The 57,671-nt window shown below is 71.8% G+C and carries 41 protein-coding genes and 1 tRNA gene (1 of these 42 running past the window's edge); 24 read left to right on the top strand and 18 right to left on the bottom strand.

From position 1 onward, the window contains the following. Positions 1-406 carry the start of a hypothetical protein gene (locus KF823_11950; GenBank protein ID MBX3726615.1) on the bottom strand. The gene continues 692 nt to the left of window position 1, outside the view, so 406 of the gene's 1,098 nt are visible here — the first part of the coding sequence; its start codon is at positions 404-406; the stop codon falls past the left edge of the window. Positions 407-746: 340 nt separating this feature from the next. Between KF823_11950 and KF823_11945 the strand changes: the two genes are divergently transcribed. The 3 genes from KF823_11945 (at position 747) to KF823_11935 (ending at position 3,008) form a co-directional block, all read left to right on the top strand. Continuing rightward, positions 747-1,622 (top strand): universal stress protein, encoded by an 876-nt coding sequence (locus KF823_11945; GenBank protein ID MBX3726614.1) that lies wholly within the window; start codon positions 747-749, stop codon positions 1,620-1,622. 194 nt (positions 1,623-1,816) lie between these two features. Then, entirely contained in the window at positions 1,817-2,536 is a 720-nt protein-coding gene (locus tag KF823_11940; GenBank protein ID MBX3726613.1) for a carbonic anhydrase, read from the top strand. A 118-nt stretch (positions 2,537-2,654) separates the two neighbouring features. Next, positions 2,655-3,008 carry a PilZ domain-containing protein gene (locus tag KF823_11935; protein MBX3726612.1) on the top strand — a complete coding sequence of 118 codons (354 nt, stop codon included), beginning with the start codon at positions 2,655-2,657 and terminating at the stop codon, positions 3,006-3,008. A 204-nt stretch (positions 3,009-3,212) separates the two neighbouring features. Here the strand turns inward: KF823_11935 and KF823_11930 are convergent, their stop codons facing one another. Beyond that, positions 3,213-5,255, bottom strand: a complete 2,043-nt coding sequence (locus KF823_11930; protein ID MBX3726611.1) for an enoyl-CoA hydratase/isomerase family protein — start codon at positions 5,253-5,255, stop codon at positions 3,213-3,215. A 712-nt stretch (positions 5,256-5,967) separates the two neighbouring features. Between KF823_11930 and KF823_11925 the strand changes: the two genes are divergently transcribed. Both KF823_11925 and KF823_11920 read left to right on the top strand, forming a co-directional pair. Then, entirely contained in the window at positions 5,968-8,325 is a 2,358-nt protein-coding gene (locus tag KF823_11925; GenBank protein ID MBX3726610.1) for a tail fiber domain-containing protein, read from the top strand. 1 nt (position 8,326) lies between these two features. Further along, positions 8,327-8,665, top strand: coding sequence for a hypothetical protein (locus tag KF823_11920; protein ID MBX3726609.1), 339 nt, complete (start codon positions 8,327-8,329; stop codon positions 8,663-8,665). A 232-nt stretch (positions 8,666-8,897) separates the two neighbouring features. Here the strand turns inward: KF823_11920 and KF823_11915 are convergent, their stop codons facing one another. Continuing rightward, entirely contained in the window at positions 8,898-9,491 is a 594-nt protein-coding gene (locus KF823_11915; protein ID MBX3726608.1) for a YigZ family protein, read from the bottom strand. Next, on the bottom strand, positions 9,491-10,852 hold the full coding sequence (locus tag KF823_11910; protein ID MBX3726607.1) for an exodeoxyribonuclease VII large subunit: 1,362 nt from the start codon (positions 10,850-10,852) through the stop codon (positions 9,491-9,493). Before KF823_11910 ends, KF823_11915 begins: the two co-directional genes overlap by 1 nt. A 158-nt stretch (positions 10,853-11,010) precedes the next feature. Here KF823_11910 and ispG point away from each other — a divergent pair, with 158 nt between their 5' ends. From ispG to KF823_11885, 5 genes are all read left to right on the top strand, one after another. Beyond that, positions 11,011-12,273, top strand: coding sequence for a flavodoxin-dependent (E)-4-hydroxy-3-methylbut-2-enyl-diphosphate synthase (gene ispG, locus KF823_11905; GenBank protein ID MBX3726606.1), 1,263 nt, complete (start codon positions 11,011-11,013; stop codon positions 12,271-12,273). A 67-nt stretch (positions 12,274-12,340) separates the two neighbouring features. Next, the gene (locus tag KF823_11900) at positions 12,341-12,853 is read left to right on the top strand and encodes a hypothetical protein (GenBank protein ID MBX3726605.1); all 513 of its coding nucleotides are present in this window, start codon (positions 12,341-12,343) and stop codon (positions 12,851-12,853) included. A gap of 25 nt (positions 12,854-12,878) precedes the next feature. After that, positions 12,879-13,556 carry a PspA/IM30 family protein gene (locus KF823_11895; GenBank protein ID MBX3726604.1) on the top strand — a complete coding sequence of 226 codons (678 nt, stop codon included), beginning with the start codon at positions 12,879-12,881 and terminating at the stop codon, positions 13,554-13,556. A gap of 55 nt (positions 13,557-13,611) precedes the next feature. After that, positions 13,612-14,295 (top strand): DUF1449 family protein, encoded by a 684-nt coding sequence (locus tag KF823_11890; protein ID MBX3726603.1) that lies wholly within the window; start codon positions 13,612-13,614, stop codon positions 14,293-14,295. Positions 14,296-14,368: 73 nt separating this feature from the next. Continuing rightward, complete coding sequence (locus tag KF823_11885) at positions 14,369-16,075, top strand: flotillin family protein (protein ID MBX3726602.1); 1,707 nt, start codon at positions 14,369-14,371, stop codon at positions 16,073-16,075. A gap of 32 nt (positions 16,076-16,107) precedes the next feature. Here the strand turns inward: KF823_11885 and KF823_11880 are convergent, their stop codons facing one another. Beyond that, positions 16,108-17,007 carry a GGDEF domain-containing protein gene (locus tag KF823_11880; protein ID MBX3726601.1) on the bottom strand — a complete coding sequence of 300 codons (900 nt, stop codon included), beginning with the start codon at positions 17,005-17,007 and terminating at the stop codon, positions 16,108-16,110. A 125-nt stretch (positions 17,008-17,132) separates the two neighbouring features. Between KF823_11880 and KF823_11875 the strand changes: the two genes are divergently transcribed. Further along, a complete protein-coding gene (locus KF823_11875) occupies positions 17,133-19,859 on the top strand; it encodes a serine/threonine protein kinase (GenBank protein ID MBX3726600.1) in 2,727 nt (908 codons plus the stop codon). Between the two features lie 43 nt (positions 19,860-19,902). Here KF823_11875 and KF823_11870 read toward each other — a convergent pair whose 3' ends face one another. Together KF823_11870 and KF823_11865 are read right to left on the bottom strand one after the other, a co-directional pair. Then, positions 19,903-20,823 (bottom strand): DMT family transporter, encoded by a 921-nt coding sequence (locus KF823_11870; protein MBX3726599.1) that lies wholly within the window; start codon positions 20,821-20,823, stop codon positions 19,903-19,905. Further along, entirely contained in the window at positions 20,823-21,650 is an 828-nt protein-coding gene (locus KF823_11865; GenBank protein ID MBX3726598.1) for a polysaccharide deacetylase family protein, read from the bottom strand. The genes KF823_11870 and KF823_11865 overlap by 1 nt, the downstream gene beginning before the upstream one ends. A 323-nt stretch (positions 21,651-21,973) precedes the next feature. On the opposite strand from KF823_11865, the gene KF823_11860 reads away from it, so the two are divergent. From KF823_11860 to KF823_11850, 3 genes are read left to right on the top strand one after another with little or no spacing between them, the layout of a single operon-like run. Beyond that, positions 21,974-23,137, top strand: coding sequence for an acyl-CoA dehydrogenase family protein (locus KF823_11860; GenBank protein MBX3726597.1), 1,164 nt, complete (start codon positions 21,974-21,976; stop codon positions 23,135-23,137). Then, positions 23,127-23,630: a pilin gene (locus KF823_11855; protein MBX3726596.1), complete on the top strand. Its 504-nt coding sequence runs from the start codon at positions 23,127-23,129 to the stop codon at positions 23,628-23,630. The genes KF823_11860 and KF823_11855 overlap by 11 nt, the downstream gene beginning before the upstream one ends. Then, a complete protein-coding gene (locus KF823_11850) occupies positions 23,552-24,193 on the top strand; it encodes a GNAT family N-acetyltransferase (protein MBX3726595.1) in 642 nt (213 codons plus the stop codon). Before KF823_11855 ends, KF823_11850 begins: the two co-directional genes overlap by 79 nt. Before the next feature lie 184 nt (positions 24,194-24,377). Here the strand turns inward: KF823_11850 and KF823_11845 are convergent, their stop codons facing one another. Together KF823_11845 and KF823_11840 are read right to left on the bottom strand one after the other, a co-directional pair. Further along, on the bottom strand, positions 24,378-26,690 hold the full coding sequence (locus tag KF823_11845; protein MBX3726594.1) for a S8 family serine peptidase: 2,313 nt from the start codon (positions 26,688-26,690) through the stop codon (positions 24,378-24,380). Between the two features lie 312 nt (positions 26,691-27,002). Continuing rightward, positions 27,003-29,315, bottom strand: coding sequence for a serine/threonine protein kinase (locus KF823_11840; GenBank protein MBX3726593.1), 2,313 nt, complete (start codon positions 29,313-29,315; stop codon positions 27,003-27,005). Between the two features lie 513 nt (positions 29,316-29,828). On the opposite strand from KF823_11840, the gene KF823_11835 reads away from it, so the two are divergent. From KF823_11835 to KF823_11825, 3 genes are all read left to right on the top strand, one after another. After that, positions 29,829-32,108 (top strand): MFS transporter, encoded by a 2,280-nt coding sequence (locus KF823_11835; protein ID MBX3726592.1) that lies wholly within the window; start codon positions 29,829-29,831, stop codon positions 32,106-32,108. Positions 32,109-32,244: 136 nt separating this feature from the next. After that, positions 32,245-33,666: an Ig-like domain-containing protein gene (locus KF823_11830; protein ID MBX3726591.1), complete on the top strand. Its 1,422-nt coding sequence runs from the start codon at positions 32,245-32,247 to the stop codon at positions 33,664-33,666. Further along, positions 33,663-36,173, top strand: a complete 2,511-nt coding sequence (locus KF823_11825; protein MBX3726590.1) for a PKD domain-containing protein — start codon at positions 33,663-33,665, stop codon at positions 36,171-36,173. The genes KF823_11830 and KF823_11825 overlap by 4 nt, the downstream gene beginning before the upstream one ends. Before the next feature lie 168 nt (positions 36,174-36,341). Here the strand turns inward: KF823_11825 and KF823_11820 are convergent, their stop codons facing one another. The 5 genes from KF823_11820 to KF823_11800 form a co-directional block, all read right to left on the bottom strand. Beyond that, a complete protein-coding gene (locus tag KF823_11820; GenBank protein ID MBX3726589.1) occupies positions 36,342-37,733 on the bottom strand; it encodes a DUF1501 domain-containing protein in 1,392 nt (463 codons plus the stop codon). 13 nt (positions 37,734-37,746) lie between these two features. Then, positions 37,747-39,528: a DUF1800 domain-containing protein gene (locus KF823_11815; GenBank protein ID MBX3726588.1), complete on the bottom strand. Its 1,782-nt coding sequence runs from the start codon at positions 39,526-39,528 to the stop codon at positions 37,747-37,749. 62 nt (positions 39,529-39,590) lie between these two features. Beyond that, positions 39,591-40,619 carry a UDP-N-acetylmuramate dehydrogenase gene (murB, locus tag KF823_11810; GenBank protein ID MBX3726587.1) on the bottom strand — a complete coding sequence of 343 codons (1,029 nt, stop codon included), beginning with the start codon at positions 40,617-40,619 and terminating at the stop codon, positions 39,591-39,593. After that, positions 40,616-41,629, bottom strand: a complete 1,014-nt coding sequence (locus KF823_11805) for a quinone-dependent dihydroorotate dehydrogenase (protein MBX3726586.1) — start codon at positions 41,627-41,629, stop codon at positions 40,616-40,618. Before KF823_11805 ends, murB begins: the two co-directional genes overlap by 4 nt. Positions 41,630-41,703: 74 nt before the next feature. Continuing rightward, on the bottom strand, positions 41,704-43,233 hold the full coding sequence (locus KF823_11800) for an aldehyde dehydrogenase family protein (protein ID MBX3726585.1): 1,530 nt from the start codon (positions 43,231-43,233) through the stop codon (positions 41,704-41,706). Between the two features lie 937 nt (positions 43,234-44,170). Here KF823_11800 and KF823_11795 point away from each other — a divergent pair. Then, positions 44,171-45,610 (top strand): hypothetical protein, encoded by a 1,440-nt coding sequence (locus KF823_11795; protein MBX3726584.1) that lies wholly within the window; start codon positions 44,171-44,173, stop codon positions 45,608-45,610. A gap of 271 nt (positions 45,611-45,881) precedes the next feature. Here the strand turns inward: KF823_11795 and KF823_11790 are convergent. After that, positions 45,882-45,956: transfer RNA gene (locus KF823_11790), tRNA-Val, on the bottom strand. Between the two features lie 141 nt (positions 45,957-46,097). On the opposite strand from KF823_11790, the gene KF823_11785 reads away from it, so the two are divergent. Continuing rightward, on the top strand, positions 46,098-46,646 hold the full coding sequence (locus KF823_11785; protein ID MBX3726583.1) for a DUF3011 domain-containing protein: 549 nt from the start codon (positions 46,098-46,100) through the stop codon (positions 46,644-46,646). Positions 46,647-46,733: 87 nt separating this feature from the next. On the opposite strand, the gene KF823_11780 is transcribed toward KF823_11785, so the two are convergent. Next, complete coding sequence (locus KF823_11780; protein ID MBX3726582.1) at positions 46,734-47,909, bottom strand: 2OG-Fe(II) oxygenase; 1,176 nt, start codon at positions 47,907-47,909, stop codon at positions 46,734-46,736. A gap of 86 nt (positions 47,910-47,995) precedes the next feature. Between KF823_11780 and mtnA the strand changes: the two genes are divergently transcribed. The 3 genes from mtnA to KF823_11765 are packed head-to-tail and all read left to right on the top strand — an operon-like array spanning position 47,996 to position 50,384. Then, on the top strand, positions 47,996-49,051 hold the full coding sequence (gene mtnA / locus KF823_11775; GenBank protein MBX3726581.1) for an S-methyl-5-thioribose-1-phosphate isomerase: 1,056 nt from the start codon (positions 47,996-47,998) through the stop codon (positions 49,049-49,051). Beyond that, on the top strand, positions 49,048-49,983 hold the full coding sequence (locus KF823_11770; protein MBX3726580.1) for a glycosyltransferase: 936 nt from the start codon (positions 49,048-49,050) through the stop codon (positions 49,981-49,983). Before mtnA ends, KF823_11770 begins: the two co-directional genes overlap by 4 nt. Beyond that, positions 49,980-50,384, top strand: a complete 405-nt coding sequence (locus KF823_11765) for a GtrA family protein (GenBank protein ID MBX3726579.1) — start codon at positions 49,980-49,982, stop codon at positions 50,382-50,384. The genes KF823_11770 and KF823_11765 overlap by 4 nt, the downstream gene beginning before the upstream one ends. Here KF823_11765 and KF823_11760 read toward each other — a convergent pair. Next, complete coding sequence (locus KF823_11760; protein ID MBX3726578.1) at positions 50,323-51,714, bottom strand: hypothetical protein; 1,392 nt, start codon at positions 51,712-51,714, stop codon at positions 50,323-50,325. The two genes, KF823_11765 and KF823_11760, sit on opposite strands and share 62 nt — an antisense overlap. A gap of 311 nt (positions 51,715-52,025) precedes the next feature. On the opposite strand from KF823_11760, the gene gyrA reads away from it, so the two are divergent. Then, positions 52,026-54,632, top strand: coding sequence for a DNA gyrase subunit A (gyrA, locus tag KF823_11755; protein ID MBX3726577.1), 2,607 nt, complete (start codon positions 52,026-52,028; stop codon positions 54,630-54,632). A gap of 203 nt (positions 54,633-54,835) precedes the next feature. On the opposite strand, the gene KF823_11750 is transcribed toward gyrA, so the two are convergent. Further along, the gene (locus tag KF823_11750; protein ID MBX3726576.1) at positions 54,836-55,312 is read right to left on the bottom strand and encodes a peroxiredoxin; all 477 of its coding nucleotides are present in this window, start codon (positions 55,310-55,312) and stop codon (positions 54,836-54,838) included. A gap of 83 nt (positions 55,313-55,395) precedes the next feature. Between KF823_11750 and rmuC the strand changes: the two genes are divergently transcribed. Next, entirely contained in the window at positions 55,396-56,874 is a 1,479-nt protein-coding gene (rmuC, locus tag KF823_11745) for a DNA recombination protein RmuC (GenBank protein ID MBX3726575.1), read from the top strand. Positions 56,875-57,671 lie beyond the last annotated feature (797 nt).

The following is a 57,671-nucleotide window of genomic DNA, read 5'->3' as shown; positions in this document are numbered from 1 at the left end:
TGACGTCGAGCAGGGCGTAGCCGAGGTCGTCGGTGGCGGGGGGTGATGCGCCGGCATAGACCTGCCCCAGCGTCTCGGCATCGTCGACCGCCAGCAGCGCGCCGGCGCCGCCGGCACGGGTGCCGACCAGCAGCCAGCGCAACTGCACGCCATCGCGATGGCTGCGGCTGTCCGCGAACAGGCGCGCGCAATAGCCGCAGTCGGTGCTGGCGATGACATAGATGTGCCGGTCGCTGGCCTCGCCGTCGGCAAGCCAGGCGGCATGGTCGAGCACCGCCAGCAGGCGGCCGGCCCGCCCGGTATCGTCGATGACGGTGCCCTGGGCCATGAGGGCGCCCGGCAATGCCAGCGTGGCCAGCGCAAGGATCAGCGCGGCGGGACCCATGGAGCTGCGGCAGATGTTCATGCCGCCACTGTAGGAAACGCCGGCGACCGCCGTCCACGGGTCCGAGGCGTTGCACGGTATCCGGGTTCAGGTTGGCGGGGGTCCGCGCAGCCGGTGCCGAGTGTCCGGGCTTGGCCCCAAGGCGGATTGCGAGCAGCCGGACACCGCACCGTCGCGCGGTCGGGACGGCAAGCGACAGCCGGCGGCGGACAGCGCGCCTGCCCGGCACTCCGCATACGGCAGCAGGGCGCCCCGACACGGGCCGAGGGTCCGCGACGGGCCGGCAGCCTGGTGCCCTGCAGGCGGCGGGCGGGTACGATCCAGCCAGGCGCAACGCCCCGACACCGACAAGGAGACTGCGATGTTCACCGGCATCCTGGCTGCGACCGATTTTTCCGCGGATGGCGAGCTGGCACTGGAACGCGCCCTGCATCTGGCGCCGGCCACGGCCAGCGGCACGGTGACGGCGCTGCATGTGGTCGAGGCCGGGCCGCTCAGCGTGCTGCGCAGCCTGCTCGGTGAGCCGGGCGAGGCCGAGCGCCTGGCCAGGGACGGCGCGACGCAACGACTGCACGCCTCGCTGTCCGCGCTGTCCGCGCTGGCGGCGCAGTCCGGCGCGAAGGTCCGTCCGGAGGTCCGCGTCGGAAGGCTGCTGCCGGAGGTGCTCGATGCCGCTGCCGGCGACGATCTGCTCGTGGTCGGCGCGCGGGGCCACCACGCATTGCGCCGCAGCCTGGGCGGCAGCACGCCGGCGCGCCTGGCACGCGCCGGCCGGCAGGCGGTGCTGGTGGTGCGGCGGCCCGTCGCAGGTCCCTACTCGAAGGTGCTCGCAGCCCTCGACCTGTCCGATGCCGCAGCGCGCATTCTTGCCGCAGCGCGCTGGGTCGCCGGCCAGGGCATTCAAGCTGTGCACGCGCTCGACTTCACGCTGGGCGTGGCGATGGCGCACGCAGGCGTCAAGCGCGACGCCATCGAATGGCACCGGCAGCGGGCCCTGGCGGAAGCACGGCTGGCCCTGGTCCAGAAGGTCGCCGCGGCAGGCTTTGGCGATGAAGTCGAGAGCGTGGTGCATGAGGGCTATCCGACCAGCGTGCTGATGGCGCAGATCGAGGCAAGCGATGCCGACCTGCTGGTGCTGGGCAAGCAAGGCGGCTCGGCGCTGGACGCGCTGTTTCTGGGCAGCGTCAGCAACCACCTGCTCGCCGAGGCGCCCTGCGACGTGCTGATCGTTCCGTAGGGGGGGGGGCAGGGCAGCCAGACCGCTGCCGGCCGGAGCGGGGGTACGCGCGTCCGGGTCGGTCGCGCAGCCAGCGCGCGTGCGCGGCGGAACGGCCCCGCGCCCCGGGCGAACGCGCGGCTTCCGGCGCGGCCGGCGCGCAGACGGCACAATGGCGGGCCCGGACCGGTCCGGTCGTCGCAAAGGAGATGCGCGTGGTCCCCGAAAACAAGCCGAAGTCGCAGCTGCACAGTGCCGGCAAGCGCGGCGCCTCGATGGCCGACATCGCGCGCCTGAAGGACCCGGAGATGGCCACCCCGGCCGCCGCGCTGGCGGCGCTGAAGGCCGGCAACGAGCGGTTCTTCAGCGGCCGCGCCACGCGCCCGGAACTCAACGCCAACGAACGCCGGGCGCAGATCATCGAGCAGACGCCCTTCGCCACCATCCTGGCCTGCAGCGACAGCCGGGTTCCCGTCGAGATCGTCTTCGACCAGGGACTGGGCGACCTGTTCATCGTCCGGGTCGCCGGCCATGTCTGCACGCCGGCGACCATGGGCAGCCTGGAGTACGCCATCACTGCCCTGAAGTGCCACCTGATCGTGGTGATGGGCCACGAGGGCTGCGGCGCGGTGCGCGCCGCCATGCTGCCGGCGGAGGAAACCGCCCAGCAGCCGGAAAATATCCGCTACCTGCTGGACGCCATCCGGCCGGCGGTGGCGGAGGTGCCGGCCCTGGTCGACGAGAAATCGCGGATGCGCGAGGCCGTGGTGCGCCACGTGCTGGCCCAGGTGGAATCCGTGCAGTCCAGCCGGGTGGTGGCGCAGGCGGTGGCGGCGGGCCGGGTCGCCGTGGTCGGCTGCTATTACGAGATCGGCTCGGGGGCCGCCGACTTCTACTGCGACGAGGAGCTCCTGGCGGACGAGGCCACCTCCTGATGCCGGGTCGCGCGCTGTGGCAAACTCGGCGCCAGCGCCGCGTCCCTGTCCGCAGGGCCGAATCGGCCAACGCGGGACAGCCGGGCAGGGCCGGCACCGGTCGAGAGGGGTAGACGACATGCAGTTGGGCGGCAAGCGGCAGGCGATCCTGCCGGTCGAGATCCGGGACAAGGCGGCGCTGTACGCGGCCTACATGCCCTCGATCAAGGGTGGCGGCCTGTTCGTGCCCAGCGCCCAGGGGTTCCGGCTCGGCGACGAGGTGTTCCTGCTGGTGCACCTGCACGAGGAGGGCGACCGCCTCCCGGTGTCCGGCAAGGTGGTCTGGGTGACGCCGCAGGGCGCACAGTCGGGCAACCCGGCGGGCATCGGCGTGCAGTTCAACGACGGCCCGGACGGCGAGGCCGCCCGGGCGCGCATCGAATCGGTGCTGGGCGCCCAGCTCAACGCCGACAAGCCGACCCTGACCATGTGACCCGCCGCGCCCGGGTGCCGGGCGCGACGGCAGGTCCTAGCAGCTTGTTGAAAAACGACCTTCCTGGTCGTTTTTCAAGTCGCCCGTCCGGCGAAGGTCCGGACGGGCTCCCGTCGAATCAACTGCTTACGCACTTGCTTCGCCGAGCGGCCATCCATGGCCGCCGCCAGCAGGCTGTTTTTCAACAGCCTGCTAGGTCCGCGGTCAGCGCGGCAGCGCCTCCCAGCCCGGGCGGGGTGCGAAGCGCGGGCCGTGTTTCTTGGCCAGCGCCTGCAGGCGCGCCACCACGGCGTCGGCGCCCACGGTGCGTATGTGCTGCATGGGACCGCCCAGGAACGGCGCGAAGCCGGTGCCGAAGATCACCCCGGCATCGAGCTCGTCGGCGCTGGCGACGATGCCCTCGTGCAGGCAGGCCACCGCCTCGTTGAGCATCGGCAGGATCAGGCGGTCCTGCAGGTCCGGCGGCGGCACGTAGTGCTCGGGCAGCGGCGGCTTCACCGCCTTGCCCTCGGTCCAGACGTACAGTCCCTCGCCGTCCTTGCGGCCGCGCTTGCCGGCGGCGACCAGGTCGTCGATGCCGCCCGGAAGCTCGACGCCCAGGGTCGGCGCGATCACCGCGCCGACATGGGCGCAGACGTCCAGGCCGACCTGGTCGGCCAGCTCCACCGGCCCCATCGGCATGCCGAAATCCTTCGCCGCGGCATCGATGGCGCGCAGCGGCACGCCCTCCTGGCGTAACCGGAAGGCTTCCAGCAGGTAGGGGAACAGGATGCGGTTGACCAGGAACCCGGGCGCGCTGTTGACCGCCAGCGGCAGCTTGTCGTGGCCGCGCACGAAGCCGAGCGCGCGCTGGAAGGCGGTCGCATCGACCTGGTCGTGGCGCACCACCTCGACCAGGGGCAGCATGGCCACCGGGTTGAAGTAATGCAGGCCCAGGAATTGGCCGGGCCGCGCCAGGCCGGTGCGCAGCTCTTCCAGAACGATGCTCGAGGTGTTGCTGGCGAGCAGGGCGCCCGGTTTCATGCGCGGTTCCAGGGCCGCGAACAGGCCGCGCTTGGCCTCGGGCTTTTCGACGATCGCCTCGATCACCAGGTCGGCATCCGGCACCCGCGCGCCCTCGGGGTCGGCGCTCAGCCTGGCCAGCGCCGCGGCGACCCGTTCAGGGGTCTTCAGGCGCCGCTCGTACAGGGTGCGGGCACGCCCCAGGGCACGCTCGATGGCCGCGCCGTCGTTGTCCTGCAGGCTGACCGTGAAGCCCTGCAGGGCGGTCCAGGCGGCGATGTCGCCGCCCATCACGCCGGCGCCGACCACGTGGACGTGGCCGATGCCGTGCTCGATGCCGGCCCCCTGCGCCTTCAGCGCCTCCTGCAGGAAGTAGACGCGCACCAGGTTGTGGGCGGTCGGCGTGGCGGCCAGGCGCACCACCGAGCGCGCCTCCGGACGCAGCGCGCCGCGCACGCTGCCGCCGTGCCTGCGCCACACCTCGAGCATCGCGTACGGAGCCGGGTAGTGCGTTCGGCGCGCCTTGCCGGCGATCTGCTTGCGCATCATCGGCGCCAGCACCTGGCGCGCCGGCCAGGTGTTGGTCGCCCAGGCCAGGGCGCGTTGCCGCAGCGGCCGGGCCGGGCGACGCCGGAGCAGTTCGCAGGCGGCCTCGAGCAGGCGGTCGGCAGGAACCACCTGGTCGACCAGGCCGATCGCCCGCGCCTTGCCGGCGGCCACCGAGCCACCGGCCAGCATCAGCTTCATGGCCTCCGGCGCGCCGATCAGGTGCGGCAGGCGGGCCAGGCCGCCCCAGCCCGGATGGATGCCGAGCTTGACCTCGGGCAGGCCCAGGCGGGTCTCCGGGGTGTCGGCCGCGACGCGGTAGCGGCAGGCCAGCGACAGCTCCATGCCGCCGCCGAAGCAGTGGCCGTGAATGGCGGCGACGGTCGGGCAGCGCAGCGATTCGATGCGCGAGAACACCCGATGGCCGCGGTCGATGGCATCGCCGGTGGTGCCCTCGGCGAAGAAGCGTTCGAACTCGGAGATGTCGGCGCCCGGCGAGAAGCCGGCCGGCTTGGCGGAGATGAACACGACGCCCCTGGGCGGCTCGATCGCCAGGCGCTCGACCAGTTGTCCGAGCTCGTCGATCAGCGCGCTGGCCAGTGCGTTGACCGGCTTGTCGGCGCGGTCCAGGGTGATGACGACGATGCCGTCCTCGCGGATTTCGGTCCGGCAGTGCTGGGGGCGCAGTCCCTCGAACATGGGTCAGGTGCTCCGTGCGTTGACCCGACAAGTGTCGCATACGGCCCCGCGCCCGGGCGTGCCTCGAGTGGCCCGCAGCCTGGGTGTTGGGTCATGGGGCGTCAATAAAAACAGTGCAGTACAGACAAGTTCTCGTGCGAACTACGAGCTGCCCACGGACGTCCGCAGGGACCCGACCAGTGTCGAGTCTCAGTGCATTGACGGGGAGCAGGGAGCAGGGAGCAGGGAGCAGGGAGCAGGGAGCAGGGAGCGGGAGGCGGGAGGCGGAAAGCGGGAAGCGAGAAGCGAGAAGCGAGAAGCGAGAAGCGGGAAGCGGGAAGCGAGAAGCGAGAAGCGAGAAGCGGGAAGCGGGAAGCGGGAAGCGGGAAGCGGGAAGCGGGAAGCGGGAAGCGGGAAGCAGAGCGCGCGCTGCTCCCGACCCTTCAGGGCGACCTGATTGGCGTCGTGTCTCAGCCACCGCCACAGCCAGGCCCGCCCCCTCCGGGCAAGCGCGTGACACATTGCGACGGCACCGCACTTCTCCCCTCCCCCGCCGTGCGGGGGAGGGGCGGGGGAGAGGGCTGGGGCTGGCCATGATCCTCAACAGGCACGGTGGCGGCAGGACCCGGTGCATAGCCGCCGGCGGGTCACCGCGCGGGCGTCCTGGCCCCCGGCCCCGGCTTTGGGTGTTGATCCGGGACGAACGCCGACGCGGGGCCGACCGGAGGGCGCCATGTTCAGTCTGCCGATATCGATACCGGGTGTTGGACGCACCCTGCCGGGGCTCTTGCTGGCCCTGGTGTTCGCCGGCCCGCCGGCTGCGGTCTGCGCGCAGGCAATCGGACCGGCCTTCACCTACCAGGGCGAATTGCGGCTTGCCTCGGGCCCGGCCGACGGGGGCTTCGACCTGCGCTTCCGGCTCTACGATGCCGAAGCCGGGGGCTCGCAGATCGGGCCCCTGGTGAGTCTGGACGATGTCCAGGTCACGGAGGGCCTGTTCTCGGTCGCCCTGGACTTCGGTCCGTTCCAGTTCGCCGGGGACCGGCAGTTCCTGGAGATCGCCATCCGGCCGGCCGGCACGGGCGGCTTCGAGACCCTCTCGCCCCGCACCGAGGTGACCGCGGCGCCCTATGCCTGGGGCGCGGCGGTCGCCCTGGCCGACTCGGTCACCACCACCAGCATCGTCGATGGCAGCATCGGCGGCGCCGACATCGATGCCGCCCAGGTGCAACGGCGGGTGACCGGCAACTGCGCCGTCGGCCAGTACGTGCGTGCCATCGCCCAGAACGGAACGGTGACCTGCGGCACCGACGCCGACGCCGGCGGCACCGTCACCAGCATCGCCACCGGCACCGGACTCACCGGCGGGCCGATCACGGGCGCCGGGACGATCGCCGTGGCGCCTGGCGGCATCGGCGCGATCCAGATCGACGCATCCCAGGTCCAGCGGCGGATCGCCGGCGCCTGCGCGGTCGGGCAGTACGTCCGGGCCGTGGCCGAGGACGGCAGCCTCACCTGCGAAGCCGATGCCAGCGGCTGGCTGCTCGGGGGCAACGCGGGCACCAATGCCAACGATGATTTCATCGGCACCACCGACGCCCAGGCCTTCGTGATCCGCACGGCGGGGGTGAGCAGCCTGCGGATCGAGCCGAGTGCCGAGACCTTCGGCGGGCCCGGTCAGCCCATCACCACCAACATGATCGGCGGCAGTTGGGTGAACGCGGTCAGACCTGGCGTGCGCGGGGCGACTGTCTCCGGGGGCGGGGTGCCGACCGGGGACAGCGATCCGAACCATCTCTTCGAAGGCCCGAACCTGGTGAACGCCGACTACGGCACCATCGGTGGAGGCTACGCCAACCAGGCGGGTAACGGCGCAGCGTCAACTTCTTCGAGTCCATTCGTGACGGTGGCCGGCGGCCAGGCAAACATTGCAAGCGGCACCATGAGTGCCATCGGTGGCGGCTCGAGAAACACCAGCAGCGGAGGTCTAAGCACCATTGGCGGGGGAAACAACAACACGGCAAGCGAAACGCGGGCCACCATCGGCGGTGGTGGCTTCAACGCCGCGACTGGCTCCAGCAGCACGATTGCGGGCGGCAGAAGCAACTCGACTATAGGCCCCGAAGGTGCGGTCGGGGGTGGCGTGAACAACACGGCGTGGAATCTGGGGACTGTCGGGGGAGGCGCTGGCAACACGGCCAGAGGGTCGTATAGCTCCGTGAGCGGTGGCTTGATCAACTGTGCCGGTGGAGACTTTTCTTGGGCTGGCGGACAAAGAGCAAAGGTGCGCCCTGGCAGCGACCCTGAATCTGGCACTTGCAGCGGTCTGACCTACCCCGGCGGAGCCGGCGACCAAGGCACCTTCGCCTGGGCCGACAGCCAGAACAGCAACTTCGTTTCCAATGGCCAGAACCAGTTCCTGGTCCGCGCCTCCGGCTCGGTCCAGTTCACTCACGACGACCAGGTTTCCACCAACAACATCTTCTTCCGGATCCGCGGCCCCGAAGGTCGGACGCCCCTCCTGGTCACGGTGGGTGGCAATGGCGTGCTCACCGGCTTCAACAACAGCGGTGTTCGCATCGGCCATGCCAGTGGCCTCATTCCGCCCACCCCGGCCGAGAACGGCCTGCTGGTCATGGGCGGCGCGCGCCGCCACGACAACCAGAGCACCTGGGACGTCACCTCGGACGCCCGGGTCAAGCACCAGACGCAGTCCATCGAGGGCGCCGTCGACACTTTGTTGGCCCTGAATCCAACCCGCTTTCGGTATCGCCCCGAGTTCCTGGCCGAGCAGGGCGCCGAGGACCGTGAGCACCTGGGCTTCATCGCCCAGGAACTGGCCCAGGTCTGGCCCGCCGCGGTGCAGGTGGACACCGCGAGCCCCGGCGGACTGCTCAGCGTCAATCTCTCCGAGATCCACGTGCTCACCACCGCCGCCGCCCGCGAACTGGCCATCCAGCAGCGTGCGCTGGAGGCCGAGCTGATCGAACTGCGCACCGAGAACGCCGCCCTGCACCGGAGCCTGGACAGACTCGCCGCCGATGTCGCAGCGCTGCACTCGCAGCTTGCCAGACGCTCGGAGGCGCCGTGACATGACCGGTCGTCGGGTCACCCCGCCGGGACACGACACCAGGCAGAGACTGTCCATCGGCACGTTGGTTGTCGCACTGGCACTCTCCGTGGTGCTGTCCCGGCCCCTGGCCTTTGCGCAGCCCTCCAGCGACAGCTACACGATCCCGCGGCAGTCCATCGACGGCGGTGCAGGACGGGCGACGAGCGCCAGTCACACCCTGCGGGGAAGCATCGGCCAGCCGGATGCCGGCGCGCCGATGAGCAGCGCGAGCTTCAGTCTGCGTGGCGGGTTTCATCGCCTTCGCGCGCCGACGGAGCCGACGGATCGCATATTCGCCAACGGCTTCGAGCCGCCTTGAGCGCCCGTGAAGGAACGGCCCTTCGACTCCGACCGCCGCCGACCAACCTCGATGGTGCAGCCGGACTCGCGGACCGGCGCGCTCGAAGCACATCCACGAAGTCCGTGGCGCTGTCTGCCGTGATGACAAGGAGGCCGTCCTCTGGCCCTCGGTCCTGAAGGACGTGTGGCGCGGCCCCTCCGACCGGGTGCTTCCGGCGTCGACCGGGCAGGTGCCCCTGCCGGTCGCCTGTTCAGCTCGACTGCGATTCTGGTGCCAGTCGAACGGCGCCCCGGCAGGCATCGACCAGCCAGGTGCACAGGGCATCGCGCCGATCGGCCGGTACCGTCACCGCCATGCACAGCCCGCCACTGCCGTAGTCGACCCGTTCCGGTGCCGCTTCGTGGCTGGCCAGGGCGGCGCGCACCGTCGCCTCGAAAGGGAAGTCGACGGTGATCAGCAGCCCGGTCATCGCGCGTAACGGCCGCCGCGGCGCGGCGCGCAGGCACTGTGCGGCGCAGCCACCATAGGCGCGGACCAGGCCGCCGGCGCCGAGCTTGATGCCGCCGAACCAGCGCAGCACCACCACCGCGACCTGGTCCAGGCCCTGGCCGTCGATGGCGGCCAGGATCGGCCGGCCGGCGGTGCCGGCCGGTTCGCCATCGTCGCTGCTGCGGTACTGCTGGCCGACCCGGAACGCCCAGCAGGCATGACTGGCGTCGGCCTGGCGCCGCCCGGCGATGAACGCCAGGGCAGCCTCGGCATCGGCCACCGGCGCCGCCCAGGCCAGGAAGCGGCTGCGCTGCACCAGCATCTCGTGGTGCGCGATCGCTTCGACTGTTTCCATCAGTCAGCGATCGGACGCGGCGGCCCTGCGACATCCAGGTCGATCTCGCCGTCGGCCAGGCGGGCGATGACCCGACCGGCGGTGGCCACCGCCTGCGCGCTCGCCAGCAAGCGCCGGTCCCGCGGGTCGAGCAGCACGGTCCAGCCGCGTTCCAGCGTGCGCAGCGGGCTGAGCGCCTGAAGGGTGCGCGCGGCCTCGCGCAGACGGCCCTCGGCCTGGCGCCGGCGCGCCGCCTCGGCCAGGCGCAAACGGTCCAGTCGCTCGTCGAGCAGTTCGCCCAGGCGGGAGAGGCGCCGCTGCGGGTGCTGGGCGTCCAGTCGAGCACGCAGCGCCTGCAGCCGGGCGACCTGCCAGCGCAACCTGTTTTCCAGGCCACGTCGCAGGCGCCGGCGGGCCAGCAGGGCGCGTTCGCGCACCAGGGTCAGCCGGCGGCGCGGATCGAGCAGGCCGAGGCGCCGCCGCGCCGTGTCGGCCCGTTGCGCCAGGTCCAGCAGTCGCCGGCCCTGGCCGCGTTGCAACCGGCCGGCAAGGTCGTCAAGGCGCCGAGCCAGCAGCGCGCCGTCAGGGCTGATCGCCTCGGCAGCCGCTGAAGGCGTGGCGGCGCGCAGGTCGGCGGCCAGCTCGGCCAGGGTGACGTCGACTTCGTGGCCGATCGCCGCCACCACGGGGATCGCACAGGCGGCGATGTCGCGCGCGAGCTGCTCGTCGTTGAAGGCCCACAGGTCCTCGATGGAGCCGCCACCGCGGGTCAGCAGGACGACGTCGTGGCGGCCGACGGCGGCGACCGCGCGCAGGCGCTCGCGCAGGGCCGGCACCGCCTCGGCGCCCTGCACGGGTGCCGGCAACACGTCGACCTGCAACAGGGGAAAGCGGCGGCGCAGCACCGCCAGGACGTCGCGGATGGCGGCGCCGGACGGCGAGGTGATCACGGCCAGGCGCCTGGGCAATACCGGCAGCGGCCGCTTGCGGGTGCTGTCGAACAGGCCCTCGGCGGCCAGTTTCGCCTTCAGCATCTCGTAGGCCTGCTGCAGGGCGCCGGCGCCGGCCGCCTCCATGTGCTCGGCGATCAGCTGGTACTCGCCCCGCGCTTCGTACAGGTCGACCCGTGCCCGCAGGCGAACCTGTGCGCCGTCGGCCGGCCGGAAGCGGAGCAGGGCGGCGCGGTTGCGGAACATCGCGCAGCGCACCTGGGCGCCGGCGTCCTTGAGCGTGAAGTACAGGTGGCCCGAGGCCGGACGCGCCAGGTTGGAGAGTTCGCCCTCGATCCACAGCAGGGGCAGGGCATCGCCCAGAAGCTGCCGGACCAGCCGGTTCAGACGGGTCGGCGTGAGGATCTCGTTGGCTGCCGGGGCGCCGGTCATGGGCGCCGGTTACACTCTTGCGCCGGCCACGTGGGCGCGGACTTCGACGGGCGGGCCATGGTTCGGACGGGTGCGTGCGGCGGACCAGTCTGGGCGAAAGGACCGATCCGCTCAACCGCCACCGCCAGCCAGGGTCAGCAAGCGCACAGGCATCGACCATGACACAGGACCATCCCGACCGCTTCGGCCCCGGGTCCCGCCGGGCCAGCCGCGCCGTGCGCATCGCCGGCGTGCTGGTGGGCGGCGGCGCGCCGGTGGTGGTGCAGTCGATGACCAACACCGATACCGCCGACGTCGCCGGTACGGTCCGCCAGGTCGCGCAGCTGTGGCGCGCCGGATCGGAGCTGGTGCGGCTCACCGTGAACACGCCGGAGGCCGCTGCCGCGGTGCCCAGGATTCGCGACAAGCTGGACCTGATGAACGTGTCGGTGCCGCTGATCGGCGACTTCCATTACAACGGCCACCAGTTGCTGGCCGCCGAGCCGGCCTGCGCGCGGGCGCTGGCCAAGTACCGGATCAATCCCGGCAACGTCGGCTTCGGCCAGAAGAAGGACAGCCAGTTCTCCGCGATCGTCGAGACCGCGATCGCCAACGACAGGCCGGTGCGAATCGGCGTCAATTGGGGTTCCCTGGACCAGGCGCTGGCGGCGCGCCTGATGGACGAGAACAGCGCCCGGGCGCAGCCCTGGGATTCCGGGCGGGTGCTGCGCGAGGCTCTGGTGCGCTCGGCCCTGGACTCGGCGGCGCGCGCCGAGGAGCTGGGTCTGGCGCGCGAGCGCATCGTGCTGTCGGCCAAGGTCTCCGGCGTGCAGGAACTGATCGCGGTGTACCGCGACCTGGCCCGGCGCAGCGATCATGCCCTGCACCTGGGCCTGACCGAGGCGGGCATGGGCAGCAAGGGCATCGTGGCCTCGGCCGCGGCCCTGGCAGTGCTGCTGCAGGAGGGCATCGGCGACACCATCCGCATCTCGCTGACCCCCGAGCCAGGCCAGTCTCGCAGCGACGAGGTGGTGGTCGCCCAGGAGCTGTTGCAGACCCTGGGCCTGCGCGCCTTCGCGCCGATGGTGACCGCCTGCCCGGGCTGCGGCCGCACCACCTCGACCTTCTTCCAGGCGCTGGCGCGGCAGGTCACCGACCATGTGCGCGAGCGCATGCCGGACTGGAAGCTGCGTTATCCGGGCGTCGAGAACCTGTCGCTGGCGGTGATGGGTTGCGTGGTCAACGGCCCCGGCGAGAGCCGTCATGCCGACATCGGCATCTCCCTGCCGGGCACCGGCGAGGCGCCGGCGGCCCCGGTATTCATCGACGGCACCAAGGCCCTGACCCTGCGCGGGGAACGCATCGCGGAAGATTTCGTGGCGGTGATCGACGACTACGTGGCGAAACGCTGGGGCGCAGTCGAGCCGCCCCACAAGGCTTGATACAAACGTATTGCAAACGTATTTCGTTCGTGGCAGGATGCACTCACCCTGCCTCTGGAGCGCCGACATGGCCAAGCAGACCGTCACCCTGCGGCTCGACGAGGACGACCTGGGCTTCCTGGCCAGCGCGTCCCTGTCGGGCGCCACCAACCTGAGCGAGAAGATCCGCGCCCTGATCGCCGAGGCGCGCCTGCGCCAGGCCGGCGTGGCCGATGCCGGCGCTGCCTGGGACTACAGCCGGGCGTTGTTCGCGGCCCCGGAGCGGGCCTTGCGGCAGGCCGAGCTGGCCAGTGGCGCCCGCTCCGAGCTGGTCGCCAGGGCCCTGGCCTGGCTGCCGGAGGCTACGGCCTTCGTGCTGGCTGCCGGACCCGCCCCGGCGTCGGGCGAGGCGGGCGAGTACGTGCGGCGTTTCGAGCAGGGCCTCGGCGACCGCCTGCTGGCGCTGGTCGATTCCGTGGTGCAGCTTGCGCGCGCCGGCTTTCCCGGTTGTCATGAGCCCGATGCGCTGGCGCACCGGGCGCGTTCGGCCCTGGCCCCGGCGATGGCCGGGGCGGTCGCCGATGGTGAACAATCCCGCTGATCCTGCCACTTCGAGGAGTGCTGCCATGAGCGAATCCCTGTCCGGCCGCGTCGGCCGCCTGATCGCCGGGGGTTTCCACGCCCTGGTCGATGCCGTCGAGAACATCGCGCCGGAAGCCGTGATGGAGCAGGCGATCCGCGAGATCGACGGCGCCATCGCCGATGTCCGCGCCGATCTAGGCCAGGTCGAGGCGCAGCGCCACCTCACCGCGAAGCGGCTTGCCGAGGACGGCGCCCGCCTCGACGAGCTCGGCGAGCAGGCGCGGATCGCCCTGGACAGCGGTCGCGAGGACCTGGCCACCGCCGCCGTCGAGCGGCAGATCGACATCGAGGCCCAGGTGCCGGTGCTGGAATCGCGGTTGTCGGCCCTGGCCGAGGACAAGGCCCGCCTGGAGGGCTACGTGGTCGCCCTGCAGGCCAAGAAACGCGAGATGCGGGCGGCGCTGGCGGATTTCCGCCGCAGCCGGGAACAGCAGGCCTCGACCACCGGCACCGCGACCGGTACCAGCGCGCCGGGCGAGTCGGTGCAGGCGCGCGGCGAGCGCGCCGGCGAGGCGTTCGAGCGCATCTTCCAGCGTCATGCCGGCGTCGCCGGCCTGAGCGGCACCAGCGACGGCAATGCCGCACGGCTGGCCGAGCTGGAGGAGCTGGCGCGACGCAACCGGGTCGCCGAACGGCTGGCCTCGCTCAAGGCCGGCAAATGACGATCGCGGCGCGTCGGCGTCCGCGCGCCACGGCGGCTGCCGGCCGGGGATGGCCATGGCCTGGGTGACCGCTGCCGGAAACGCACCGTTCGTGGTGGCGCTGCTGGTGATGGTCGGCCTGGCCCTGGCCGAGCTGGTCGCGCTGGTCACCGGGGTCGGCCTGAACGACGTGGTGGACGACCTGCTGCTGCCTTCATCGGCAGGCAGCGATGCCGGCACCGGCATGGAGGCGACCGGCGCGGACGTGCAGGGCGTGGTCGGGCGCTTCCTGGCCTGGCTGCACATCGGCAAGGTGCCGGTGCTGATGGTGCTGATCATCCTGCTCGCGCTGTTCGGCCTGATCGGGCTGGTCGGCCAGAACCTGATGCGCTCGCTGTTCGGCGCCCCGGCACCGGTGCTGCTGGCCGCGCCGCTGGCGCTGGCTGCGGCACTGCCGCCGGTGCGCTGGTGCAGTGGCGTGCTGGCGCGCGTCCTGCCTGGCGACGAGAGCAGCGCGATCGACCTCGACCAGCTGGTCGGGCTGACCGGTACCGTGGTGGCCGGCACGGCGCGCGCGGGCCTGCCGGCGCAGGCCAGGGTCCGCGACCGCTTCGGCACCGACCACTACGTGCTGGCGGAACCGGAGGATGCCGCCGAGTCGTTCCCGGCCGGCGCCGTGGTGCTGCTGGTGCGTCGCACCGGCGGCGGCCGCTTCGCGGTGATCGCCAATCCGAACCCGGCGCTGGTGGATGGCGCCTGATCTGGCCCGCGTGGGCCGTTTTGCACGTTGATGGCCGGCAACCACCGGCGAACCGCTTCCTGGGGAGAGGACGATGGACCTGAACATTCCGTACATGGGCGTGATCGTGCCCGCCGTGATCATCCTGATCGCGCTGTTCGCGCTCGGACTGGTGTTCGCGCGCCTGTACCACCGGGCCAGCAAGGAGATCGCCTTCGTGCGAACCGGGCTGGGCGGCGAGCGCGTGGTGCGCGACGGCGGCGCCCTGGTGCTGCCGGTGTTGCACGAGACGATCCCGGTCAACATGAACACGCTCAAGCTGGAGGTCCTGCGTGCCCGTGAGGCGGCGCTGATCACCCACGACCGCATGCGCGTCGACGTGCAGGCCGAGTTCTACGTGCGCGTCAAGCCGGATGCCGCGGCGATCTCGACCGCGGCGCAGACGCTGGGCCGCCGCACCATGGAGCCGGCGGCGCTCAAGGAGCTGGTCGAGGGCAAGTTCGTCGATGCCCTGCGCGCGGTGGCGGCCGGCATGACCATGGAAGGCCTGCACGAGAACCGCGTCGACTTCGCCCAGAAGGTGCAGGTCGCGGTCGCCGAGGACCTGCTCAAGAACGGCCTGGAGCTGGAGTCGGTGTCGCTGACCGGCCTCGACCAGACCGCTGCGGACTTCTTCAACCCGCAGAACGCCTTCGACGCCCAGGGCCTGACCAAGCTCACCCAGGAGATCGAGCTGCGCCGCAAGCAGCGCAACGACATCGAGCGCGACACCAAGATCCAGATCGAGATGAAGAACCTGCAGACCGAGCGGCAGTCGCTGGAGATCGCCCGGGACCAGGAATACGCGCGCCTGCTGCAGGACCAGGAGGTCAAGGTGCGCGCCGCCGAGGCGGCGGCGACCATCGCCCAGCAGGAGGCGGAGCGCCACCGCGAGGCCGAGCAGGCCAAGATCGCCTCGGACCGGGCGATCGCCGAGGCCGAGATCGAGAAGCGCCGCCTGATCGAGCAGCGGGAGATCGAACGCGAGCGCGCGGTGCGCATCGCCGACCAGGAACGCGAGATCGCGGTCTCGCACAAGTCGCAGGAGGAGTCGGCGGCCAAGGCCGACGCCGACACTGCGCTCGCCAAGGCCGTCGCCGCCGAGGAAGAGGTCAAGAAGGTCCGCGAGACGGCGGTGGCCGAGCGCTCCAAGGCGGTGCGGTTGGTGCAGGCGCGCGAGCAGGCCGAACAGGAGGCGATCGCCATCATGGTCGCGGCCGAAGCGGACAAGAAGGCGTCCGACGACCGTGCCGAGGCCCTGCGCGTGGCGGCCACCGGCGAGGCCGATGCCGTGCGCATCCGCGCACAGGCCGACGAGGAACGCTACCGGGTCGAGGCGGAGGGCCAGCGTGCCATCAACCAGGCCCGCAACGCCCTGAGCGACGAACAGGTGGCCCTGGAGATCCGCCTCGAGCTGCTGCGCCGCCTGCCTGAGATCATCGAGCAGTCGGTGCGGCCCATGGAACGCATCGACGGCATCCGGATCGTCGATGTGCGCGGCATGGGCATGGGCACGGGTGCCGCGGGCGAGGGTGGCGGCAGTGGCGGCAACGGCAACCTGGCCGGTTCGGTGGTCGACCACGCGCTGCGCTACCGTGCGCAGCGGCCGCTGGTCGATGCCCTGCTGCGCGAGGTCGGACTGTCCGACCTGGGCGATCTCAACGGCCTGCTGGGCGCGGGACGCGCGCCGGCATCCGGTACCGGCGAGGGTGGCGCTGACGATGCCGGCAGCGAGGACGGCGAAGCCGGCAAGGTGGACTGAGCGGCTACGGGCGCCCCTCGGGCGCGGCGGCGTCAGTCGTCGCTGCAGACCCGGTTGCGCCCTTGCGCCTTGGCCCGGTAGAGGGCGGCGTCGGCCGCGGCCATCAAGGTGCTGCGGTCGTCGCGGCCGGGCGCCAGGGCGGCGACGCCGATGCTGACGGTGAGCGTGCGGGCGGTGTCGGGGGTGATCGCCAGCGGTCGCGCCGAGACCGCCTGCCGGAGCCGGTCGGCAAATCGCACCGCTGCGTCCAGCGGGGTCTCGGGCAACAGCACGGCGAACTCCTCGCCACCGATGCGGGCGGCGACGTCGTCGCCGCGCACATGCTCGCGCATGATCTCGCCGATCTGGCGCAGCACGCTGTCGCCGGCGATGTGGCCGAACTGGTCATTGACCGGCTTGAACAGGTCGACGTCGAGGATGCACACGGTCAATGGCCGGTCGCGGCGCTGCGCCCGGGTGATCTCCTTGTCGAAGATCTCCGCGAAGTGACGGCGGTTGTAGAGCTGGGTCAAGGCGTCGTGGGTGGCGACCTGGTAGACCTCCTCGTGGTAGCGGGCCTCGACGCTGCCCTCGCCGATGAACTTGAGGATGCTCTCGCCGATGGTGACGTGGTCGCCATCGGCCAGTTCGACCAGCTCGACCGGCAGGTCGTTGACCCGGGTCCGGTTGGTGGCGCCGAGGTCGCGCACGTGGCAGCGCTCGCCCTCGCGCCAGACTTCGCAGTGGCGACGCGACACGCTGGCATGGCCGATGCGCAGGTCGACCTCGTGGGAACGGCCGATGACGATCGGCTGTTCGCCGATGTCGATGCGCTTGCCCAGCCCCTCGCCATGGATGACGACCAGGCAGGCGGTGTTCAGGTCCGGACGATCGGGCCCGGGGCTGATCACGGTGCGGCGGGTCGTGCTGCCGTCGTCGCTGCGTCGGTTCATGGCGCCCCTCGGAGACCGCCCGGAGTCTATCGGAATTGTCCGCTGGCGGGCACAAGGGGCGACCAAGGTCGCGAATGCAAGGCGGTGCTGCCATGATCCGTGGCGCGGGGGCGGGGAGTGGGCGGATGACCATGGGGCACGGGGGCGAGACGGCGGACGACGAGGCCACCCGGTGGCTGGAGGATGGCGCATCCGATGCCGGCGCCACCGGCGGCGATCCTGCGCTGGGCCAGCTGGTCGCCGGTCGCTATCGCGTCGAGGCCGTGCTTGGCGAGGGTGGCATGGGCCAGGTCTTCCGCGCCAGCCAGCTCGAGCCCGTGCGCCGCACCGTTGCGCTGAAGCTGTTGCGCGGGCGCCGCTTCGACGCAAGGCAGCGCGCCTGGTTCGAGGTCGAGTGCCAGACCCTGGCGCAGATGCAGCATCCGGCGATCGCCCGCATCTTCGATGCCGGCACCACCGCCGAAGGCGTGCCGTTCTTCGCCATGGAGTTCATCGAGGGTCAGCCCCTGACGCGCGCCTGCGCGGAGGCCGGCCTGGACCTGATCGGGCGCCTGGCGCTGATGTCGCGCATCTGCGACGGCGTCCAGCACGCCCACCAGAAGGGCGTCGTCCATCGCGACCTCAAGCCCGCCAACATCCTGGTGACGCGGGTCGATGGCGTGCTGCAGCCACGCATCATCGATTTCGGCATCGCCACCGCGGCCAGCCGGGCGGGCTTCGGCGACATGTCCGCGACCGAGCGTGCCGGCACGCCCGACTACATGAGTCCGGAGCAGTTCGCCGGCTCGGCATCGGCGATCGACACCCGCAGCGACGTCTATTCGCTCGGCGTCGTCCTGTACGAGCTGATCGTCGGCGATCGCTCCGGGTTGTCCAGCGCGAGCCAGGCGACGGCGCGGACCGGGGCGACCACGCTCCAGCCGCCCTCTGCGCGGCTGCGACCGGCGCCCGGCGTCGAAATCGGCGGGCGCCTGCGTCGCCGGCGGCTTCACGAGCTCGATGCCATCGTCATGAAGGCCGTGGCGCACGACCGCGCCGACCGCTACGAATCGGCCGGTGCGCTGGCCGCCGAGCTGCGCCGCTTCCTGGCCAACCGGCCGTTGCAGGCCATGCCGGCCTCGCGGTCCTACCTGGCCGCCAAGTTCGTTCGCCGCCATCGCGTCGGCCTGGCCGCCACCGTCGCCGTGTTCGTCGCCCTGGTCGCCGGTCTTGCGGTGAGCCTGTACGGCCTGGACCAGGCGCAGGCGCAACGGCGGCTGGCCGAGGAGCGCGGCCTGGAGCTCGAGCAGGTGGCCAGTTTCCAGCGCAGCATGCTGCGCACCATCGACGTGCGGGCGATGGGCGAGGGCCTGCTCGGCCTGCAGCGCGAGCAGCTTGGCCGCCACCCCGAGTCGGCGACCCTGCTGCCGGATTTCGAGCGGGCCGCGCAGGCGCTGTCGGCCGCCGATCTGGCGCGGGCGGTCATCGACCAGCACGTCCTGGAGCGCGCTGAGGCCGCCCTGCAACGGCAGTTCGACAACCAGCCGGCGCTGGCGGCCGAGCTGCGCTACAGCCTTGCCCAGGTCCGCCTCGAGCTCGGGCTCTACGCCGCAGCCGAGTCCGACCTTCGCGCCGTGGCAGCCCAGCGCGAGGCGCTGGCCGGCAGCGGCGACGCCCGGGCGATCAAGGCGCGTGCCGACCTGGCCAGCGCCATCGATCGCCAGGGTCGCTCGGATGAGGCGCGCGACGTGGCGCAGCGGAGCCTGGAGGATGGCGAGCGCTTCCTGCCGCCGGGCCATCCGGCCACGGAGTCGGCGCGCCTTCAGCTCGCCCAGGCCCTGATGTCCCAGGGGGAATTCGCCGCAGCCAGGGCCTTGCAGGAGCACGCGCTCGGGCAGCTCGTCGTGCGCGCCGACGTCGATCCGGCCAGCGTACTGAGCGCGCGCAACAACCTTGGCATCACCCTGGTCCGCCTGGGCGAGTGGCATGCCGCCCGCGTGGAACTCGAAGCGGTTCTGGCAGGACGGCGCGCCAGCCTGGGCGAAGAGCACGACCTGACCCTGTCGGCGCTGAGCAACCTGGGCGCCGTGGTCGGCACCCTGGGCGACTACGAGGCGGCGCTCGCCCTGCAGCGCGAGGGCTATGCGCTGCGCTCGCGCGTCTCCGGCGCCGAACACCCCTCGACCCTGGGCGAGCTCAACAACATGGCGTCGACCCTGGTCCAGCTCGGTCGCGTCGAGGAGGCGCTTCCGCTCATGGTCCAGGTGGCGGCGGCGCGCGCCCGCGTGCTAGGCGCCGAGCATCCCCAGACGCTGCGCAGCAAGCAGAACCTAGCCACATCACTGGCCCGCCTGGACCGCCTCGACGAGGCGCTGGCGCTGCAGGGCGAAGTGCTGGAACAGCGCCGCGAAAGCCTCGGTTCCGACCACCCCGACACCCTGCAATCGCTCGATTCGCAGGCATCGATGCTGGGCCGCGCCGGGCGCCACCGCGAGGCGGCAGCGCTGGCCGCGCAGGTTGTCGAGCGCCGGCAGGCGGTGCTTGGCCCAGCGCACCCGTCGACCCGCGAGTCGCTGCTCAACCAGTCCCGGAACCTGCGCCGCGACGGCCGTGCCGCCGAATCGGTGGACCTGCTCGCGCCGGTTCTGGCCGGATACGACAACACCGATCCGGCCGCCCTGGCCCCGGTCGAGCTGCATCTGGTCGCCGAGCTGTGGCGTGCCCAGGAAGAGGTTGGCGATGCGGCAGCGGCGGCCGCGACCCGGCAGCGCTGGATCGATCCCCTGATGGCTCTGCCGGAGGAGGCGCTGCCCGCCCCGCTGCGCCATACCCGCGGGCAACTGGTGGAGATCCTGGCCGGCCGGGACGATTGATCCCGGTACGGGCGGGGCGGATCGACGAGGAGGTACCCGCCGATCAGGGCGCCTGGCCGGAGCCGACCTGCGGGTCGCTGACCTGGCGACGGTTGAGCAGGGCCTCGCGCCTGGCGATGTAGGCGGTGCTGGCGACGATGATGCCGGCGCCGGCCAGGGTCCACATGTCGACCCGCTCGGCGAACAGCAGCCAGGCCAGCAACGCCACCAGCGGCAGCTGCACGAAGTTCAGCGGCTGCAGCGCCGAGACGTCGGCGATCCGGTAGGCGCGGGTCAGGAACACGTGGCCGAGCGTGCCCAGGCCGCCGGTCAGCACCACCCACAGCCAGCCCTGGCTGTCCGGCCAGGTCCAGACCGGCAGCGCCGGGAACAGCGACAGCGGTGTCAGAATCAGCACCATCCAGATGACGATGGCGTCGGGCGGCTCGGTGCGCGACAGGAACTTGATGCTGATCGCCGCGCTGGCCGCCAGCAGCGAGGAGGCGATCGCCACCAGGGCGGCGAGGTTCAGGCCGGCGACGCCCGGCCGCAGGATCACCAGCACGCCGACGAAGCCGATCGCGATCGCGCTCCAGCGGCGCGCCCGGACCACTTCGCCCAGCACCAGGACCGCCAGGATGGTGACGAACAGGGGCGTGGTGTAGGACAGCGCGATGGCCTGGGCCAGCGGCAGGTGCACCAGCGCCCAGAAGCCGGTCAGCATGGCGCCCAGGCCGACCAGGCAGCGCAGGAAGTACAGGCGCAGCCGGCGCGTGCGCAGCATGCCAAGGCCCGCGTGCGCGATCAGCGGCACCGTGAACATCAGGCCGAACAGGTTGCGGAAGAAGGCGATCTCGAAAGGATGCATCTGCGCACTGGCCAGGCGGATGGTGATCGCCATCAGGCCGAAGCTGGCGACGCTGCCCAGCATCAGCACCACGCCACGGCCGGTGAGCGGCTGGCCGGGCAGCCGGGCGGCGGCCATCAGGCAGCGCTCCGGGCCAGCAGGTCGGCGAGCTGCTCCGGACTGCGCCAGTCCGCGCCACACACGAAGCGGGGCAGGGCCCAGCGGTCGTCGGCTGCGCTCGCCGCGCGGGGCTGGGTGGTCCAGGCCGCGAGCAGGCCCAGGCGCGGGCCGTGGCGGGGCAGCCAGTGACGGCGCAGGTAGTCCGGTGCCTGGCCCCAGGGATAGCCGAAGTGGCGCACCGGGGCGGGCGCCACCCGGGCGGCGATCCAGGCCTGGGCGCGCGCGACCTGCCAGGCGGCACGCACTGCGTTGTCCACGGCCAGGAAGTCGCCGCGCGGCAGGCCGTCCGGGGGCGTCTCGGGCGCCACCGCGTGGTTGTGGTCCCAGCTGTGGTTGCCGATCGCCAGCAGGCCGCTGGCCGCGGCGTTGTGCCACCAGTCGTCGTTGATGAGGTTCCGGCCGTGCAGGCAGTCGCGGTCCACGGCTGCCCGCGCGGCCGGCGAGGCGATCACGAAGCTGGTGGCGTGCAGGTGGGGTTGCCGCGACCCGACCTCGGCGCGGAACGCCTGGAGGATCGGCAGGAAACCGGGCTGGCGACCCTGGCCGGGCCAATCGTCCGGACGCACGTCGTAGTCGGTGCCGTCGTCGAAGGTCAGCGCCAGACACTGCGGCCCGGGGGGCGCCTGGGTGCCATCGAACACGGCCAGCACCTGGTCCAGCGACAGCACGTGCCAGCCCAGCCGGTCGATCAGGCGCAGATCGTCTGCAAGGGCAACGTGGTCGTTCTCGGCATAGCCGGGTCCGGCGACATTCGCCGCGTGATAGGTCAGGACCGGGATCTGCACGACCGGAGACGGGGAAACGGCCGCCCATTCTAGCCCGGATGGTTCGTGAGGCCGCTACTGCGGCTGCCGATCCTGGCGCCGTGGCGGGGTCGGCTCCCCTTGGCCCGTTCGATAGGGCGTCGGCTGCGCCTTGACCGTCGAACGGTCCCCTGCCCGCACAACGACGCGATCCCGACAGCCTCGCCACGTGTCCGCATCAAGAACCCGGCCTCGCCGGAATCGCCGGCGGGCCCGCGACCAGTCGCCCCGGGCACGACGCTGACGAATCCTGGACCCCGCTGTCCTACAATGCGCGGCTCGACGCCTACCGACCCCCTGCCGCCATGAGCCTCTCCCCGACCGACCTGTTCGACGTCCGCAGCCTGCTCTCCGACGAGGAGCGCATGGTCCAGGACACCGTCGCCCGCTTCACCGACGAGAAGGTGCTGCCGATCATCGGCGATTGCTTCGACCAGGCGCGCTTCCCGCAGGAACTGGTGCCGGAGATCGCCGCGCTGGGCCTGCTCGGCTCGTCGCTGCCCGAGGAATACGGCTGCGCCGGCATGAGCGGCGTGCAATACGGCCTGATCTGCCAGGAGCTGGAGCGTGGCGACTCCGGCATCCGCAGCTTCGTGTCGGTGCAGAGCTCGCTGTGCATGTACCCGATCTTCCAGTACGGCACCGACGAGCAGCGCCGGCAGTGGCTGCCGGCGATGGCGGCCGGCGAGGTGATCGGCTGCTTCGGCCTGACCGAGCCGCACGGCGGCTCCGACCCGGCGAACATGAAGACGAACGCCCGCAAGGACGGCGGCGACTGGGTCCTGAACGGCGCCAAGATGTGGATCACCAACGGCAACCTGGCGAAGATCGCCATCGTCTGGGCGCAGACCGAGGACGGCATCCAGGGTTTCATCGTGCCGACCGACACGCCGGGCTTCAGCGCCCAGGAGATCCACCGCAAGATGAGCCTGCGCGCCTCGGTGACCAGCGCGCTGTTCCTGGACAACGTGCGCGTTCCGGAGTCGGCGCGCCTGCCCGGCGTCAAGGGCCTGAAGGGTCCGCTGGGCTGCCTGACCCAGGCCCGCTACGGCATCACCTGGGGGCCGATCGGCGCAGCCATCGCCTGCTATGCCGAGGCCCTGGAGTATGCCAAGGAGCGCATTCTTTTCGGCCGCCCGATCGCCGCCACCCAGGCGGTGCAGCTCAAGCTGGCCGAGATGGCCCGGCGCATCACCCTGGCGCAGCTGCTGGTCCTGCAGCTCGGCCGCCTGAAGGACGCCGGCCGCATGCAGCCCAGCCAGGTCTCGCTGGCCAAGTGGAACAACTGCCGGATGGCCATCGACATCGCCCGCGAGGCGCGCGACATCCTGGGCGGCGCCGGCATCTCCACGGAGTACGCGCCGATCCGGCACCAGCTCAACCTCGAGTCGGTGATCACCTACGAGGGCACCGAGACCGTGCACCAGCTCGTGGTCGGCCGCGAGGTGACCGGCATCAATGCCTTCTGACCTGCGTGCGGCGACCCTGGGCTTCCTGGTCGGCGCGCTGACCGGTGGCCTGCTGGTCGGGGCAGCAGCGTGGCTGCTGCGCCCCCCGCCCCTGGAGGACCCCGCGGTCCAGCTCCGCGCGGCCACTCAGGCGCTGCTCGACGACCAGGCGCGGATGACCCTGATGCGCGAGGCGCTGGTCCATGCGTCGGCGGCGCGGGTGGCCGTGGCGGAATTCATGTCCAGCCATGGTCGCGCCCCGGACAGCAATGCCGAGGCGCAGCTTCCGGACGCCGACGACTGGCGTCAGGTGGGGCTGGAGACAGTCCTGGTGCAGCCGGGCGGCACCTTGGCCGTCCGGTTCGCTGCGCCGCTGGCCGGCGCGGTCCGGTTCCGGCCGGAGGTCGTGGGCGCCACGGGCGGCGTGCGCTTCGAATGCAGCAGCCCGGATATTGCGGACATCGCCCGGATCGTTCCGGGCTGCGCTTACCGTCCCGGCGAAACCCGGCGGTGACCGTCGGCGATTTTCCCCGACTGCACACCGAGCGCCTGCTGCTGCGCGTGCCGGAGGCCACCGACTTCGAGCGCTACGCGCAGATGCTGGCCGACCCGGACAGCGCCCGCCACATCGGCGGCGTTCTGGAGCGCGGCGCTGCGTGGCGCCGCTTCCTGCAGATGCCCGGCGCCTGGCTGGTGCAGGGCTTCGCGATGTTTTCTGTGATTGATCGCGGCGATGGCCGCTGGCTGGGCCAGGTCGGCCCCTGGCAGCCGGATGGCTGGCCGGGCACCGAGGTCGGCTGGGCCCTGCATCCGGAAGCCGCAGGGCGCGGCATCGCCTTCGAGGCGGCGACCGCCGCCATCGACTGGGCATTCGCGCAGCTGGGCTGGTCCGAGGTGATCCACTGCATCGCGCCGGACAACCTGCGCTCGCAACGCCTGGCGCAGCGGCTGGGCGCGCGACTGCGTGGACCGGTGCGCCTGCCGGCGCCGTTCCAGGACGCCCCGGTGGAAGCCTGGGGACAATCGCTGGGCGACTGGCATCGAGCCGGCGTCAGGGTCCGGTCCGGGAGCCACTGAGCCTGTCGGCGGAACCTCACGGCAGGACCGGCGCCTGGCGCGCAATGGCTCTGCGGCCTTCCACGCTTGCGAAACGCGCGCCGAACCAAGGGTGGACCGGCTTGCATCCGCCAAGAAAAAGGGGCGGGTTTCCCCGCCCCTGAACCTGGCCCGGTCGGCCCCGTCGCGCGGGGCGCTTCGCCGGTCAGGGAATGGTGATGGCCGCGCCGGTGCGGTCGAAGGCGTAGCTCAGGATCGTCGCCGGAAAGCCGTTCGGGCCCGTGGTCTGCATGCGCACGTAGCCGTAGCACACGGTGGCGACCGGCGCGATCGGCGGCAGGCAGTCGAAGCGGAAGCCAACGTAGCCGTTCACGCCGGCGCGCCAGGCCGCGGAGGCGCCAAAGGTGGTCGCATACGTCGACGCCGGCCCGATCGTGGCGCCCGACTGCAGCACCAGAAGGTCGTTGCTGCTGCTCGAAGTGGCGACGCCGCCATTGCCGGGCGCCTGTGCCCAGAAGAAGCTCAGCAGGGTCGCATTGCTGGTCGCATAGGGATTGAAGTGCGAGCCCGGGATGTCGCCGTCGATGATGGCGCCGGTGTTGAAGTTGATGGAGACGCCGTCGATGTTCTGCGGCACCGGCCGGTTGATGTTGTCGACGACGACGATGGCCGGCGGACCACCCTCGAAGTCGTCGCTGAAGATGGCGTCGGCGCCGCCTTCGCCGCGGACCGCCACGCTGATGTGCTGGATCGGTTGGTTGCCGACGGGCAGCCGGGTCAGGGTCACCGCGCCGAAGCGCAGGGCGGTGCCCGGCTCATTGAGCTGCGGCGTCGCGGTGATGGTGATCACCTGGCTCTGGCCCGGGTCGATCACGAACTGCGCCGGGGACGCCTCCAGCACGAAGCCGGTCGGGTTCTCTACCGCCACGTCCCAGGTCGCCGGCGTAGCCAGGGCGCTGGTCACGGTGCGGGTCCAGGTGCACGAGGGCGAGCACGCCACGTCGCGGACCGCCGGCAGGTTCAGGTCGCGGGCGGAGATGCTGCCGCCGCTGGGATTTGCGGCCAGGAAGTTGGCCGGGGTCTCGTCCATCAGCAGGCCGGCGTTGACCGCCTTCGCCAGGTCGATGCGGCCGCTGCCGACTTCGTCCCAGGTCCAGTTGCCGCTGGCGCCGGTGCCGGCGCGCTTGCCGGTCATCATGATCGCCGACTTGACCTGCACCGGTGTCCAGGTCGGGTGGACCTTGCGGATCAGGGTCGCGGCGCCGGCCAGGTGCGGCGAGGACATCGAGGTGCCGCTGCTGTTGCCGTAGCCGCCGACGCTGGCATTGGCCGCGTAGACGGAGACGCCGGGGCCGGTGATGTCCGGCTTGGTCAGGTTGGCCAGCGGCGCCGGGGTCGGGCCGCGCAGGCTGAAGCCGCCGAGGGTGTCGGGCGAGCTGTGGTGGGTCGAGGCGGCGACGCTCAGCACCCAGGGGCCGAGGTGGTTCACCTGTCCGATCGGGTTGGTGATGGTGGCGCTGGTGTTGCCGGCCGAGGCCGCGACAAAGATGCCGGCGGAGACCAGGTCGAGCTTCTTGCGGTCGTTGTCCTCCCAGGGATTGCGACCACCGGAGATCGAGAAGTTCATGACGTCGACGCCGCCCTGCAGCAGGATCGAGTCCATGCCGGCCTGGATCGCCGCGCCCGGGCAGGAGGTGGTCGGGCAGACCTTGTAGATGCGCAGGTTGGCGCAGGGCGCGACGCCGGAGATCTCGACGTTGGGCGCCGGCGTGGCGCTGGTCGGCACGCGGTTGCCGCCGGAGGTGCTGGCGGTATGGGAGCCGTGGCCGTTGGTGTCGGTGGGCGTCGGGCCGTTGCACAGGCCGGTGCCGTCGGTGGTCGCGCAGTCCAGCGAGGACAGCACCTTGTTCGGGTTGGCGCCGCCATGGCCGCAACTGGCGTCGTTGACGAACGAGGGGTGGGTCGCGCTGACCATGCCGGTGTCGAGCACGGCGATCACCATGCCTTCGCCGCGGGTGCCGGGGCCGCCGCCGGGAATGGCGCTGCCGTTCCAGATGGTGTCGGCGCCGATGAACACCGGACCGGAATTGGTGTCGATCTGCTCGACCGCCTCGGGCTTCACGGAAGCGACGCCGGGAAGGCGTGCGACCTGGTCGGCCTCGGCGGCGGTCAGCCGGATCGCCATGCCGCTGTGGGTGGCCAGGTAGTGGTGGGTGACCTCGGGCGCGCGGCCCAGGGCGCCGGCGATGGCGGCCTTGTGACCGGCCTGCACCTGCATCAGCTGATCGCGGTAAGCGACCACCGCAGGGGCGCTGGCGTCGAACCGGCTGCCCGGCGCGCGCTCGGTGCCGTGCAGCAGGCCGGGCTCGGCGAACTCGACCATCCAGGTCGAAATGCCGGTGGACTGCGTGGCGCCGGATTTGTCGTCATACCCCGCGGTGGCCTGGATGCCCCAGGTACCGACCAGCGCAGCAGCGACCAGCGCCGACAGCACCGGCGCACGAAACGTCTTGAACATGTTGCCTCCCGTGAAGATTGGGCCCCTGTTGCGGACGCCGGGTCAGCCGGCACCGTGGGACCGCGCGACCTTAGTGGAGACCGTGCCAACCCGCCAGTGCCACGCCCCTGGGGTGCCGACCCCTGCAGAGCTGGATGCTCCCAAAGGATGCTGCAGCGCTCGCCGATCCACGCGATGGGCGCAATCCGCTGCGGTCGGCCGCTGGAAGCCGGACCGGTCCTGCCGTTGCCGTCCAACGGGCCGCTGTCCGCCCCGCCATGCGATCGCCGCGCCGCGACGGTGCCCCTCGTCGCTGGGAACGTCCGGGTGGAGTCACGGGACGGCGGCCGCCGCCGCGCCGGCGGGGTCCCGGGCCGCCTGCAGTTCCGCCATGCCGGTGCGCGTCGATTCCAGGCGGCCATGGTCCGCCCCGAGCAGCTCGGTCTTCATGGCCAGGGCGGCCTGCAGGTCGGATTCGGCCTCGGTCAGGCGGCGCAGGCGCACCAGGGCCCGGCCGCGCGTGGTCAGCGCCTCGGCGATCACCTGGTGGCGTCCGCCAAAAGTCGCGGCGGCGTGGTCGATGACGTCGGTCTGCGCCTGCCACGCCTGCTGCGCTTCGCCTGCGTCGAGCAGGTAGTTGCCGTAGTTGTGCAGCGACATCAGGGTGCGCGGATGCGCCGGGCCAAACCGGTCCCGCATCGCCTCGGCGGCACGCCGGTAGTACGGGCCGGATTCGGCGACCTTGCCCTGCTGGCGCAGGGCGCCACCCAGGTTGCCGACCACCATAAGGGTCGAGGTGCTGTCCGGGCCGTACACGCGCTCATGGTCCGCCAGCAGGGGCAGCAGCACCTGCTCGCCTTCCGCGAACCGTCGGGATTGGAGGTAGGCCACCGCCAGGCTGTTGCGCACGCTCAGGGTCCGCGGATGGTCGGCGCCCAGCAGTCGGGTGCGGATGGCCGAGAGCGCCTGCAACTCGGCGATCGCCTCGTCGAAGCGCTCCAGATCGCTAAGCACGATGGCGCGGGTCAGGCGGGTTTCCAAGGTGTCCGCATCATCCTCGCCGCGGCTGGAGCGCAGGCCTTCCAGGGTCCGCGTGAGCTCGACCAGCGCCTCCTCGTAGCGGGTCGTCTCGCGCATCAGCCAACCCAGCGACTGGCGGGTGCGCAGGCTGACCAGGTGGTCGTCACCCACCGTCCGGTGCAGCCGTTCCAGGGTGTCCCGCAAGAACGCCTCGGTGCCCTGGAATTCTCCGGAATCGCTGCGTGAGCGGCCAAAGGCCCGGGCGCTGGCGAGCGTGCGCAGGCTGTCCGGACCGAAGCGCGCCAGGTTGCGCTCGTAGGCGCGGCGGTTGAACTGCACGGCAAGGTCGAATTCGCCAAGGCCGGTATAGCTTTCGGCGATCACCGACTCGATCTCGGCCAGGGCCTCGGGCTGGTCCGCCAGTTCCACCTCGGCACGCTGCGCCGCCTGGTCGACCACGGTGCGCAGGAGGGTCTTGTCGAGGTCGCGGGCCTGGTCGGGATCGATGCCGGAAAGCACGGTGGCCAGGAAGTCGGCGGTGGCCTGGCTGCGCCGCGCCTGGCGCTCCGCCTCGACCAGGCCCCACAGGGCAACGGCCAGGCCGCCGACCAGGGCAACGGCTGCCACTGCGGCAAGCGCCAGCGGCCGCCGGCGGCGGCGGATGAACTTGCGCAGCCGGTAGCCGCGACCTTCGGGTACCGCGGATACCGGGTAGCCGTCGAGGAAGCGCTGCAGGTCCTCGGCCAGCGCCGTCGCGGCGTGGTAGCGGCGTTCGCGTTGCGGGTGACAGGCGCGGGCGACGACATGGCGAAGTTCCCAGGGCAGCGCGTCCAGCACCGGGTCCTGGCCGCGCCGCTGCAGGCTGGCCAGCAGGCGCTCGTGCAGCGCCTCCCTCTGCGGCACCGGTTCGCCGAGGGCGTCCAGACGCCCTTGCGGCAGCAGGCAGGTCAGCAGGACAACGCCCAGACTGTAGATGTCGGTGCGGATGTCGATGGCGGCGGCGTCGCCTGCGAACTGCTCCGGGCTCATGTAGGCGCCGCTGCCGACCCGCTCGTAGCTGGTTCCGCCGCCCTCGCCATCGATGCCGGTGGCGATCCCGAAATCGATCAGCCGCGGTTGCGGCCTGCCGTCGACCTGGCACACCAGTACGTTGCTGGGCTTGAGGTCGCGATGCACGATACCGCGCTGGTGAGCATGCTGGACGCCGAAGGCGAGGGCGATCAGCACTCGCAGGCGGCTGGCCAGGGTCGGCTGCGTCTCGCGCACCCACACGTCGAGCGGGCGACCCTCGACGTGCTCCATGGCGAACCATGGATAGCCCTCGTCGGTCTGTCCGGCGTCGAACACCCGTGCGATCGCCGGGTGCTCCATGCGTGCCAGCGCCTGACGCTCGACCTCGAAGTAGGCGCGGGCCAGGGGCCCGGCCAGTTGCCTGCGGATCAGCTTCAGGGCGACCTTGCGACGGATGGGTTCGGACTGTTCGGCCAGGTGCACCTGGCCCATGCCGCCTTCGCCCAGCAGTCGCACGAGCCGGTAGGGGCCGATGCGTTCACCCGGGGCATCGGCGCCGGCCCCACCGTTGCCGGCGGGCAGGGCGGTGGTGCGATCGTCGTCGCCAGTGCTCATCCGAGCGGGGAGCGCGAGGTGGCCATGTGGTGGATTCTGCCGGATCTTTCCGGCGTCGGCAGCGGAACGGCCTGGACTCGGGACTCGGGACTCGGGAATCGGGAATCGGGAATCGGGAATCGGGAATCGGGAATCGGGAATCGGGAATCGGGAATCGGGAATCGGAGCGCGGTCGGCTCCCCTCTCCCGCGGCGCGGGAGAGGGGCGGGGGGAGAGGGCCGGGGCTTGCCAAGATCTGCATCGTCGCGGCTCCAACGGCACGCGCTGGCCGGGGCGACCTCGCCTCCGCCCTCCCCCGCATGCCGGGGGAGGTGGGAAGTGTCGTGTCGTCGCACTTCCAGTCGGCAGGGGATACGGCGACTTGGCACGGGCGGTGGGCTGAGAACCGGCACCCATCAGGCCCCGCGACGGGTCCCGGCACCCGGGCGGTGCGGGCGAACTCGGCAGCGGTTCGACTGGCGGGGCGGCCGGGGGCTGTGTCCTACAATGCGCGGCTGTCCCGGAACGTCCGCCATGACCAGCCCCAGCCCAGCCATTCCCGCGCGCATGCGCGGCCTCAACCGCGCCGAGATCTGCGACCGCAACTTCATCGAGTTCGTGCAGGCCTTCCAGCCCGGTGCCACCGCCAGCGCTCCGGGCGCCGATGCGCCGGTGCTGCCGGGCAGCGCGCTGACGGTGCGCGGCTTCCTGGAGCTGTTCGAGTCGCAGCTGATCTCGCGCCACCTGGACCTGATGGCGCGCGTGCTGCGCGTGCAGAACAAGGTCTTCTACACGATCGGCAGCTCCGGCCACGAGGGCAACGCGATGGTCGCCCGGCTGTGCCGGCACACCGACCCGGCCTTCCTGCACTACCGCAGCGGCGGCTTCATGGCCGAGCGTTTCCGCAAGCTGCCGGACATGGACCCGGTGATGGACTCGGCGCTGAGCTTCGCGGCCAGCATGGACGACCCGGCCTCGGGCGGCCGCCACAAGGTCTGGGGCAGCAAGCCGCTCTGGGTCCTGCCGCAGACCTCGACGATCGCCTCGCACCTGCCCAAGGCGCTCGGCACGGCGGTCGCCATCGAGCAGGCCCGGCGCCTGCGCCTGGAGCTGCCGGTGCCGCAGGACAGCATCGCGATCTGCTCGTTCGGCGACGCCTCGGCCAACCACGCCACCGCGCAGACCGCGTTCAATGCCGCCCAGTGGACCGCCTACCAGAAGCTGCCGGCGCCGGTGCTGTTCGTCTGCGAAGACAATGGCATCGGCATCTCGGTGAAGACGCCGCCGGGCTGGATCGGCGAGCGATTCCGCGCCTGCCGGGACCTCGACTACTTCTTCGCCGACGGCCTCGACCTGGCGCGCGGCTACGGCCAGGTCGCCGCCGCGGTCGAGCACTGCCGGCGCACGCGTCGGCCGACCTTCCTGCACCTGCAGACCACCCGCATCATGGGCCACGCCGGCACCGACTTCGAGATCGAGTGGCGCAGCATCGAGGAACTGGTGGCGGTGGAGCGCACCGACCCGCTGCTGCGCTCGGCGGCGATCGCGCTGGAGTCGGGCCTGTTCACCCCGGACAGCCTGCTCGCCCACTACGAGGCGATCCGGGCGCGCTGCTTCGCGGCGGCCGAGGAGGCCGACCGGCGTCCGAAGATCGAGTCGCTGGCCGAGGTGGTGCGGCCGCTGGCGCCTTACACGCCGGATGCGGTCCGCGCCGAGGCGGAGCGCGTGGCGGATGCCGAGCTGCGGACCGCGGCGTTCGGCGGCGAGGAGCGCCTGCCCGAGCGGCAGCCGCCGCGCCACCTGGCGATCCAGATCAACAACGCCCTGCACGATCTGCTCGCCGCGCATCCCCAGGCGCTGGTGTTCGGCGAGGACGTCGCCCAGAAGGGCGGCGTCTACACGGTCACCAAGGGTCTGCACAAGGCGTTCGGCAACAAGCGGGTGTTCAACACGCTGCTGGACGAGACCATGATCCTCGGGCTTGCCCAGGGCTACGCCAACATGGGCCTGCTGCCGATCCCGGAGATCCAGTACCTGGCCTACTTCCACAACGCCTGCGACCAGTTGCGCGGAGAGGCGGCCTCCCTGCAGTTCTTCTCCAACGACCAGTTCCGCAATCCGATGGTGGTGCGCATCGCCGGCCTGGGCTACCAGCGCGGCTTCGGCGGCCACTTCCACAACGACAACTCGTTCGCGGCGCTGCGCGACATCCCGGGCCTGGTGGTCGGCTGCCCCAGCCGCGGCGACGACGCCGCCCTGATGCTGCGCACCCTGGCCGCCCTGGCCCGCGTCGACGGCCGGGTCAGCGTGTTCCTGGAGCCGATCGCCCTGTACATGACCAAGGACCTGCACGAGGCCGGCGACGGCGGCTGGCTGTTCCCGTACCCGGAACCCGGCCAGGCGATGGTGCTGGGCGAGCCGCGCGTCTACGAGCCGCAGGCCACCGACCTGCTGATCGTCAGTTACGGAAACGGCGTGCCGATGGCGCTGCGCGCCGCCAGGCAGCTTGCCGAAGGGCAGGGCGCCCGGGTCCGCGTGCTCGATCTGCGCTGGCTGCAGCCGCTCAACGAGGCTGCCGTGGTCGAGCATGCTCGCGCCTGCGCGCGGGTGCTGGTGGTCGACGAGGGCCGGCGCAGCGCCTCGGTGGGCGAGGGCGTGTTCACCGCCCTGGTCGAGGCGGGCCTGGGTGGCCGGCCGATCGGCCGGGTGGTCGGCGCCGACACCTACACGCCGCTGGCCGGCGCCGCCCTCCTGGTGCTGCCATCCGACGAACAGGTCCTGGCTGCGGCCCGCGCGCTGCTGTCCCGCGACTGACGAGACGCGCCCGTTTCCAGTGCGCCGGGTCCCCCTGCGGGCCGGCGGGAATGTGATGGCGTGCATGAAACGCTTTTCGCGCTTGGCGATACTGGCCATCCAACCAGGCCATTGCCACGACCACAGGGGGAACCGAATGGCAAGGACACTTCAGCGCTGGCTGCTCGCCGCAGCCGCATTCACCGTCGCATCGCCGCTGGCTGCCCAGGGCCTGCCCACGCAGACCTGGCCGGCCGGCACCCAGCTGTCGATGTGGAACCACGGCGGCCGCATCACCACCTTCCATCGCGGCTACCTGTACCTGGGCGGCACCGAGGGCCAGGGCACCTGGACCTACAACATCGCCAATGCGCAGTCGCCGCAACTGGTGCGTACCGTGCAGACCGGCGTCAACGGCCACTCCTGGGCCAAGGTCGGCGACGTGTTCTGGCGCAGCTACTGGATCCCGGAGATCGGCGACAGCAGTCCGCGGCCGTTCCAGAACCTGTCCAACATGCTGGCGCCCACGCAGCAGACAACCAACGTCGGCACCTTCCCATCCGGCCAGCCGCCGCTGGGCTGGCCGGGCAACTGGCTGGACACCTATCCGTATCACTTCGGCGACAACATCGTCGATGCCCGGGTCGGCTGGTGGCCGCACGCGGCGCAGGTCAACGTCCGGGCGATCGCCGGCATGACCAGCGGCCCCAACATGTGGCGGCTGGGCAACCTGCTGTTCCTGACGCCGTCGGACAGCCAGAACGGCGTCGCGGTGTTCGATGTTTCCAACCCCCTGCAGCCGGTGCTGCTCGACCGGCTGATCGGCAACTACCGCCAGTACACCAACGCCTGGCAGGTCTGGCGCCACTACCTGGTGCTGATGTTCGGCGACAACACCAACGGGCCGCAGGGCAACGCCAACACCCTGGTGATCGATTTCAGCGATCCCACCGACCTGCGCCTGGCCTTCACCATTCCCTACGACGACCTGCCCGGACGCTACGTGCACTTCCAGGACCAGTACGCCTTCGCCGGCCGCTTCGGGCGCGGCACCAAGTACAACATGGAGACCCGCCAGGTCAGCCAGGTGTTCACGCCGACGCCGTGCTGCGCCGGCGACTTCCAGTGGATCCCGCTGGGCCACATCGTGCTGGCCTCGTCCTCGGAGACCGACAACTCGCGCTCCTACCTGTTCTCGCACCAGCCGGCGCTGGACACCACCCGTCCCACGGTGGGCTACCACCTGCCGCGACCGGGCGCCACCCACCAGCACGTGCGCAGCGTGGTCGGCCTGGTCATCAACGAGACCCTGGACAGCACCACGGTGAACCCGCAGACCGTCCAGTTGCGGCCGCTCGGCGGCGCGCCGCTGGCGACCACGGTGATCCACACCAGCTACAACGTGGTGAACATCGTGCCCGATGCGCCGTTGGCGGCGGATACCACCTATGAGGTGCGCCTGGTCCAGGACGGCGTGCGCGACGTCGCCGGCAACGGCATCGCCGCCTACAGCTTCCTGTTTTCCACCGGCGCCACGGTGGGCGGCGATCTGATCTTCGCCAACGGGTTCCAGCCTTGACCGGCGGTGCGCTGCCATCGCTGGTCCGGGGGCTCGTGCTGTCCGCCCTGCTGGCCGGTGGTGCGCAGGCGCAGGTCCAGGTGCAGGCGATCAACAGCGTGCCGGCGACGCCGGTCACGCAGGGCCAGCCGGTGCAGTTCACCGGCCAGGCCAGTGTCGCGGGCGGCGGCGCCCTGGAATACCGCTGGGATTTCGGCGACGGCACGCCGCGCACCGGCTGGCTGGCGGTGAACACGGTCGGCCACACCTACCTGCAGCCGGGCGTGTTCACGGTCCTGCTGCAGGTCCGGCACGCCAGCCAGGGCCTGGCCAGCCTGACCGCGCCGATGGTGGTGCGGCAGCCGGCCGGGCCGGCGCCCCGGCAGTCCGGCGCGATCCAGGTGCATGGCCAGCGCCGCGAGGTCTGGGTGGCCAATCCCGACCACGGCAGCGTCGGCGTGCTGGACGCCGACGCGCCCGGTCTGCTCGCCGAGGTCGCCGTCGGCGGCGAGCCGGCGGCCCTGGCCATCGATGCCGGCGGCCAGGTCTGGGTGGCGCTGGAGGACCTGGACCGCCTGGCGCGCATCGACCCGGCGACCCGCACGGTCACCGCAACGCTGCAGACCGGCTATGGGGCGCGGCCGGTCGCCGTGCTGTTCGACGACGGCGGCAGCGGCTACGCCGCCCTGGCCGGGCCGGGGAGGGTGTTGCGCTTCGATCCCGTCTCCGCGCAGGCGCTGGCCAGTCTCGAGGTCGGCCCGCAGGTCCATGCGCTGGCGCTCGATGGCGCCGGTGCCACGCTGTACGTCTCGCGCCTGGTCAGCGCCGATGGCGCCGGCACGGTCTGGAAGATCGCCCTGCCGGCCTTCGCCCAGGCGCAGGCCGTCGACCTGCCGCTGGACACCACCTCGCCCGATTCCGGGACCGCCGCCCGCGGCCTGCCCAACTACGTGGCGGCGCTGGCGCCCGACCAGGCCGGCGCCACGCTGTGGTACGGCGGCAAGAAGGACAACATGCTGCGCGGCCTGTTCCGCGAGGGTCAGGCGCTGACCTTCGAGACGAGCCTGCGCTCCCTGCTCGGCCGCATCGATGCCGCCGGCGCCGCCGAGCAGGTCGCCGCGCGCATGGACATCGACAACGCCGGCCGGGTCTCCGGCCTGCTCGCCGCGCCCGGCGCCAGCCACCTGTTCGCGGCCCTGGAGAGCAACCACGAGGTGCTGGTGGTCGACCCCTGGAACCGCGCCGTGCTGGCCCGGCTTGCGACCGGCATGGGCCCGCGCGGCCTGGCCTTCGATGCGGCGACGCGCCGGCTGTTCGTGCAGGCGCCGCTGGTGCGTGCGGTCGACGTCTTCGACGTCGGCGCCAACCTGGATGACGGCATCGCCCCGGTGACCACGCTGGGCCGCTTCGCCAGCGCCACCGGCGAACCGCTGGCGCCGCAGGTGCTGCGCGGCAAGCAGGTGTTCCACGACGCCGCCGACGCAAGGATGGGCCAGGACGGCTACTTCTCCTGCGCCGCCTGCCACCTGGACGGCCGCGGCGACGGCCGGGTCTGGGACTTCACCCAGCTCGGCGAAGGACTGCGCAACACCACCTCGCTGCGCGGCAACGCCGGCATGGGGCGCGGCCTGGTGCACTGGACCGGCAACTTCGACGAGATCCAGGACTTCGAGGTGCCGATCCGCACCCTGTTCGGCGGCCTGGGCTTCATGGACGACGCCGACTTCTTCGCCGATGGCCGCAATCATCCGCTGGGACCGCCCAAGGCGGGCTTCTCCGAGGATCTCGACGCCTTGGCCGCCTACGTCGCCAGCCTGGACACCGACGACCGCTCGCCGCGGCGCGCCGCCGACGGCAGCCTGACCGCCCAGGGCCAGGCCGGCCGGACCCTGTTCCAGGCCCTGGACTGCCAGCGCTGCCATGCCGGCCCCGCCTACACCGACAGCGCCAGCGGCCTGCGCCACGACGTCGGCACCCTGGTCGCCGGTAGCGGGCAGCGCCTGGGCCGGCCGATCCTGGCGCTGGACGCGCCGACCCTGCGCGGCCTGGCCGGCTCGGCGCCCTATCTGCACGACGGTTCCGCCACCACCCTCGAAGACGTGCTGCTGGCCCGCAACCCCGAGGGCCGGCATGGCGACACCGCCGCCCTGGACGCCGGCCAGATCGCGCAACTGGTCGCCTTCCTGCAGCAGATCGACGCCAGCGAGCCCGGTCTGGGCGATGCCCAGGTCCTGGCCGTGACCGCACCGGCCGCCGGCAGCGCCGTGCTCACCGGCGAACCCGTGCCGCTGGCCCTCGCCACCGACCTGCCCGGCCTGGTGCGCATCGACTGGCGCGTCGACGACGTCGTGGTGGCGAGCGTCACCGCGCCGCCGTGGGCCAGCACCTGGACCGCGACCGGCCAGGGCCGCGTCGACATCCACGCCGAGGCCTGGCACGACGGCGGCCGCTTCCACAGCCTGTCGCCGCCGGTCGCCCTGCGCGTGCTGGGTCCGGACGCGCTGTTCGCGGACGGCTTCGAACCGTGAGACGGCCTCCGCACGGCCATCAGCCACTCCGCCCCCGATCTGAAAGCGTGGGGCGACGCTAGGGCGACACGTAGACGGCGGAAAGGATCCGATCCGTTGCGCGCCGCGCCGGGCGGCCCGCGGGCCGGGCAGGGGCAGGCCTGACGGGAATGCCCTGAAGACCAGCCCTCAGGCCACCTCGAAGCCGTTGTCGAACAGCCGGTCGAAGCCGCCCCAGATTGGCGCCAGGCCGGTGCCGTCGGCGAACAGGCCGAGCGGGGTGTAGGTCGACAGACCGGGGAAGACGTGGTCGAGGTAGGGGTTGCCCAGGCGGCGCAGCAGCACCTCGGCCAGGATCTGCCGGTAGTCGGTGCTGACGCCGACGTCGGCGCGCTCGAACAGCTGGCTGGTGGCAAGGCCAGGGAAGCTGCCGTAGGTCTGGCCGCCGTTGACCGGACCGCCCAGGACCAGGGCGACGTTGCCGTAGCCGTGGTCGGTGCCGCCGGCGTCGTTCTCCAGCACCCGGCGGCCGAATTCGCTGAGCACGACGATGCTGGTGCGCGCGGCGTGGTTGCCGGCGCCGGCGCCGTTGAGGTCGGTGTAGAAGGCGGTCAGGGCGCGCGAGAACTCCTCGACGCGCAGGCCGAAGTAGTCGTAGCTCTGGGTCGGGTTGCCCTGGCCGTTGTGGGTGTCCCAGCCGCCATAGTCGACGGTGGCGATGCGCAGGCCCAGCTCGGGCCGCTTGATGAGGTTCGCCAGCATGCGGAACTGGTCGCCCAGGGCGCCGGAGGGGTACTGCGCGCCATTGCCCGGCGCGTAGCCGGCAAAGTCGATCGGCCGGATCAGCGCCAGCGCGTCCAGCGCCTGGCGGCCCTTGGCCTCCAGCGGGCTGCTGCCCTGCCACAACGCCGGCAGCATCTCGACCATGCCCTGGAAGGCGGCCGGCGGCGCCGGGTTGTAGTGGTCGCGCGAGTTCCAGCCCCAGGGCGCGGTGTCCAGCCGGAACTCGGCGCCGCTGCCCATGGTGATGGTCTCGGTGCTGGCCAGCAGGCTGGTCGAGGTGATCGCGCCGGCGCTGACCGCCGGGATCGCGACGTTTGCCGGCAGGCCGCCGCTGACCAGGTGCCGGGTTAGCCAGCCCTCGCTGCCGGCCTGGCCGTTCAGGCCGTACTCCATGAACGCCTGGGCGTCGAAATGGCTGCGGCTGACCGGCTGGTGGACCATGCCGACGGCGTGGACGACGGCCAGCCGGCCGGCCTGGTACAGGCCGTGCAGGCCGCTGGCGCGCGGATGCAGGCCCCACAGGCCGCCGCTGCCGGGCAGGGCGAGGGCGCCGTTGGCGCCGCTGGCCGGCACCCGGGTGGCGACGCGCGCCTGCTCGTACTCGGCGCGCAGATTGCCGCCGACCGGCGGCACCAGGGACAGGCCGTCGATGCCGCCGCGCAGGTACACGAACACCAGGACGTTGTCGGTGGCGGCCTCGGGCGCGGCCAGGGCGATCCGGGTCCGGGCGCCGGCGCCGGCGGCCAGGGTCGCAAGGGCGGAGCTGCGCAGGAAGTCGCGGCGGTTGAGGGTGGTCATGGCCTTGTCTCCTTCAGCGCCGGAAGAACTCGGGCGAGCAGAGCAGCATCGCCACCAGGGTGCGCAGCCGCGACTGCGTGTAGTGCAGGCGCAGGTTGTTGAGGTTCCAGGTGTCGGTGCCCAGGTCCAGCTCGTCGCCGGCGGCGGCGTTCTGGCGCATGAAGTCGACCAGCACGGTGCGCCGGCCGGGCTCTGCGGCATGGCCGTACAGGCGCTGCGCCCAGTGGTCGACGATGGCGTTGGCGTTGCGGCCGCCGGCGGGCAGGGCGGCCTGGGTCTGGGCGACGATGTCGGCCAGGAACGGCGAGCTGGCGTTGTTGCGGTCCTGGCGCAGCTCGACCAGGCGGGTCAGCAGCTTCCAGGTCATCGCCAGCGCGCCCGAGCTGGACCAGGCCGACTGCCGGTCCGGATAGCCGTTCGGGGCCGCCCAGTAGAAGGCCCGGTGGCCGGTGCCCTGCAGGCGCGAGGTGAACTCCTCGGTGGTGGTCCAGGTGGCGGTGTTGTCCCAGACCGGCGTGAAGTCGGCGCCCAGCACGCGCAGGGCATGGGCGGTGGCCGCGAACGGCCGCACGATCTTCTGGTCGAAGGCCGCCTTGTAGTGCGGCGAGAGCAGGATGTGGCGGACCACCTGGCGCAGCTGGTCGGGCGCCTGCCAGAGCTGGCCGAACAGCGCCGCGGCGCTGTCGACCAGGGCGGCCGGTGGCTGGTCGGCGACCAGGCGCCGGCACAGCTTGGTGCAGACGTGGCGGGCGGTGCCGGGGTGGGCGGCCAGCCAGTCCAGGACCAGCTCGCCGTCGGTCTCGCCCTTGTAGCTCTGGATGAAGCGGCCCAGGAACCACTTGCTGTAGTTGTCGTGCCAGCCGGGCCGGAACACGTAGCTGCCGTCGTTGTCGCCGGGGAACTGCCAGTGGCCGTCGCGGATGGTCCAGCCGGTCAGGGCGCGGGTGGCGTTGTAGACGTCCTCGTCGACGTACTTCAGGCGCACCGCGACGCCGTCGTTGCCGGTGCCGACCGGCAGGCTGGGGTCGTCCGGGCGCAGCACGCCGGCGTAGTTCATGGCGCCCAGGGTGTGCAGCTCGACCAGCTCGCGCGCGTAGTTCTCGTTGGGCCCGTCGCGGCGGTTCGAGCGCAGGTCGAGGTAGTACATCATCGTGGTGGCGCGGGTCACCTCGCCCAGCATCTGCCGGAAGTTGCCCAGCGCGCCCGCGCGGATGATGTCGCGGTCCCAGTGCGGGAACACGGTGCCGCCGTCGTAGTGCCAGCCGAAGGTGCTGAAGTGGTCGTGCCAGAAGTCGACCAGCACCTCGAAGGCCTGGCGCCGGCTGTAGGTTGCGCGCACCAGCTTGGCGCACTCGCTCTCGCTGACCGGCCGCATGCGCACGCCGTAGTTGGCGGTCTCGCCGTGGTGGTCGGTCCACAGCTGGGTCAGGGACTTGAACAGGGTCGGGTAGCGCGCCGCGGTGATCCGGGCATCGACCTCGGGGTCGGCGATCGCCGCCGGATTCAGCTGCTGGTCGACCCAGGCCTGCCAGCGGGCATCGTCGCTGCCGCCCAGCGCCTGCACCTCGGCCAGCAGGGCCGGCGTCGCGCCGAAGCTGGCGCGATTCAGCCAGCGCACCAGGGCCGGCGGCGTGACCACCGCGCTGGTCTGCGCGGGGCTCGCGTCCGGTGTCGCTTCCAGCGGCGCCTTGCCGGGCCGGCGCATGGCCGTGGCCTCGGCGCCGAGCGTCGCCGGCAGCAGGCCGAGCAGGCGCCGGCGCGCGGCGTCGAGGGTGGGTGCGTGCAGCGATGACATGGGCGGTCCCCCTGTGGACCGGCCGAAGATAGCGCAGACGGGCCGCCGCTTCCGTGACCGGCTCAACCGGCGCCGACGATGACCGGCTCGGGTTCCAGGGCGACGCCGAAGCGCGCCTGCACGGTGTCCTGGACGTGGCGGGCCAGGGCCAGCAGCTGGGCGCCGGTGGCCTTGCCGTGGTTGACCAGGACCAGGGCGTGGCGGTCGCTGACGCCGGCATCCCCGACCCGGTGTCCCTTCAGGCCGCTGTGCTCGATCAGCCAGGCGGCGCTGAGCTTGACGTGGTCGGCGCCGGTCGGCCAGCAGGGCAGGTCGGGATGGTGGTCGCGGATGAAGGCGGCCTGCAGGGCTGGCACCACCGGGTTCTTGAAGAAGCTGCCGGCATTGCCGATCCGCGCCGGGTCGGGCAGCTTGCGGCGGCGCAGGGCGCACACGGCCTCGAACACCGCGCGGGCGTCGGGCCGGGTCACGCCGGCGGCGGCCAGTTCGGCCTCGAGCCCGGCGTAGCCGGTGACCGGTTCGGCGTCGCGCGGCAGGTCCAGCTCCACGGCGGTGATCAGCCAGCGCCCCGGCTCGCGCTTGAACCGGGAATCGCGGTAGGCGAAGCCGCAGTCGCCGGGCTCGAGCCGGCACGGGACGCCGGTGGTGACGTCGAAGGCCTCGACCGCGGCGATGAGGGCGGCCAGCTCGACGCCGTAGGCGCCGATGTTCTGCACCGGCGCAGCCCCGACCGTGCCGGGGATCAGGGCCAGGTTCTCCAGGCCACACAGGCCCTGCGCCAGCGTCCATTCCACCAGGGCATGCCAGGACTCGCCGGCACCGGCGCGCACCCGCACCCGTTCGCCGGAATCGCCTGCCACCGCCATGCCGGCCAGCACCGGCTGCACGACGATGCCCTGCGGGTCGTCGGCGAACAGCAGGTTGCTGCCCTGGCCCAGGGCCAGCCAGGGCAGGCCCTGGCCGGCGATCGCCGCGAACAGGCCGGGCAGTTCGCCGGCGTCGTCGACGCGCGCCAGCATCGCGGCGCGGGCCGGCACCCCGAAGGTGTTCAGGGCCGTGAGGTCGGCGTCGTGCTCCAGGTGCAGGCTCATGCGCGGCGGGCGCGGATCGCCTCGACACAGTCGCCCACCAGGGCCGGGCCCTGGTAGACCAGGCCGGTGTAGCACTGAACCAGGCAGGCGCCGGCGGCGAGCTTGGCGACCGCATCGGCGCCGCGGACGATGCCGCCGACGCCGACCAGGGGCAGCTCGTCGCCGACCCGGTCGCGCATGCCCTGCAGCACGGCGGTGGCGGGGCCCATCAGCGGCCGCCCGGACAGGCCGCCGGCCTGGCCGGCCAGCGGATGCTGCTCGACGCCCGCGCGGCCGATGGTGGTGTTGGTCAGGATCAGGCCGTCCGGGCGCGCCGCCAGCATCGCCGCGGCGACGCCGTCCAGGGCGGCGGTGTCCAGGTCCGGGGCGAGCTTGACCAGCATCGGCACGCGCCGGCCGTGCTGGCCGGCCAGGCGTTCCTGGTGCTCGCGCAGGATCTCCACGAAGCGGCGCAGCGTGGCCTCCTGCTGCAGGTCGCGCAGGCCCTGGGTGTTCGGCGAGGAGATGTTGACGGTGATGTAAGTGGCCAGCGGGTAGACGCGTTCCATGCAGTGCACGTAGTCGCGCACCGCGTCCTCGTTGGCGGTGTCCTTGTTGCGGCCGATGTTGATGCCGAGCACGCCGCGGAAGCGTGCGCGCTCGACATTCGCGACCAGGGCGTCGACACCCAGATTGTTGAAGCCGAAGCGGTTGATCACCGCCTGCTGTTCGGGCAGCCGGAACAAGCGCGGCCGCGGATTGCCCGCCTGCGGCCGCGGCGTGACCGTGCCGACCTCGATGAAGCCGAAGCCCAGCGCCGCCAGCGCGTCGATGCAGGCGCCGTTCTTGTCCAGGCCGGCGGCCAGGCCGACCGGGTTGGGGAAGTCGATGCCGAACGCCCGCACCGGCAGCGGCTCGATCGTCTGGCGCACCAGCCCCAGCCGGTGGCCGCCGCGCAGCAGCGCCAGGGTGGCGTCGTGGGCGCGCTCGGCATCCAGCGAGAACAGCAGCGGCCGCAGCAGGGAGTACATGGGCGAAATGCGAGGGCGGCGAGGGCGTTGGCGGGATGGGGGCAGCAGGCACTCGCCGCCCCCATCCGGGGCGCTCAGAAATCGAACTTGATGCCCTGCGCCAGCGGCAGCGCGTCGGAATAGTTGATGGTGTTGGTCTGCCGGCGCATGTAGACCTTCCAGGCGTCCGAGCCGGACTCGCGACCGCCGCCGGTCTCCTTCTCGCCGCCGAAGGCGCCGCCGATCTCGGCGCCGGAGGTGCCGATGTTGACGTTGGCGATGCCGCAGTCCGAGCCGGCCGCCGACAGGAAGCGCTCGGCGGCGCGCAGGTCGGTGGCGAAGATCGACGAGCTCAGGCCCTGCGGCACGGCGTTGTGCAGGGCGATCGCCTCGTCCAGATCCTTGTACGGGATCACGTACAGGATCGGTGCGAAGGTCTCGGTCTGGATCACCTCGGCATCGTTGGCGACGCCGGTGACGAGGGTCGGGCGCACGAAGTTGCCGGGGCGGTCGATGGCCTCGCCGCCGGTGACCACGGTGCCGCCGGCGGCCCTGGCCTTGGCCACGGCATCCAGGTAGCGGCGCACGGAGTCCTGGTCGATCAGCGGGCCCATCAGCGTGGCCGGATCGGTGGGGTCGCCGATCTTCTTCTCGACCTGGGCGTAGGCCGCCGCCAGCTTGGCGACCACCTCGTCGTGCAGCGATTCGTGGACGATCAGGCGGCGGGTGGTGGTGCAGCGCTGGCCGGCGGTGCCGACCGCGCCGAACACGATGGCCGGGATCGCCAGCTTCAGGTCGGCGCTCTCGTGCAGGACGATGGCGTTGTTGCCGCCCAGCTCGAGCAGGGAGCGGCCCATGCGCCGGGCGACCCGCTCGCCGACCGTGCGGCCGACCGCGGTCGAGCCGGTGAAGCTGACCAGCGGCACGCGGTGGTCGTCGACGAACTGCTGCGCCAGCTCGGTGCCGGCATCGTTGAACAGGAAGAAGATGTCGGGGAAGCCGCCCTTGCGCAGCGCCTCGTTGCAGATCTTCATGGTCGCCACCGCAGTCAGCGGCGTCTTCGGCGACGGCTTCCAGATGCAGATGTCGCCGCACACCGCGGCCAGGAACGCGTTCCAGCTCCACACCGCGACCGGGAAGTTGAACGCCGAGATGATCCCGACCAGGCCGATCGGGTGCCACTGCTCGTACATGCGGTGGCCGGGGCGCTCGGAGTGCATGGTCAGGCCGTACAGCATGCGCGACTGGCCGACCGCGAAGTCGGCGATGTCGATCATCTCCTGCACCTCGCCGTCGCCCTCGGCCTTGATCTTGCCCATCTCGGCGGCGACCAGGGTGCCCAGGGCGTCCTTGTGGGCGCGCAGCGCCTCGCCGCACAGGCGCACGGCCTCGCCGCGGCGCGGCGCCGGGGTGGTGCGCCAGGTCTCGAAGGCCGCCTGGGCGCGCTTGACGATGGTCTCGTAGTCGCCCTGGCTGCTGGCGTGGACCCGGGCGATCGGCTGGTTGCTGGACGGGTTGACCGACTCGATGACGCCAGCGTCGGTGGTCCTCGACCACTCGCCGTTGCCGAGGTAGGTGCCGGAATTGTCGGCGGCCAGGCCGAGTTGCTTGAGCAGGGAGTCCATGCCGGAAGGTCCTTTGGTGAGACGTGCGTGGGCCGCTGCGGCGGCCAGCCGGCAAGTATAGCCGGTGCGGTCGGGACGGTCCGGCGACGGTGGTTGGGATGGGGGACCGGGGACCGGGGACCGGGGACCAGGGACCAGGGAGCAGGGACCAGGGAGCAGGGAGCAGGGACCAGGGAGCAGGGACCAGGGAGCAGGGACCAGGGAGCAGGGAGCAGGGAGCAGGGAGCAGGGAGCAGGGAGCAGGGAGCAGGGAGCAGGGAGCAGGGAGCAGGGAGCAGGGAGCAGGGAGCAGGGAGCAGGGAGCAGGGAGCGGGGAGCAGGGAGCGGGGAGCAGGGAGCGGGGAGCAGGGAGCGGGGAGCAGGGAGCAGGGAGCAGGGAGCAGGGAGCAGGGAGCGGGGAGCGGGGAGCGGGGAGCGGGGAGCAGTGGTCGGGAATCCGAATTCTGCTGAGCGGGTGCGATCTGCACCCGCTCCCTCCGGGACAGCTGACCCGCCGAGTCTCTGAGACGCCGCCCTGCCGAAGCATGCGGGAAGTGCGACGGCACCGCACTTCTCCCCTCCCCCCTGCGGGGGGAGGGGCGGGGGAGAGGGCTGCCCCGGCCAGCGCACGCCGCTGGACCGGCAACGATGCGGGTCATGGCGAGCGCCAGTCCTCTCCCCGGCTCCTCTCCCATTCGAGGGGAGCTCGCAATCCAGCGAGCGAGTCCGCCAGATGCTGCGCATTGCAGGCGCCCGTGTCGCCGCATCCGATCGTGGGCGATGCGGCCCCGGCCCGGCGCTGGCGGGTGTGGATGCGGGAAGGAACGGCGGCCATCCGCCGCCCGGGGGCTGCAGGTGGAGGCCATCCGGAACGGAAAGGCCCGCGGGTGGCGCAGGGTTGACGAGGCGATGCGAGTGATGGTATGCGGGCCTCTGGTTCCGTCCGAAGGGGAGAACAATGTCCATTCGCAGGCTGGTTCCGATTGTCGCGCTGGTGCTGGCGCTGCTGGCCACGGCAGCCCAGGCGCAGACCCTGATCATCCTCAACAATCTGCCGGGCACGCCCTCTGGCGGCGGCACCAATCTCGGGCTCGGCACGGACGCCGTGAACCGCCAGAAGGGCGTGGGATTCACCACCGGCAGCGAGCCGTTGCGCCTGCTGTCGGCCACCGCGCTGCTCAGCAACCCGACGCCGTCCTCCGTGCTCTCGGCTTCGCTGCACGTCGATGCCGGCGGCAACCCGGGGGCCGTGCTGTTCGAGTTCGACGACACGCCCGTCCCCGAGAACCTGACGCCGACCGAGGTGGCGGTGACGCCCGTGTCGGGCGCCGCCGTGCTGGATCCGGACACCCGCTACTGGCTGGTGTTCAAGGGGCCGGCCACCACGCAGAGCCTGCTGTGGCAGTCGCTCTCCCCGAACGCGCCCCCGGTGGCCGACGGCGTGGCCTTCGAGGGCTACCGGTTCTCGGCCGATGGCGGCGGTTCCTGGGGCAACTCCACCGTGTTCAACGGCGTGACGGTGCGCGCCGAGGTCGCCGGGGGTCCAGGCGAGGTCCTGCGCGTGGCGATGCCGGACAGTTCCAACAACCGGATGGTGCTGTTCGACCCTGAAAACGGGGCCCTGGTCGATGGCGACTGGTTCCCGTTGCAGGCCGGCACGCCGATCCATGTCGTCCAGATCGGCGAGGAGCTGTGGGTCTCCGAACAGGTCGGCGACCGGGTGGCCCGGTTCGACCTCGATGGCGCCTTCCTGGGCCAGATCGGTGGTGGCACCGGCGGCGGCCTCGACAATTTGCGCGGCATGGCGATCGTCGGCGACGAGGTGTGGTTGACCAATTCAGGGACCGCGAACGGCGCCCCGGGGGCCGCCCTGGTGCGGATCAGCCTTACCGGCACCGTGCTGGGTTCGATCAGCATGGCCGCGAGCAGTTCCAGTCCGTTCGCGATCCTGGTCCGCGAGGACGACGTCCTGGTCGCCAACAGCAACGCCAACGACGACATCCACCGCTACGACGACGCCGGGGCCAGCCTGGGGACCTTCCACAACACGACCTCGCTGAACTTTGCCCAGCAGATGGCCATCGCCATCAACGGCGACGTGCTGGCCGCGGGCTTCTCGAGCAACAACGTGGTCCGACTGGACAGCGGCACCGGCGCGCTGCTTTCCAGCTTCGCGGCGTCCGGCAGTCGTGGCGTCTACCAGCTGGGCAACGGCAACATCCTGTGGAGCAATGGCAGCGGCGTGCACGTCTACGATGTCGCCAGCCAGACCAGCACGCAGGTTTACACCGGCGGCGGCCGGCACTTCGGCGAGGTGCTGCTGCCGCTGGTGGAGGACGACACGCTCTTCGCCAACGGCTTCGAGTGCGCACCCGGCCTGCCGGACTGCCCGACCTGAGCGCAGCTCCCGCCCGGCGTCGGTGCGCCGGGCGGGACGCCCGCGGGCAGGATCGATGAGGTGCCATGGAGGGCGCAATCGATGGGGTGGGCAATCCGCGTCGAAGCCCCCCGTGCTTCCTGCCCCAGGTCGGGATCGCCGGGGGGTGGCCCGATGTGGGTCCGGGCAGGGGACGATCAGGCGGTCCGGGAGGCGCGGGCGCCGGACTCGACCCGCGCGTACATCCAGGTGCTTGAACTGGCCAGGCCCTTGATCATGGCGTGATCATCGATGGTGGGCGGTGTAGGGATCGAACCTACGACCCTTGCCGTGTGAAGGCAATGCTCTACCGCTGAGCTAACCGCCCGCCGTGAGGTGGGGGGCGAAGCATAGGCAGCAGGGGCAGCCCGGTCAAGCGCGACGAAAGAGCCCTTTCCGGGGGGCTGGCGTTCATGCCCGCGTCGGCAGCATGGCCGCACATCGTGCCCGCCACTGCAGGAGGTATGCCATGCAAACGCGAATTTTCGCCATGAGCCTGTTCGCCGCCGGCGCCGTCGCGCTGATTCCGGCGCCCGCCCACGCCCAGCGCGGCTGGGGGGATTCCGGCGGAACCATCCGTTGTGATGCCCGCGGCGGCGGCCGCACCGGTTGTCCGGCGCCCATCGGGCGTGGCTCGGAGGCCTACCTGGTCCGCCAGTTGTCGGCCGCGCCCTGCGTGCCCGGTCGAACCTGGGGCTGGGACCAGCAGGGCGTCTGGGTCAGCCAGGGCTGCAGTGGCGAGTTCGCGGTCCGCCGGGCCGGTGGCGGTCCGCCGCCGCGACCGCCGGTGCCTGTGCCGCCCGGTGGCGGCCCCGGCTGGGGTGGTCCGGGCGAGGTTGTGCGCTGCGAGTCCGATCGCTACCGATATCGCATGTGCCCGGTCCGGGTCGGTCGCCGTGGCGTCGAGCTGCTGCGCCAGACCAGCCGGACGCGGTGCGAGTTCGGGCGCACCTGGGGTTGGGACCGTCGTGGCATCTGGGTCGATGGCGGTTGCGCGGCTGATTTCAGGGTGCGCTGATCGCCCCGGTCCCGGGCAACGCGGCGCGGGGGCTGATTCCCTGCGCCGCACCGCCCTTGCGGCGGTCCACTGGCCGCCGCCCGGCCCTCAACCGGCGGCCGGCGGGGCGTGACGCAGGGCGCGCTCGCGCAGCCACAGCGTCGCCAGCCATTTCTCGCCGGCCAGGACCGGCAGACCGGCGTGCAGGGTGCGCGGGTCCGGTGCGCTGTCGCTGTCCAGGTTGTGGAACAGCACGGCCCGGCCCAGACGCGGCTCGACGGTCACGTCCAGTTCCGGGAAAGCGGTGCCGCCGCCGGCCTCGACGTCGCACAGGTAGGCGAACACCGTGTAGCGACGTTGGCCGGCCTTTCGCCCCGCCGCGGTCTTCAAGGCGGGCGGCGGCAGGTAGTCACGGTGCGGGCGATACTCCTGGCCGGGTGCGTAGTGCAGCAACGACAACCACTCGGCGTGCCCCAGGGGTGCGTCGACCAGCTCGCACAGCCTGTTCTGAAGGACCAGTGCCCAGGGGTCCTCGACGAAGGCGGCGAGCTCGGTCGAGGACGAGGTGCGGTAATCGTCGCGCAACACCCGCCCGCTGTGCGGGTCGACCACCTGGGACGGCATCAGAGTGGGTCGGCCCAGTTCGATCAGATGGGCGCAGTCCAATGCGCTGAACACCCGGTCGCAGGTCGCCACGTAGGGATCAGCGCAATGCACGGTCGCCTCGGGCCGCAACCAGGGCCGGATCGGCGCGGGCGGCCGCGCCGCCGTTGCCACGTCGGCGGGCGGGGTTTCGCTGGCGCCCAGGCGCACCAGCACCTGGGCGCTATGGGCGTCTCCCGCCCGGGCCGCCCGGGCCAGCCCGGCCAGGGCGCCGGCAAGGTCGCCCGTGTCGGCGCGGAACAGGGCAAGGTTGCGCAGTGCGCGGGGGTCTCCGGCCGCCGCGGCCTGGGCAAGCAGGTCGACGACCTGCGCCGAGCCCGGTTCGCCGCCCGCGGACCGGGCCAGGGCCAGCCAGTAGGCCGATTCCGGATCGCCGCCGGCGTGGCTGGCCTGCAGGCCGGCCCGCGCGGCGTCCAGGTCGACCGGCCCGGCCAGGCCGAACAGCGCGAACAGGGCCAGTTCCCGACTGGCACCAAGGTGTCCGGCGGCGGCTGCCCGGCGGTGCCAGGCCGCCGCCCGGCCAGCGTCGCCGGAACGCGCCAGCACCAGGCCCAGGCGGAACTGGGACTCGCGGTCGCCGCCGGCCGCCGCAGCCTGCAGCGTGCGCAGGGAGTCGTTCATGGGATCAGTCCTTCGGGACGCTTTGCCGTGCCGGGCACCGGGCAGGCATTCTATGCGCCCGCCGCTGCCGATGCCCCGTACCGCCAATGACCGCGACTGTCGATCCGCACGACTCCCTGCGACCGATCTCCTGGCAGGGCGATCACCTGCGCCTGCTCGACCAGCGCCGCCTGCCTGGCGAGGTCGGGTACCTGGCCTGCCGCAGCGTCGAGGAGGTGGCCGCCGCGATCCACGACCTTGCCGTGCGCGGCGCGCCGGCGATCGGCATCGCCGGGGCCTGGGGCATGGTGCTGGCCGCCCGGCACGCGCATGCGCGCGGCGAGACCGGCATCGAGGTCCTGGCGGCGCCGGCCCGGACCCTGGTGGCGGCGCGTCCGACCGCGGTCAACCTGGCCTGGGCGGTGCAGCGGATGCTGGACTGCGCCCGCGGCCACGGCCTGCTCGATCCCGCGGCGCTCACCGAGCAGGCAGCGGCGATCGAGACGGAGGACCTGGCCGCCAATCGCCGTATGGGCGAACTCGGTGCCGGCCTGATCGCCCCTGGCAGCGGCGTGCTGACCCACTGCAACACCGGCTCCCTGGCCACCGCCGGGTTCGGCACCGCCCTGGGCGTGATCCGTGCCGCCTGGGCGCAGGGGCTGATCGCGCAGGTGCACGCCACGGAAACCCGACCCTGGCTGCAGGGCGCCCGGCTGACCGTCTGGGAGCTGGCCCAGGACCGCATCCCCGCCACCTTGCTGGTCGACAGCGCCGCCGCCCACCTGATGGCCAGCGGCGCCGTGCACTGGCTGATCGTCGGCGCCGACCGGATTGCCGCCAATGGCGATGTCGCCAACAAGATCGGCACGCTGCAGCTGGCGATCGCCGCCCGCCACTTCGGCGTCAAGGTGATGGTGGTGGCGCCTTCCAGCACGGTCGACCTGGCGATGGCCGATGGCGCCGGCATCGAGATCGAACTGCGCGATCCCTCGGAGGTCACCCGCGTGGCCGGACAGGCGACCGCCGCCCCGGACGTGCGCGCATGGAACCCGGTGTTCGATGTCACGCCCGCCGGTCTGGTCGACGCCATCGTCACCGAGCGCGGCGTGGTGCGCGATCCCAAGCCCGGCGACCTGGCCGCGCTGCTGGAGGCGACCCGATGAGCGCCACACCGGTGGTCGCGGTCCTGGTGCCCTGCTACAACGAGGCGGCCACCATCGCCGGCGTGGTGGCCGGCTTCCGGCAGGCGCTGCCCGATGCCCAGGTCTGGGTGTTCGACAACAACTCCAGCGACGGTACCGCCCAGGTGGCGCGCGATGCCGGCGCCCGGGTGGTGGCGGTCGGCCTGCAGGGCAAGGGCAATGTCGTGCGCCGGATGTTCGCCGACGTCGACGCCGATGCCTACCTGATGGTCGATGGCGATGGCACCTACGATGCCGCCAGCGCGCCGCGCCTGCTCGACGGCGTGCTGGGACAGGGCGCCGACATGGTGGTGGCGACCCGCCACGCGGTCGACCAGGGCGCCTACCGACGCGGCCACGCGTTCGGCAACCGGCTGCTCACCGGCTTCCTGGCGCGCCTGTTCGGGCGGCCGTGCCGGGACATCCTGTCCGGGTACCGGGCCTTCAGCCGGCGCTACGCGAAGTCCTTTCCCGCGCTTTCCGAAGGCTTCGAGACCGAGACCGAGCTGACCGTGCATGCCCTGGAACTGCGCATGCCGGTGCTCGAGGTCGACACGCCCTATTTCGAGCGGCCGGAGGGCTCGCACAGCAAGCTCAGCACCTGGCGCGATGGCTGGCGGATCCTGCGCACCATGCTGCGGCTGTTCGCGGCCGAGCGGCCGCTCATGTTCCATGGTCTGGCGGCGCTGCTGCTCGGCCTGGCCGCGCTGGTGCTGGGTATCCCGGTGGTGCTGGAATGGTTGCGAACCGGCCTGGTGCCGCGCTTCCCGACCGCGATCCTGGCGACCGGCCTGATGCTGATGGCGACCTTGTCGTTCTACACCGGGCTGATCCTGGACACGGTCACCCGTGGCCGGCGCGAGCTGCGCATGCTGGCCTATCTGTCGCAGCAGGCGCCCGGCCGCAAGCCATGACCCGGCTGTTGCGCTTCGGCGTGGTCGGCGTGCTCGGCTTCCTGGTCGATGCCGGCGTGCTGATGCTGCTGGTCGGGCCGGGCGGCGTCGATCCGTACCTGGCCCGGGTGCCGTCGTTCCTGGCCGCCGCGACCGCGACCTGGCTGTGCAACCGCTACTGGACCTTCGCCGATCGCCGCGGCCGCGACCGTCTGGCCGAGCTGCGCCGCTGGCTGCTGGCGATGGCCGGGGGCGGCCTGGTCAACTACGCCGTCTACGCCGCCCTGCTGGCCACCCTGGCGACGGTCCAGGCCTGGCCGGTGCTGGGCGTGGCGGCCGGCTCGCTGGCCGGCATGCTGGTCAACTTCGCAAGCTCGAGCCGCTGGATCTTCCCAGCCGGTCGGCCAGCACCGCCAGGGTGACCAGCAGCACCGGCACCAGCGGGTGCAGGTAGCGGTACACCAGGATGTGGCTGAACAGCACGTAGGCGGTGGCCAGCCCGAGCAGGGCCAGCGCCGGCAGGGCGGCGACCGGATCGCGCCGGCGCCAGGCCAGCCAGAGCAGCCAGGCGCCGGCCGGGAACGCCATCAGCAGGGCAAGCGTGTAGACCAGCCGTGCCGCCTCGAAGGCGCGCGCCACCGGCGCGTGGTCATGGCGCCAGTCGCTCGCGTCGTGGTCGTAGTGCTCGCGCACACGCGCGATGAAGGCAGCGCTGGCGTGGGTATGGCGGCCCAGGTCGTTGCCCATGCGGTCCCGGGCATAGGCGGCGTCGAAGTGGTCGGCCACCGTCGACAGACCCAGGCGGACGATCGCGAGGGGATGCTCACGCTGGATGCGCTTGACGATCTTGCCGGCGATGCGCGGTCCCTGCTCGCCACCGGCCTGGCGCAGGACGTTCACCAGGCCATCGGGACTCCAGATCTGCGCCTCGCGGGCACGGGGCTCGCCCAGGGACGGTCCGACCCGGTCGAGCAGGTCGGGGGGCAGTCCCAGGTGCGTCAGGTGGTCCGGTCGCACCAGAGGCGCCAGCCAGCCCAGGCGGAACCAGGGCTCGTCGGCGATCCAGGCCGGTGCGCCGCCCGAGATCGTGCCGTACCAGCTGCGGTAGGCATGGTGGGCGCCGATGGTCAGTGTCACGGCCAGCACCAGCCAGGACAGCAGCGCCGGACCCGTGGGCCGCGCAGGCCGCAGGGCCACCAGCCAGAGCAGGGGCGCCAGGGCGCCCAGCACCAGGACCACCGGCAGCAGGCTGACGCGCAGACTGACCGCCGCCACGCCCAGGGCCGCGGCAGCGGCCAGCCAGACCGGCCGGCGCTGGTGCAAGGTCGCGGCCAGGGCGGCCAGCATCGCCAGCAGGCAGGCGGTACCTGCGGTTTCCGCCATCACCGAGCGCTCGTAGTAGAGCTGCATCGGCTCCAGCGCCAGCAGCAGGGCGGCAGCGGCGGCCAGGGCCGGGCGCACCCGCAGCGGGCCCACCAGCAGCGACCAGACCAGCAGGCAGGACAGTGCGCCGATCGCCGACTGCACCAGCACCAGGCGCCAAAGGCCGCCCGCGCCGCCCATGGAGGCCACCAGCAGCGGGTAGGTGGGCGAGCGGTCCGGGGGTACCCAGCCGGTCAGCGCCGCGTGCACGTAGCTGCCCGAATCGCCGAAGAAGAAGCGGACCTCCGGATCCAGGGCCAGCACCGCCAGCTTGGTGAGCAGCACAGCGACAGCCAGCGCGATGGTGGCGGCGACCGGGTGTGGGCGCATTGTCTGGGCTGGAGGCATGGCCGGCCTGCGGAACGGGGCGGCGAAGTATAGGTGCGACGATCCCTGCATCGGCGCGGCACCCGGCGGCGCCATGCGGCGCACCGCGGGCGGCGGCCCGGATCGTGCGGCGCGCCTGCCGCCGGCCTGGGGCGCGATGCCGAGCTTCCGCCGTCACGGCAGTTGCGGCAGCGACCCCGGGCGCCCGTTGGGCTACAATATCGCGTTGATTCCGGGGCCGGCGACAGCCCGCCGATGCAGGGGCTGCGCGCACTTGCGCGTACCGGCCACCCTCGTTCCAGCAAGGACCACTGATGGCAGAACTCGCCAAGGAAGTCATTCGCGTCAACATCGAGGACGAGATGAAGCAGAGCTACCTCGATTACGCGATGAGCGTGATCGTGGGACGCGCCCTGCCGGACGTCCGCGACGGCCTGAAGCCGGTGCACCGCCGCGTGCTGCACGCCATGCGCGAGCTCGGCAACGACTACAACAAGGCCTACAAGAAATCGGCGCGCGTGGTCGGCGACGTGATCGGCAAGTACCACCCGCACGGCGACTCCGCGGTCTACGACACCATCGTCCGCATGGCCCAGCCCTGGAGCCTGCGCTACCCGCTGATCGACGGCCAGGGCAACTTCGGCTCGGTCGACGGCGACGCCCCGGCGGCGATGCGCTACACCGAAGTGCGCATGGCCAAGCTCGCCCACGAGCTGATGGCGGACATCGACAAGGAAACCGTCGATTTCGGCCCGAACTACGACGAATCCGAATCCGAGCCGCTGGTGCTGCCCACCCGCGTGCCGAACCTGCTGGTCAACGGCTCGGCCGGCATCGCGGTCGGCATGGCCACCAACATCCCGCCGCACAACCTGCGCGAGGTGGTCGCCGCGACCCTGGCCCTGATCGACGACCCGGAGATCAGCATCGACGGGCTGATGGCGCACGTGCCCGGGCCGGACTTCCCGACCAGCGGCATCATCAACGGCGCCGCCGGCATCCGCAGCGCCTACCACACCGGCCGCGGCCGCCTGCTGGTGCGCGCCCGCGCCAGCATCGAGACCGACGAGCGCAGCGGCCGCGAGGCGATCGTCGTCCACGAGCTGCCCTACCAGGTCAACAAGGCGCGCCTGATCGAGCGCATCGCCGAACTGCACCGCGAGAAGAAGATCGAGGGCATCGCCCCGGACGGCCTGCGCGACGAGTCCGACAAGGACGGCATGCGCATCGTCATCGAGGTCAAGCGCGGCGAGTCCGCCGACGTGCTGCTGAACAACCTGTTCCAGCAGACCCAGATGCAGACGGTGTTCGGCATCAACATGGTCGCCCTGGTCGGCGGCCAGCCGAAGCTGCTCAATCTCAAGGAGGCCCTGGAGGCCTTCGTGCGCCACCGCCGCGAGGTGGTGACCCGGCGTACCGTGTTCGAGCTGCGCAAGGCGCGCGCCCGCGCCCACCTGCTCGAGGGCCTGACCGTTGCGCTGGCCAACATCGACGAGATGATCGAAACGATCAAGACCTCGCCGACCCCCGCCGAAGCCCGCGAGCGCCTGCTGGCGCGGCGCTGGGAGGCCGGCCTGGTGCGTGCGCTGCTGGCCGAGAAGGGCGCCGACGTGTCGCGTCCGGAAGACCTGCCGGCCGGCGTCGGCCTGTTCGACGACGGCTACCAGCTCTCGGAGATCCAGGCCAAGGAAATCCTGGACATGCGCCTGAACCGCCTGACCGGGCTGGAGCAGGAGAAGCTGACCGACGAGTACCGGGAGATCCTGCGCACCATCGAGGCGCTGGTCGAGATCCTGACCAACCCCGATCGCCTGCTCGCGGTGATCCGGGACGAGCTGGCCAGCATCACCGAGGAGTTCGGCGATGCGCGCCGCACCGAGATCCGCGCCTCCCAGGAAGACCTGCAGACCCTCGACCTGATCGCCGAGGAGGACATGGTGGTGACCCTGTCGCACGGCGGCTACATCAAGAGCCAGCCGGTGACCACCTACCGGGCGCAGCGCCGCGGCGGCCGCGGCCGCATGGCGACCTCGATGAAGGAAGAGGATTTCGTCGAGCAGCTGTGGGTCGCCAACACCCATGACACCCTGCTGACCTTCACCAGCCGCGGCCGGGTGTTCTGGCTGGAGGTGTTCCGCATCCCGCAGGCCGGCCCCAACGCCCGCGGCCGTCCGATCGTCAACTTCCTGCCGAACCTGGAGGAGGGCGAGAAGATCAACGCCGTCCTGCCCGTGCGCGACTACCCGGACGACCGCTACGTGTTCTTCGCGACCCGCAAGGGCGTGGTCAAGAAGACGCCGCTGGCGGACTTCTCGCGACCGCGCAGCATCGGCATCTGGGCGATCGGCCTGGACGAGGGCGATGCCCTGGTCGACGTCGCCCTGACCGACGGCAAGCGCGACATCCTGCTGTTCGGCAGCCACGGCAAGTGCGTGCGTTTCGCCGAGGATGCGGTGCGCGCCATGGGTCGCACCGCGCGCGGCGTGCGCGGCATCACCCTGGCCCAGGACCAGTCGGTGGTCTCGATGATCGTCGCCGACGAGGGCGACGTCCTGCTGGCCACCCAACGCGGCTACGGCAAGCGTACGCCGCTGCCGGAGTTCCCGCGCAAGGGCCGCGGCACCATGGGCGTGATCGCCATCCAGACCAGCGCCCGCAACGGCGGCCTGGTCGGCGCCGTCCAGGTCACCGAGGGCCACGAGATCATGCTGATCTCCGACCAGGGCACCCTGGTGCGCACGCGCGTCGCCGAGGTCAGCCAGCTGGGCCGCATCACCCAGGGCGTCACCCTGATCCGCCTGCCCGGCGACGAGGCCCTGGCCGGCGTGGTGCGGGTCGAGGCCTTCGGCGAGGACGGCGAAGGCGACGAGGACGGTGCGCCGGACGAGGCCGCGGCCGCAGGCGAGCCGACGACCGAGTAGTTCGTGCGCGGCAGGGGCGTTGGACCGCCCCTCGCCGGCCGCCGATCGACTGCGACGCGGCCGACGGGCAACGTCCCTGTCGGCTCGCCCGACCCGGCAACCGCGCTTGCGTTCGATGCCTCAGGCGCGCGTATGGACGGGCGCCTGACCGGTGGACCGAAGCGCGCTTCGGGGTGCCCTCCGGCCCCCGGCACTGGCGGTACTCAGATCGCCGCCAGCATCGCCTCGGCGCTGGAGACCTTGAACTCGCCCGGCGCCTCGACGTGCAGCACCTTGACCACGCCGTCCTCGGCGTACAGGGCGAAGCGCTGGGCGCGCAGGCCCATGCCGAAGCCGCTGGCGTCGAGCTCCAGGCCCAGTGCCTTGGTGAAGGCGCCATTGCCGTCGGCCAGCATCATGATGTCCTTGGGCGCCTTCTGGCTGCGCGCCCAGGCGTCCATCACGAAGGCGTCGTTGACCGCCATGCAGGCGATCTCCACGTCCTTGGCGCGGAACGCGTCCAGGTGCTCGATGAAGCCGGGCAGGTGCTTGGCCGAGCAGGTCGGCGTGAAGGCGCCGGGCACCGCGAACAGCACGACCTTCTTGCCCTTGAAGACCTCGTCGGTGCTGACCGCCTGGACGCCGTCCAGGAGCATGTTGAAGGTGGCCTGGGGCAGGGTGTCGCCGACCTGGATCGTCATTTCGGGCTCCGCGGGAAAGGGAGTCTCATGATACGGGATGGCGGTCGCCTAGAATGGCCGTCGCTGCCGCTGCCGGACCCGCCATGGACCCCATCCACGTCCTGATCGCCCTGTCCAGCGCCGCCGTCGTGGCCGCGGTGGCGCTGGCCGCCTGGCTGGGCCTGCGCGCCGGTCGTCGGCGGGGCGAAATCGAGGGCCGCATCGCCCGGGACGCCGAGATCGCTGCCCTGGCCGCCGGCCGCAACGCCCTGGCGGACGAGCTTGCCCAGTGCCGGTCCTGGCTGGCCGCCCGCGACGGCCAGCTCGATGCCGCCCGCGAGCAGCTGCAACGCCTGGCAGGCGAGCGCGCCGGCCTGGCCACGCGCGCCGAGCGCGCGCAGTCGCTGGAGAGCGAGCTGGCCCAGGTGCGCGCCGCCCTGCAGGCTGCCACCGCGCATGGCGCCGAACTCGCCGCCCGCCTGCAGGAGCAGCAGCAGGCCGCCGGCGATCGCCTGCGCGACCTCGAGCAGTCCCGCGAACGCATGCGCCTGGAGTTCCAGGCCCTGGCCACGCAGATCCTCGACGACAAGGCGCGCCGCTTCGGCGAGCACAACAGCGAGCAGATCGGCCAGCTGCTGGCGCCGCTGCGCGAGCAGCTCGGCGAGTTCCGCAAGGCGGTCGGCGAGGCCTACGAGAAGGAAGGCGGCGCCCGCACGGCCCTGCAGGTCGAGGTGCGCCAGCTCATCGAACTCAACCACAAGCTGGGCAGCGAGGCGCACAGCCTGACCCGCGCGCTGACCGCCGACAGCCGCAGCCAGGGCTACTGGGGCGAACTCAAGCTGGAACGCCTGCTGGAACTGGCCGGCCTGGAGCGCGGCCGCGAGTACCTGACCCAGGAAAGCTACCGTGACGCCGACGGCGACCTGTACCGGCCCGACGCCGTGCTGCGCCTGCCCGGCGACCGCGACATCGTGATCGACGCCAAGGTCGCCCTGACCGACTACCAGCGCGCCTGCGAGACCGCCGACGAGGAGCAGCGCGAGCGCCACCTGGGCCAGCACGTCGCGGCCCTGCGCCGGCACGTCATGCAACTCGGAAGCAAGGACTACAGCCGCCTGGAGGGCCTCAACGCGCCCGACCTGGTGTTCCTGTTCGTGCCGGTCGAAGGGGCCTTCCTGGAGGCGCTGCGCCGCGACCCGGCGATCTACGAGGACGCCTTCCGGCGCCGCATCATCCCGGTCGGGCCAAGCAACCTGCTGGCCTCGCTGCGCCTGGTCGCGCAGCTGTGGCGCACCGAGGAGCAGGACCGCAACGCGCGCCTGATCGCCGACCGCGCCGGCAAGCTGTACGACAAGTTCGTCGGCTTCATCGACGACCTGGCCAAGGTTGGCGATGCCCTGGAGCGCGCGCAAAAGATGCATCAGTCGGCGCTGGCCAAGCTCGCCCAGGGTCGCGGCAACCTGGTCCGCCGCGCCGAGCAGTTGCGCAGCCTGGGCGTCGCCCCGGGCAAGCAGTTGCCCGAAAGCCTATTGGGCCTGTCCGGCCCGGGCGACGACGAGGACGAGGGCGACAGTCCGGAGTGAATTCATTCGGCGGGACTGCTGGGCGGGGCCGGGCCGGGGACCAGGGACCGGGGACCAGGGACCAGGGACCAGGGACCAGGGACCAGGGACCAGGGACCAGGGACCAGGGACCAGGGACCAGGGACCAGGGACCAGGGACTAGGTGGCAGGTGGCAGGTGGCAGGTGGCAGGTGGCAGGTGGCAGGTGGCAGGTGGCAGGTGGCAGGGGCCAGGTTGCAGGCGGCAGGGACCGGGGAGCAGGGAGCAGGGAGCAGGGAGCAGGGAGCAGGGATCGTTAAGCGGAGCGCGGTCAGCTCCCCTCTCCCTCTGGGAGAGGGGCCGGGGGAGAGGGCCGGCACTTGCCATGATCTTCATCGTTGCCGGCCCAGCGGCGCGCGCTGGCGGGGGCGGCCCTCTCCCCCGCCCCTCCCCCGCAGGCGGGGGAGGGGAGAAGTGCGGTGCCGTCGCCAGCTCGGGACTCGGGACTCGGGACTCGGGCTTCGGGACTCGGGACTCGGGACTCGGGACTCGGGACTCGGGACTCGGGCTTCGGGACTCGGGATTCGGGATTCGGGATTCGGGATTCGGGATTCGGGATTCGGGATTCGGGATTCGGGATTCGGGATTCGGGATTCGGGCTTCGGGCTTCGGGATTCGGGCTTCGGGATTCGGGCTTCGGGATTCGGGCTTCGGGCTTCGGGATTCGGGCTTCGGGCTTCGGGATTCGGGATTCGGGATTCGGGATTCGGGATTCGGGATTCGGGATTCGGGATTCGGGATTCGGGCTTCGGGCTTCGGGAAGCGCAGCGCGCTGTGCT

The organism is Lysobacterales bacterium (assembly GCA_019634735.1).
In the GTDB taxonomy this organism is placed as follows: domain Bacteria; phylum Pseudomonadota; class Gammaproteobacteria; order Xanthomonadales; family UBA2363; genus Pseudofulvimonas.
The sequence above is the reverse complement of the archived record's forward strand: the minus strand, read 5'-3'. Positions and strand labels throughout refer to the sequence as shown.

What these genes read in the sequence shown, in the direction of transcription:
- KF823_11945 (MBX3726614.1), top strand. Translation starts at nt 747, where the DNA reads ATGTTCACCGGCATCCTGGCTGCGACCGATTTTTCCGCGGATGGCGAG.
- KF823_11935 (MBX3726612.1), top strand. Translation starts at nt 2,655, where the DNA reads ATGCAGTTGGGCGGCAAGCGGCAGGCGATCCTGCCGGTCGAGATCCGG.
- KF823_11930 (MBX3726611.1), bottom strand. Translation starts at nt 5,255, where the DNA reads ATGTTCGAGGGACTGCGCCCCCAGCACTGCCGGACCGAAATCCGCGAG.
- KF823_11925 (MBX3726610.1), top strand. Translation starts at nt 5,968, where the DNA reads ATGTTCAGTCTGCCGATATCGATACCGGGTGTTGGACGCACCCTGCCG.
- KF823_11920 (MBX3726609.1), top strand. Translation starts at nt 8,327, where the DNA reads ATGACCGGTCGTCGGGTCACCCCGCCGGGACACGACACCAGGCAGAGA.
- KF823_11915 (MBX3726608.1), bottom strand. Translation starts at nt 9,491, where the DNA reads ATGGAAACAGTCGAAGCGATCGCGCACCACGAGATGCTGGTGCAGCGC.
- KF823_11910 (MBX3726607.1), bottom strand. Translation starts at nt 10,852, where the DNA reads ATGACCGGCGCCCCGGCAGCCAACGAGATCCTCACGCCGACCCGTCTG.
- ispG (MBX3726606.1), top strand. Translation starts at nt 11,011, where the DNA reads ATGACACAGGACCATCCCGACCGCTTCGGCCCCGGGTCCCGCCGGGCC.
- KF823_11900 (MBX3726605.1), top strand. Translation starts at nt 12,341, where the DNA reads ATGGCCAAGCAGACCGTCACCCTGCGGCTCGACGAGGACGACCTGGGC.
- KF823_11895 (MBX3726604.1), top strand. Translation starts at nt 12,879, where the DNA reads ATGAGCGAATCCCTGTCCGGCCGCGTCGGCCGCCTGATCGCCGGGGGT.
- KF823_11890 (MBX3726603.1), top strand. Translation starts at nt 13,612, where the DNA reads ATGGCCTGGGTGACCGCTGCCGGAAACGCACCGTTCGTGGTGGCGCTG.
- KF823_11885 (MBX3726602.1), top strand. Translation starts at nt 14,369, where the DNA reads ATGGACCTGAACATTCCGTACATGGGCGTGATCGTGCCCGCCGTGATC.
- KF823_11880 (MBX3726601.1), bottom strand. Translation starts at nt 17,007, where the DNA reads ATGAACCGACGCAGCGACGACGGCAGCACGACCCGCCGCACCGTGATC.
- KF823_11875 (MBX3726600.1), top strand. Translation starts at nt 17,133, where the DNA reads ATGACCATGGGGCACGGGGGCGAGACGGCGGACGACGAGGCCACCCGG.
- KF823_11870 (MBX3726599.1), bottom strand. Translation starts at nt 20,823, where the DNA reads ATGGCCGCCGCCCGGCTGCCCGGCCAGCCGCTCACCGGCCGTGGCGTG.
- KF823_11860 (MBX3726597.1), top strand. Translation starts at nt 21,974, where the DNA reads ATGAGCCTCTCCCCGACCGACCTGTTCGACGTCCGCAGCCTGCTCTCC.
- KF823_11855 (MBX3726596.1), top strand. Translation starts at nt 23,127, where the DNA reads ATGCCTTCTGACCTGCGTGCGGCGACCCTGGGCTTCCTGGTCGGCGCG.
- KF823_11850 (MBX3726595.1), top strand. Translation starts at nt 23,552, where the DNA reads ATGCAGCAGCCCGGATATTGCGGACATCGCCCGGATCGTTCCGGGCTG.
- KF823_11845 (MBX3726594.1), bottom strand. Translation starts at nt 26,690, where the DNA reads ATGTTCAAGACGTTTCGTGCGCCGGTGCTGTCGGCGCTGGTCGCTGCT.
- KF823_11840 (MBX3726593.1), bottom strand. Translation starts at nt 29,315, where the DNA reads ATGAGCACTGGCGACGACGATCGCACCACCGCCCTGCCCGCCGGCAAC.
- KF823_11835 (MBX3726592.1), top strand. Translation starts at nt 29,829, where the DNA reads ATGACCAGCCCCAGCCCAGCCATTCCCGCGCGCATGCGCGGCCTCAAC.
- KF823_11830 (MBX3726591.1), top strand. Translation starts at nt 32,245, where the DNA reads ATGGCAAGGACACTTCAGCGCTGGCTGCTCGCCGCAGCCGCATTCACC.
- KF823_11820 (MBX3726589.1), bottom strand. Translation starts at nt 37,733, where the DNA reads ATGACCACCCTCAACCGCCGCGACTTCCTGCGCAGCTCCGCCCTTGCG.
- KF823_11815 (MBX3726588.1), bottom strand. Translation starts at nt 39,528, where the DNA reads ATGTCATCGCTGCACGCACCCACCCTCGACGCCGCGCGCCGGCGCCTG.
- murB (MBX3726587.1), bottom strand. Translation starts at nt 40,619, where the DNA reads ATGAGCCTGCACCTGGAGCACGACGCCGACCTCACGGCCCTGAACACC.
- KF823_11805 (MBX3726586.1), bottom strand. Translation starts at nt 41,629, where the DNA reads ATGTACTCCCTGCTGCGGCCGCTGCTGTTCTCGCTGGATGCCGAGCGC.
- KF823_11800 (MBX3726585.1), bottom strand. Translation starts at nt 43,233, where the DNA reads ATGGACTCCCTGCTCAAGCAACTCGGCCTGGCCGCCGACAATTCCGGC.
- KF823_11795 (MBX3726584.1), top strand. Translation starts at nt 44,171, where the DNA reads ATGTCCATTCGCAGGCTGGTTCCGATTGTCGCGCTGGTGCTGGCGCTG.
- KF823_11785 (MBX3726583.1), top strand. Translation starts at nt 46,098, where the DNA reads ATGCAAACGCGAATTTTCGCCATGAGCCTGTTCGCCGCCGGCGCCGTC.
- KF823_11780 (MBX3726582.1), bottom strand. Translation starts at nt 47,909, where the DNA reads ATGAACGACTCCCTGCGCACGCTGCAGGCTGCGGCGGCCGGCGGCGAC.
- mtnA (MBX3726581.1), top strand. Translation starts at nt 47,996, where the DNA reads ATGACCGCGACTGTCGATCCGCACGACTCCCTGCGACCGATCTCCTGG.
- KF823_11770 (MBX3726580.1), top strand. Translation starts at nt 49,048, where the DNA reads ATGAGCGCCACACCGGTGGTCGCGGTCCTGGTGCCCTGCTACAACGAG.
- KF823_11765 (MBX3726579.1), top strand. Translation starts at nt 49,980, where the DNA reads ATGACCCGGCTGTTGCGCTTCGGCGTGGTCGGCGTGCTCGGCTTCCTG.
- KF823_11760 (MBX3726578.1), bottom strand. Translation starts at nt 51,714, where the DNA reads ATGCGCCCACACCCGGTCGCCGCCACCATCGCGCTGGCTGTCGCTGTG.
- gyrA (MBX3726577.1), top strand. Translation starts at nt 52,026, where the DNA reads ATGGCAGAACTCGCCAAGGAAGTCATTCGCGTCAACATCGAGGACGAG.
- KF823_11750 (MBX3726576.1), bottom strand. Translation starts at nt 55,312, where the DNA reads ATGACGATCCAGGTCGGCGACACCCTGCCCCAGGCCACCTTCAACATG.
- rmuC (MBX3726575.1), top strand. Translation starts at nt 55,396, where the DNA reads ATGGACCCCATCCACGTCCTGATCGCCCTGTCCAGCGCCGCCGTCGTG.